40 protein-coding genes, 1 rRNA gene and 1 pseudogene (1 of these 42 running past the window's edge) are annotated in these 57,671 nt (G+C 72.4%); 22 read left to right on the top strand and 20 right to left on the bottom strand.

Going from position 1 to position 57,671, the window contains the following annotated elements; translation table 11 throughout:
- The 3 genes from prfB to AB0N17_RS06335 all read right to left on the bottom strand — a co-directional run.
- Nucleotides 1-341, bottom strand: the 5' end (the start) of a protein-coding gene (gene prfB / locus AB0N17_RS06345; RefSeq protein ID WP_366009976.1) for a peptide chain release factor 2. The gene continues 766 nt to the left of window position 1, outside the view; the window shows 341 of its 1,107 coding nt (coding positions 1-341); the start codon lies at nucleotides 339-341; its stop codon lies off the left edge, out of view.
- A gap of 77 nt (nucleotides 342-418) precedes the next feature.
- A complete protein-coding gene (locus AB0N17_RS06340) occupies nucleotides 419-1,648 on the bottom strand; it encodes a serine/threonine-protein kinase (RefSeq protein WP_366009975.1) in 1,230 nt (409 codons plus the stop codon).
- 134 nt (nucleotides 1,649-1,782) lie between these two features.
- Nucleotides 1,783-3,429, bottom strand: a complete 1,647-nt coding sequence (locus AB0N17_RS06335; protein WP_366009974.1) for a serine/threonine-protein kinase — start codon at nucleotides 3,427-3,429, stop codon at nucleotides 1,783-1,785.
- Nucleotides 3,430-3,754: 325 nt separating this feature from the next.
- Between AB0N17_RS06335 and AB0N17_RS06330 the strand changes: the two genes are divergently transcribed.
- The 5 genes from AB0N17_RS06330 (at nucleotide 3,755) to AB0N17_RS06310 (ending at nucleotide 13,721) form a co-directional block, all read left to right on the top strand.
- A complete protein-coding gene (locus tag AB0N17_RS06330; RefSeq protein ID WP_366009973.1) occupies nucleotides 3,755-7,387 on the top strand; it encodes an FHA domain-containing protein in 3,633 nt (1,210 codons plus the stop codon).
- A 216-nt stretch (nucleotides 7,388-7,603) separates the two neighbouring features.
- On the top strand, nucleotides 7,604-8,986 hold the full coding sequence (locus AB0N17_RS06325; RefSeq protein ID WP_366009972.1) for an ABC transporter substrate-binding protein: 1,383 nt from the start codon (nucleotides 7,604-7,606) through the stop codon (nucleotides 8,984-8,986).
- 70 nt (nucleotides 8,987-9,056) lie between these two features.
- Nucleotides 9,057-10,337: a sugar ABC transporter permease gene (locus AB0N17_RS06320; RefSeq protein WP_366009971.1), complete on the top strand. Its 1,281-nt coding sequence runs from the start codon at nucleotides 9,057-9,059 to the stop codon at nucleotides 10,335-10,337.
- 91 nt (nucleotides 10,338-10,428) lie between these two features.
- The gene (locus AB0N17_RS06315) at nucleotides 10,429-11,337 is read left to right on the top strand and encodes a carbohydrate ABC transporter permease (protein ID WP_366009970.1); all 909 of its coding nucleotides are present in this window, start codon (nucleotides 10,429-10,431) and stop codon (nucleotides 11,335-11,337) included.
- Between the two features lie 155 nt (nucleotides 11,338-11,492).
- Nucleotides 11,493-13,721, top strand: a complete 2,229-nt coding sequence (locus AB0N17_RS06310; protein ID WP_366009969.1) for a CDP-glycerol glycerophosphotransferase family protein — start codon at nucleotides 11,493-11,495, stop codon at nucleotides 13,719-13,721.
- Between the two features lie 371 nt (nucleotides 13,722-14,092).
- On the opposite strand, the gene AB0N17_RS06305 is transcribed toward AB0N17_RS06310, so the two are convergent.
- Entirely contained in the window at nucleotides 14,093-14,506 is a 414-nt protein-coding gene (locus tag AB0N17_RS06305) for an organic hydroperoxide resistance protein (protein ID WP_366009968.1), read from the bottom strand.
- A gap of 121 nt (nucleotides 14,507-14,627) precedes the next feature.
- Between AB0N17_RS06305 and AB0N17_RS06300 the strand changes: the two genes are divergently transcribed.
- On the top strand, nucleotides 14,628-15,101 hold the full coding sequence (locus tag AB0N17_RS06300; RefSeq protein WP_366009967.1) for a MarR family transcriptional regulator: 474 nt from the start codon (nucleotides 14,628-14,630) through the stop codon (nucleotides 15,099-15,101).
- Here AB0N17_RS06300 and AB0N17_RS06295 read toward each other — a convergent pair.
- A complete protein-coding gene (locus AB0N17_RS06295) occupies nucleotides 15,040-16,668 on the bottom strand; it encodes a glycosyltransferase family 39 protein (RefSeq protein ID WP_366009966.1) in 1,629 nt (542 codons plus the stop codon). The genes AB0N17_RS06300 and AB0N17_RS06295 overlap by 62 nt on opposite strands.
- A 112-nt stretch (nucleotides 16,669-16,780) precedes the next feature.
- Here AB0N17_RS06295 and AB0N17_RS06290 point away from each other — a divergent pair, with 112 nt between their 5' ends.
- The 4 genes and pseudogenes from AB0N17_RS06290 to AB0N17_RS06275 form a co-directional block, all read left to right on the top strand.
- The gene (locus AB0N17_RS06290) at nucleotides 16,781-18,052 is read left to right on the top strand and encodes a glycosyltransferase 87 family protein (protein ID WP_366009965.1); all 1,272 of its coding nucleotides are present in this window, start codon (nucleotides 16,781-16,783) and stop codon (nucleotides 18,050-18,052) included.
- Nucleotides 18,053-18,096: 44 nt separating this feature from the next.
- Nucleotides 18,097-19,722 carry a glycosyltransferase family 2 protein gene (locus AB0N17_RS06285; protein ID WP_366010222.1) on the top strand — a complete coding sequence of 542 codons (1,626 nt, stop codon included), beginning with the start codon at nucleotides 18,097-18,099 and terminating at the stop codon, nucleotides 19,720-19,722.
- A gap of 42 nt (nucleotides 19,723-19,764) precedes the next feature.
- Complete coding sequence (gene galE, locus AB0N17_RS06280; protein WP_366009964.1) at nucleotides 19,765-20,745, top strand: UDP-glucose 4-epimerase GalE; 981 nt, start codon at nucleotides 19,765-19,767, stop codon at nucleotides 20,743-20,745.
- A gap of 9 nt (nucleotides 20,746-20,754) precedes the next feature.
- A pseudogene (locus AB0N17_RS06275) lies at nucleotides 20,755-20,949 on the top strand (ADP-ribosylglycohydrolase family protein); the annotation flags it as partial.
- Between the two features lie 33 nt (nucleotides 20,950-20,982).
- Here the strand turns inward: AB0N17_RS06275 and AB0N17_RS06270 are convergent.
- Complete coding sequence (locus AB0N17_RS06270) at nucleotides 20,983-21,609, bottom strand: TetR/AcrR family transcriptional regulator (RefSeq protein WP_366009963.1); 627 nt, start codon at nucleotides 21,607-21,609, stop codon at nucleotides 20,983-20,985.
- A gap of 192 nt (nucleotides 21,610-21,801) precedes the next feature.
- On the opposite strand from AB0N17_RS06270, the gene AB0N17_RS06265 reads away from it, so the two are divergent.
- The 4 genes from AB0N17_RS06265 (at nucleotide 21,802) to AB0N17_RS06250 (ending at nucleotide 27,617) form a co-directional block, all read left to right on the top strand.
- Nucleotides 21,802-22,716, top strand: a complete 915-nt coding sequence (locus tag AB0N17_RS06265) for an ABC transporter permease (protein WP_366009962.1) — start codon at nucleotides 21,802-21,804, stop codon at nucleotides 22,714-22,716.
- Complete coding sequence (locus AB0N17_RS06260) at nucleotides 22,709-23,539, top strand: ABC transporter ATP-binding protein (protein WP_366009961.1); 831 nt, start codon at nucleotides 22,709-22,711, stop codon at nucleotides 23,537-23,539. Before AB0N17_RS06265 ends, AB0N17_RS06260 begins: the two co-directional genes overlap by 8 nt.
- Nucleotides 23,540-23,751: 212 nt before the next feature.
- Complete coding sequence (locus AB0N17_RS06255) at nucleotides 23,752-25,956, top strand: CDP-glycerol glycerophosphotransferase family protein (RefSeq protein ID WP_366009960.1); 2,205 nt, start codon at nucleotides 23,752-23,754, stop codon at nucleotides 25,954-25,956.
- Entirely contained in the window at nucleotides 25,953-27,617 is a 1,665-nt protein-coding gene (locus tag AB0N17_RS06250) for a glycosyltransferase family 2 protein (RefSeq protein ID WP_366009959.1), read from the top strand. The genes AB0N17_RS06255 and AB0N17_RS06250 overlap by 4 nt, the downstream gene beginning before the upstream one ends.
- Nucleotides 27,618-27,694: 77 nt before the next feature.
- Here AB0N17_RS06250 and AB0N17_RS06245 read toward each other — a convergent pair whose 3' ends face one another.
- The 5 genes from AB0N17_RS06245 to AB0N17_RS06225 all read right to left on the bottom strand — a co-directional run bounded on the left by AB0N17_RS06245 (nucleotide 27,695) and on the right by AB0N17_RS06225 (nucleotide 36,535).
- Nucleotides 27,695-29,128, bottom strand: a complete 1,434-nt coding sequence (locus tag AB0N17_RS06245; protein ID WP_366010221.1) for a hypothetical protein — start codon at nucleotides 29,126-29,128, stop codon at nucleotides 27,695-27,697.
- Nucleotides 29,129-29,186: 58 nt separating this feature from the next.
- Nucleotides 29,187-29,654, bottom strand: coding sequence for a GtrA family protein (locus AB0N17_RS06240; RefSeq protein WP_366009958.1), 468 nt, complete (start codon nucleotides 29,652-29,654; stop codon nucleotides 29,187-29,189).
- Nucleotides 29,655-29,797: 143 nt separating this feature from the next.
- Complete coding sequence (locus AB0N17_RS06235; RefSeq protein WP_366009957.1) at nucleotides 29,798-34,732, bottom strand: NAD-glutamate dehydrogenase; 4,935 nt, start codon at nucleotides 34,730-34,732, stop codon at nucleotides 29,798-29,800.
- Between the two features lie 553 nt (nucleotides 34,733-35,285).
- Nucleotides 35,286-35,954: an HAD family hydrolase gene (locus tag AB0N17_RS06230; protein WP_366009956.1), complete on the bottom strand. Its 669-nt coding sequence runs from the start codon at nucleotides 35,952-35,954 to the stop codon at nucleotides 35,286-35,288.
- A 68-nt stretch (nucleotides 35,955-36,022) separates the two neighbouring features.
- Nucleotides 36,023-36,535 carry a hypothetical protein gene (locus AB0N17_RS06225; protein WP_366009955.1) on the bottom strand — a complete coding sequence of 171 codons (513 nt, stop codon included), beginning with the start codon at nucleotides 36,533-36,535 and terminating at the stop codon, nucleotides 36,023-36,025.
- 325 nt (nucleotides 36,536-36,860) lie between these two features.
- On the opposite strand from AB0N17_RS06225, the gene AB0N17_RS06220 reads away from it, so the two are divergent.
- Nucleotides 36,861-37,424: an Rv3235 family protein gene (locus tag AB0N17_RS06220; RefSeq protein ID WP_366009954.1), complete on the top strand. Its 564-nt coding sequence runs from the start codon at nucleotides 36,861-36,863 to the stop codon at nucleotides 37,422-37,424.
- A gap of 125 nt (nucleotides 37,425-37,549) precedes the next feature.
- Here the strand turns inward: AB0N17_RS06220 and secA are convergent, their stop codons facing one another.
- Nucleotides 37,550-40,360 carry a preprotein translocase subunit SecA gene (secA, locus tag AB0N17_RS06215; RefSeq protein ID WP_366009953.1) on the bottom strand — a complete coding sequence of 937 codons (2,811 nt, stop codon included), beginning with the start codon at nucleotides 40,358-40,360 and terminating at the stop codon, nucleotides 37,550-37,552.
- Nucleotides 40,361-40,613: 253 nt separating this feature from the next.
- On the opposite strand from secA, the gene AB0N17_RS06210 reads away from it, so the two are divergent.
- On the top strand, nucleotides 40,614-41,186 hold the full coding sequence (locus tag AB0N17_RS06210; protein ID WP_366009952.1) for a GNAT family N-acetyltransferase: 573 nt from the start codon (nucleotides 40,614-40,616) through the stop codon (nucleotides 41,184-41,186).
- Between the two features lie 49 nt (nucleotides 41,187-41,235).
- The gene (locus AB0N17_RS06205) at nucleotides 41,236-42,417 is read left to right on the top strand and encodes a crosslink repair DNA glycosylase YcaQ family protein (RefSeq protein ID WP_366009951.1); all 1,182 of its coding nucleotides are present in this window, start codon (nucleotides 41,236-41,238) and stop codon (nucleotides 42,415-42,417) included.
- Here the strand turns inward: AB0N17_RS06205 and AB0N17_RS06200 are convergent.
- The 7 genes from AB0N17_RS06200 to mtnA all read right to left on the bottom strand — a co-directional run bounded on the left by AB0N17_RS06200 (nucleotide 42,414) and on the right by mtnA (nucleotide 51,490).
- On the bottom strand, nucleotides 42,414-43,160 hold the full coding sequence (locus tag AB0N17_RS06200; protein ID WP_366009950.1) for a response regulator transcription factor: 747 nt from the start codon (nucleotides 43,158-43,160) through the stop codon (nucleotides 42,414-42,416). The two genes, AB0N17_RS06205 and AB0N17_RS06200, sit on opposite strands and share 4 nt — an antisense overlap.
- 203 nt (nucleotides 43,161-43,363) lie before the next feature.
- Nucleotides 43,364-44,056, bottom strand: coding sequence for a ribosome-associated translation inhibitor RaiA (raiA, locus tag AB0N17_RS06195; RefSeq protein ID WP_366009949.1), 693 nt, complete (start codon nucleotides 44,054-44,056; stop codon nucleotides 43,364-43,366).
- Nucleotides 44,057-44,367: 311 nt separating this feature from the next.
- A complete protein-coding gene (locus tag AB0N17_RS06190; protein WP_366009948.1) occupies nucleotides 44,368-45,318 on the bottom strand; it encodes a ComF family protein in 951 nt (316 codons plus the stop codon).
- A 182-nt stretch (nucleotides 45,319-45,500) separates the two neighbouring features.
- On the bottom strand, nucleotides 45,501-47,336 hold the full coding sequence (locus tag AB0N17_RS06185; RefSeq protein WP_366009947.1) for an LpqB family beta-propeller domain-containing protein: 1,836 nt from the start codon (nucleotides 47,334-47,336) through the stop codon (nucleotides 45,501-45,503).
- The gene (mtrB, locus tag AB0N17_RS06180) at nucleotides 47,326-49,431 is read right to left on the bottom strand and encodes an MtrAB system histidine kinase MtrB (protein WP_366009946.1); all 2,106 of its coding nucleotides are present in this window, start codon (nucleotides 49,429-49,431) and stop codon (nucleotides 47,326-47,328) included. The genes AB0N17_RS06185 and mtrB overlap by 11 nt, the downstream gene beginning before the upstream one ends.
- A 1-nt stretch (nucleotide 49,432) precedes the next feature.
- Entirely contained in the window at nucleotides 49,433-50,122 is a 690-nt protein-coding gene (gene mtrA / locus AB0N17_RS06175) for a two-component system response regulator MtrA (protein ID WP_191870552.1), read from the bottom strand.
- Between the two features lie 237 nt (nucleotides 50,123-50,359).
- A complete protein-coding gene (gene mtnA, locus AB0N17_RS06170; RefSeq protein ID WP_366009945.1) occupies nucleotides 50,360-51,490 on the bottom strand; it encodes an S-methyl-5-thioribose-1-phosphate isomerase in 1,131 nt (376 codons plus the stop codon).
- A gap of 140 nt (nucleotides 51,491-51,630) precedes the next feature.
- On the opposite strand from mtnA, the gene AB0N17_RS06165 reads away from it, so the two are divergent.
- Genes AB0N17_RS06165 through AB0N17_RS06145 form a run of 5 tightly spaced genes read left to right on the top strand, consistent with a single transcriptional unit; the run spans nucleotide 51,631 to nucleotide 57,289 of the window.
- Nucleotides 51,631-53,016, top strand: coding sequence for a hypothetical protein (locus tag AB0N17_RS06165; RefSeq protein ID WP_366009944.1), 1,386 nt, complete (start codon nucleotides 51,631-51,633; stop codon nucleotides 53,014-53,016).
- Nucleotides 53,017-53,020: 4 nt separating this feature from the next.
- Nucleotides 53,021-53,797 carry a DUF4129 domain-containing protein gene (locus AB0N17_RS06160; protein ID WP_366009943.1) on the top strand — a complete coding sequence of 259 codons (777 nt, stop codon included), beginning with the start codon at nucleotides 53,021-53,023 and terminating at the stop codon, nucleotides 53,795-53,797.
- A complete protein-coding gene (locus AB0N17_RS06155) occupies nucleotides 53,794-54,990 on the top strand; it encodes a DUF4350 domain-containing protein (protein WP_366009942.1) in 1,197 nt (398 codons plus the stop codon). The genes AB0N17_RS06160 and AB0N17_RS06155 overlap by 4 nt, the downstream gene beginning before the upstream one ends.
- Complete coding sequence (locus AB0N17_RS06150; protein ID WP_366010219.1) at nucleotides 54,990-55,979, top strand: MoxR family ATPase; 990 nt, start codon at nucleotides 54,990-54,992, stop codon at nucleotides 55,977-55,979. Before AB0N17_RS06155 ends, AB0N17_RS06150 begins: the two co-directional genes overlap by 1 nt.
- Complete coding sequence (locus AB0N17_RS06145; protein ID WP_366009941.1) at nucleotides 55,979-57,289, top strand: DUF58 domain-containing protein; 1,311 nt, start codon at nucleotides 55,979-55,981, stop codon at nucleotides 57,287-57,289. Before AB0N17_RS06150 ends, AB0N17_RS06145 begins: the two co-directional genes overlap by 1 nt.
- A 99-nt stretch (nucleotides 57,290-57,388) precedes the next feature.
- Here AB0N17_RS06145 and rrf read toward each other — a convergent pair.
- Nucleotides 57,389-57,505: ribosomal RNA gene (gene rrf / locus AB0N17_RS06140) — 5S ribosomal RNA — on the bottom strand.
- Nucleotides 57,506-57,671 lie beyond the last annotated feature (166 nt).

The following is a 57,671-nucleotide window of genomic DNA, read 5'->3' as shown; positions in this document are numbered from 1 at the left end:
ACCTCCATCTCGTCCAGCGACTTCTTCACCGCGGCCAGCTCGGACTCGGCCTCGGCGCGGGTGTCCGGGTCGTCCTCCTCCTCGGCCATCTCGAAGAGGACGGCGAGATCGTCGATCCGGCCGCGCAGCGCCTCCGCCTTCCTGACCTCGGCCTGGAGGTGGGAGAGCTTGCTGGTGATCTTCTGCGCCTCGTCCGGGTTGTCCCAGAGGGACGGCGCGGCCGCCTGCTCCTCGAGCACGGCGATGTCTGCCCTCAGCTTGTCGAGGTCCAGGACGGCCTCGATCGACTCCATGGTCGAGGAGAGGGACTTCAGCTCTTCGGATACATCGACGACTGCCACGCATCCAGCGTAACGGCTGTGGCAACCGACCTGGGCCGTGCTGCACCCGGCACCGTGTTCGGGTGGGCCGGCCGCGGTCAGGGCGCCGACGTGCTGTGGGTGTCCTGGGCCGGCTGGTCGTCGCCGCCGGAGGACGCCCACCACGCGCCGACGCCCACGATCGCGGCCACGGCCACCCCCGCCACGCCCAGCGTGATCCGGCGGCGCCGTACCGTGGCCCGGTGCCGGGCGGAGCCGGGGCGGGGTGCGCCCGGCGTCCGGGGGGCGCGAGCGGTCCCGTGGGCGCCGCCCGCCAGCTCGTCCGGCCCCGGCACCCGCATCGAGGTGTGCGTGTCCCGGTTGGAGTCAGGCCTGGCTCCCGGGACCAGTGAGACCGCCCCCCGTCGCCGTACCGGCTCGCCGCCCGGCGAGGACGCCGGTGCCGGCTCCTCCTCCGCGGCCTCCTCGGAGAGCTCGGGCTCGTCGACGTCCAGCGGCGGCATGCCGGCCAGCAGCGGCAGCTGCTCCCGCAGCCGGGCCGCCAGCTCGGAGGCGCGCAGCCGCGAGGCGGGCGCCTTGGCCAGGCACTGCACGAGCAGCTGCCACAGCTCCTCGGGGATGCCGGGCAGGGGGACGACCGTCTCGGTGACGTGGCGGCGCAGCACCGCGCCGGGGTGGCCGCCGCCGAAGGGCGTGAAGCCGGCCAGCAGCTCGTACAGCACCGTCGCCAGGGCGTAGATGTCGACGGACGCGCGCGGGGGCAGACCCTCGACGATCTCCGGGGCGAGGTAGTCGGGCGTGCCGATGATCTTCGTGGCCCGGGTCCGCTTCGGTGAGTCGATCAGCTTGGCCACGCCGAAGTCGGTGAGCAGCGCCGGGTGGGCGCCGCCGGGGCCGAGCGGGCCCTGCATGTCCAGCAGGACGTTCTCGGGCTTGACGTCCCGGTGGACGACTCCGGCCGCGTGCGCCGCGGCCAGCGCGTCGGCGACGTCGGCGACGATCGCCACGGCCGCCTCGGGGGCGAGTCGCCGCTCCCGCTCCAGCCGGGTGCGCAGGTCGGTGCCGCGGACCAGGTCCATGACGAGCGCCAGGTCGTTTCCGTCGACCACCAGGTCGCGCACCGTGACGATGCGCGGGTGCTCCAGGCCGAGCAGTGCCGTGCGCTCCTGCACGAAGCGGCCGACGAGCTCCTGGTCGGAGGCGAGGTCCTCGCGCAGCAGCTTGATGGCGACGGGCCCCTCAGGCCCCTCGCCCAGCCACACCGTGCCGGCGCTGCCCCGTCCCAGGATCTGGTTCGCGGTGTACCGGCTGCCGATCTTCCGTGCCAAGACTGCTCCTACAGACGCGTGTTGTCGCTAAAACTACGCGTCCGGCGAGCCAACCTTCACCGCGGAGACGGAAATCACCCGCCAGATGTCGACAAATCCGCAAACCCGTGGTCGGTTTCGGGTGCTTGCGGCGGTCAGTTGCCGCCGCCCGACGAGCTGCCCAGGTCCTTGACCCAGCGACTCACCTGGCCGGCCCAGTGGCTCACCTCGTGCCAGTAGCTCCTGCCCTGGCCGATCCAGGTGTGCAGCGGGGTCAGCTCGTAGATCAGCCAGCTCGCGACGACCAGGATGACGATCGTGAACAGGCATCCCTTCAGGCAGCCGAGCCCGGGGATCTTCATCGGGTTGGCGCTGCGCTGGCGCGGTGCCCTGGGCTCGCGTGCGGGCCGCTGCGGCTCCGGGGCGGGCGGCGCGTACCGCTGGGGCTGCTGCTGCGGGGCGTACTGCTGGGGCTGCTGCTGCGGCGCGTAGCCGTACCCCTGCTGGTAGCCCTGCTGCCGGCCGCGCTGCTGCGGCTGCTGCGGGCGGCCCTGCGGGGCCTGGCGCGGCTGCTGCTGGGGCCGGGCCACCTGGCGCTGGGGGCGGTGGCGCAGCGGGTCGTCCTCGGGGGACAGGTACTGGATCTGCGTCTGCTCGTTGCGGTCGCGGGCGGCGCGCAGCTGGGTCTGCCAGGGGTGCGGCTGGTCGGGCTGCTGGCCCTGCGGGCCGGTGTTCGGCAGGACCGCGGTCGGGTCGGCCGCGCCGGCGGGGCCGCCGGTGTGCGGCAGCACGCTGGTCGCCGCGTTCGGGTCGTACGCGCCCTGCGGGCCGGTGTTCGGCAGCACCTGGGTGGGATCGGCGGCGCCGGGCACGCCCGGGACGGCGGCCGGGGCCGGATCGGGCGCGAGCAGCGCGCCCACGCCCTCGGCGGCGGCGATCTGCGCGGCGTTGGCGTGCACGCCGACGCCCTCGGCGACGACGCGCAGCCCGCGCGCGAGGTTCTCGGCGCTGGGCCGCTCGTCGGGGTTCTTGCGCAGGCAGCGCTCTATGACCGTCCACAGCGGGTCCGGGACGGTGGAGGGGCGGCGCGGCTCGGCGCTCAGGTGCTGGTGCAGCACCTCCAGGGCGCTGCTGCCGGAGAACGGCGGGTGGCCGGTGACCAGCTCGTACAGCAGGATGCCGGCGCCGTAGACGTCGACGGCGGAGGTCTGCGGGCGGCCCTCGGCGGACTCCGGCGCCACGTACGCCGGCGTGCCGACGAACTCGTGGGTGCGGGTCAGGCCCGGGGAGTCGGCGAGGCGGGCGATGCCGAAGTCGGTCAGCATCGGGTGCATCCGGCCGTCGAGCTGCATGAGCAGCACGTTGGCGGGCTTCAGGTCGCGGTGGACGACGCCGTCGGCGTGGCTCGCGGCGAGCGCGTCGGCGATCTGCGCGGTCATCAGCGCGGCGGCGACCGGGGTGAGGGGGCCGTTCTCGCGCAGGTAGCGGTGCAGGTCGGGGCCGTCGACGAGGTCCATGACCAGCGCCAGCAGATCACCCTCGACGACCAGGTCGCGGACCCGGACGATGTTCGGGTGGGTGAGCCGGAGCAGGACGGAGCGCTCGCGCAGGAAGCGCATCACGATGTCCGGGTCGCTCGCCAGCTCCTCCTTGAGGACCTTGATCGCGACCGTCTCGCCCGGCTGTCCGGCCACGGCCGCCTCGGCGCCCGCGGTCTCGCGCTGGCGGGCACGCCAGACGGTGCCTGTGGCGCCGCGTCCCAGCGGCTCCTCAAGCAGGTACTTGCTGCCGACTGGCCGCACGTCACGCGCTCCCTGCTGCTTGCTGATGCTTGCTTGCCTGCATTCCGGTTGTTCCGAACCACTGTAGTGCCGCTCTCCAGGGCACTACGTAACTCTTCCCGAGCATGTTCGAAGTGTTCGACGGGAAGACGCGCGGGCCGGTCGGCCGGTTGCCGGGACCGGACGTGACCGATCTCAACTGATCGCGCGTGGCGCACTGGTCAGGCACTTTTGGGGGCAGAGCCGACCAATCAAGATCACTTGTTCCCGGGTCCCGGGCGCACTGTCGGTGGCAGGTGCGAGGATGCCTACCAGTACTGGCCGACGTGCTCGTGTTGGGGTGGGGATGCAGATCCGGCTGACCGTCGTAGACCCGCTGGGCCCGTCCCCGCAGCGGGGCCGAGCCGCGAGCCGCGACGTGCTCGTCACGGCCCCCGCGGGCACGGACCTGGCCGCGGTCGCGTCGGCGCTGGCCGGGGCGGTCACCGGGGAGGGCCGCGACGCCTCCGGTTCCCCGGTCGTGCTCTATGCGGGGGCCGAGCGCCTCGATCCGCGCCGCTGCGCCCTCGGCGAGCCTCCGCTGGTCGACGGGGCGGTGCTGTCCCTGGGCGCCCCGGCCGCCCCGGAGCCGCACCCCGAGCTGGACGACGCGCCGACCCAGCTGCACGTCGTGGCGGGGCCGGACGCGGGCGGGGTCCATCTGCTGCACGGCGGCCGGATCACCGTGGGCCGCTCCGCCGAGGCGGACGTCCCGCTGGACGACCCGGACGTCTCCCGGCTGCACTGCGCGGTCACGGTCGGCGCGGACGGGCGGGTCGCGGTGGCCGACCTGGGCTCGACGAACGGCACGGCGCTCGACGGGACGCGGCTGGGCGAGCATCCGGTGCGGTTCCCCGCCGGAGGGCTGCTGAGGATCGGCGAGTCGGCCCTGCGGGTTACTCCGTCCGGGGGACCTGGCGCGCGGGTGGGGACCGTGCCGGACGGCGAGGGGTGTCTTCGGGTCACGTGGGGAGGCACGGAGGCATCCGGACCTCCGGCCGGGCCGGGGGCCGCGTCCGGGGCCGCGTCCGAGTCCGGGTCCTCGACCGCGGTGCCACGGGGGGCGACGCCTTCCGCGGGGGCGGGGGGATCCGGTGGGGGCGCGTCGCCTTCGGCGGGTGCGGGTGTTCTCGGTGGCGCCGCGTCGGCGTCTACGGGCGCGGATGCCCCGGGCGCGATCGCGTCGCCGTCGGCGGGTGCGGGCGGAGCCGGCGGGACCCCGGCGTCTTCGGCGGGTGCCGGTGGATCCGGTGGGCCCGCGTCGGCGTCGGCGGGTGCGGGCCGTGTTCAGCACGGGTACGACCCCGTCGGCCGGAGTGCCTCGCACGCGGGTGCGGGGGCCCAGGAGCACCGGGGCGAGCCGCCCGTGCCGGGGCAGGGCGGGGCGCCGGGGCGCGCGAGCCGGAGCGGCGAGCGGGCTCTGCCCGGCACCGGTGCCGGCGGGGACACGCACGCGGGGTACTTCGGCGTCGCCGGCGCGGCGGCCCACCTCCCGGCGGAGGCGGACCCGCGCGGCCGTAGAGGCACCCCCCTCAGGGGCACCGACGTCCCGCAGGGCACCCGGCGGCGCGGGCTCGGCGCCTGGGCGCGCCGGCTGGCCGGCGGGCGCGCGGACCAGCCGGCCGAGCAGGACCCGTATCCGCGGGACGCCACCGGTGCCGGTGCCGCCCCGGCGGCCGGTGTCCCGCAGCAGCCGGAGACCTGGCCGGACCCGGCCGCGCTGCTGCTGACGGCGCTGGGCCCCGGGCCCCGGCTGTGGGAGCGCGGGCCGGGCCACCCCGAGGCGCTGACCGTCCGGCTCGGCACGGCCGACCGGAGCGCCCCGGACGGCTCGGGTCTGCTGCCGGCCGTGCCGGTGACCGCGGCGTTGCGGGAGGCGGGTGCGCTGGGCCTGGCCGGTCCGCGCCCGCGGCTGTCCGGGCTGGCCCGCGCGGCGCTGGCCCAGCTCGCCGCGCTGCACTCCCCCGACCTGCTGGAGATCGTGCTGATCAGCGCGGACCGCTCCCGCCCGGTGGAGGAGCGCACGGCCGAGTGGTCGTGGCTCGGCTGGCTCCCGCACGTCCGCCCGAACCACGGCCAGGACTGCCGTCTGCTGCTGGCCTACGACCGCGAGCAGGCGGCGGCCCGGACGGAGGAGCTGCTGCGCCGGGTCGAGGACCACGCGGCCACGGGCCGAAGCGCGGCCCACCCGTCCGCCGCCCCGGCCGCGGACGCCCCCGGCCCGCCCGGCCAGGTCCCGCCCCCGGCGCCCCCGGCCGCCACGGCGACACCGGACGCCCTCACCGGCACCCCCCGGACCCCCGGCATACCCGCACAGCCGTCGCCCGCCCACGACACCGCCGCCGCCCCCGTCCGTCGCCCCTCCTGGGCGAAGGACGACCCCGCTCTCGGCGCCCCCGTGGGCTTCCCCGGGCCGTACACCGTCGTCGTGGTCGACGGTGACCCCGGCGGTGCCGCCCTGCAGGAGGCCGTCGCGCGGCTGGCCGTGGCCGGGCCGCGGGCCGGGATACACGTCCTGTGTCTCGCGGAGACGGACTCCGCCTCGCCCGCCTCCCCGGTGGCGCGGACGTACGAGGCCGCGTGCGCGGCGACACCGACCTTCCGGCACTGCGGTGCCGTGGCGCTGCTCAGCGGGGATGTCGCGAGCGCGCTGCATCTGATGCGGGTGGCGCCGGGCGGTCCCGCCGGCCCGGGCACGCTCGCCGCCGTGGACGCCGTGTCCCTCGCCTGGGCGGAGAGGTTCGCGCGGGCGCTGGCGCCGCTGCGGCCGGACGGCCCGGCCGGTGAGCGGCACGCGCGCGTGGCCACGCCGTTGCCGCCGTCGGCGCGGCTGCTGGACGAGCTGGGGCTGGCCCGGGCCACCCCGGCCTCGCTGATGGCACGCTGGGCGGACGCGGCCGACGACACGGAGTCGCTGGGCGGCCGCGCCCGGGCGGTGCTCGGCGCCGGTCCGCGCGGGCCGCTCACCGCCGACCTGGTGGCCGACGGCCCGCATCTGCTGATCGAGGGGCCGCCCGGCAGCGGCCGTACCGAGCTGCTGCGGGCCGTGGTCGCGTCACTGGCCGCGGCCGAGCGACCGGACCGGCTGGGCGTGGTGCTCGTCGACGGCCGGGACGGGGTCGGCACGAGCGCCGGGCGCGGGGAGGGGCTGCGCGTGTGCACGGACATACCGCACGTCACCACGCACCTCACCGCCAACGACCCGGTGCGCATGCGGGAGTTCGCCCAGTCGCTGACCGCGGAGCTGAAGCGGCGCGCGGAGCTGCTGGGCCGGGCGGACTTCACCGAGTGGCACGCGGGGCGTGAGCTGTCGGGCCGTATCGTCGCCCAGCGCACGCCCGCCACGGGTGACATAGAAGTGCCGCCCAGCTCCACGCTGCGGCTGCGGCCGGGCGGTGCCGCCCGCCAGCGTGCCGAGGTGGCGCCGCCGCTGCCCCGGCTCGTGGTCGTCGTCGACGATCTGGACGCGCTGGTCTCCCCCGCGCTCGGTTCGCCGGGGCGGCCCGCCGCCGGGTCGGTGATGCGGGCGCTGGAGGCGGTGGCCCGGGAGGGCGAGCGGCTCGGGGTGCACGTGGTGGCGGCAGCGGGGGTCGGCGGCCGTACGGCGGAGACGGAGCCCGCGCGGAGGGCCGGGCTGCGGGTGGCGCTGGAGGCGCCGGAGGCCGGCCCGGACGATCCGGCGCCGGGGCGCGGGCGGTTGACGTATCCGGACGGCCGGTCCGCCGGCTTCCAGGGCGGCCGGGTGACGGGCCGTATCCCGCGCACCGCGACCCAGCGGCCCACGGTCGTCCCGCTGGACTGGCAGCGCATGGGCGACCCGCCGACCCGCAGGCCGGTCCGGGAGCTGGGCAACGGCCCCACGGACCTGGCCCTGCTGGCGAGCGCGGTGGAGCGGGCCGCGCGGGAGGTCTCGGCGGCGGAGGTGCCGTCCCTGCTCTAGCGCAGGCTCGGCGGCGGAGGTGCCGTCCCTGCTCTGGCGCAGGAGATCCGCGATCGCCGAAGACCGACGCATACACCCTCGGTCACGAGCCGGTCACGATCACCCGTTTGACACCGCAGGCGCTCTTGCCCGCCCTGAGCGGCCCGGCGTACACCGGACCGCACGGGACAGAGTTCTGAGGTTCACGACGTTCAACGGAGAACGACGAACGGGGAAGTGATGCACAGCAGCAGCACCATCCGGACAAGCAGGGCCGTCACCACATGTGCCGCGCTGCTCGCGGGAGCCCTCGCGCTCACCGCCTGCTCCAGCGGCGACAACGACAAGAAGGGCGACGGCGGGAGCGACGGGGCCACTCCGTCCGGGTCCGCCGTCACCCTGCCGAAGCTCGACGGCGCGAACCTGGAGATCGCCGCCGTGTGGACGGGCCAGGAGCAGAAGAACTTCAAGCAGGTCCTGGCCGAGTTCGAGAAGCGGACGGGCGCGAAGGTCACCTTCGTCCCCGCCCAGGACCCGATCATCAACTTCCTCGGTTCGAAGATCGCGGGTGGTCAGCCGCCGGACGTGGCGCTGCTGCCGCAGCCGGGCGCCATCAAGCAGGCGGTGCAGAAGGGCTGGGCCAAGCCGCTCGGGCCGGATGCCGTGAAGGAGCTGCAGAAGAACTACTCGCAGGGCTGGCAGGACATCGGCAAGGTCGACGGCAAGCAGTACGGCGCCTACTACAAGGCCGCGAACAAGTCGCTGATCTGGTACAACGCCAAGGTCTTCGAGAACGCGGGCGCAAAGGAACCGAAGACCTGGAAGGACCTGCTGACGACCACGCGGGCGGTGTACGACTCCGGTGTCACCCCGTTCTCGGTGGCCGGTGCCGACGGCTGGCCGCTGACCGACTGGTTCGAGAACGTGTACCTGTCCCAGGCGGGTCCGCAGAAGTACGACCAGCTGGCCCAGCACAAGATCAAGTGGACCGATCCGTCGGTGAAGCAGGCGCTGACCACCCTCGCCCAGATCTGGGCCAAGAAGGACTATCTGGCGGGCGGGCAGAACGGCGCGCTGCAGACGGAGTTCCCCCAGTCGGTCACCCAGACCTTCACCGGTGGCGACCAGCCGAAGTCCGCGATGGTCTACGAGGGCGACTTCGTGCAGGTCAACATCGGTGAGACCAAGGCGAAGGTGGGCACGGACGCGAAGGTGTTCCCCTTCCCGGCCGTCGGCTCCTCGGCGCCCGTGGTCTCCGGCGGTGACGCGGCGGTGATCCTGAAGGACTCCAAGGCGGCCCAGGCCCTGGTGACCTTCCTCGCCTCCCCGGACGCGGCGACGATCCAGGCCAAGCTCGGCGGCTATCTGTCGCCGAACAAGAACGTGCCGGTCTCGGCGTACCCGAACCCGGTGCAGCAGAAGATCGCCAAGGCGCTGATCGCGTCCGGCGACGACTTCCGCTTCGACATGTCCGACCAGGCCCCGCAGGCCTTCGGCGGCACCCCGGGCAAGGGCGAGTGGAAGGACCTGCAGGACTTCCTGAAGAACCCCACGGACGTCGCCGGCGCCCAGGCGAAGCTGGAGAAGGACGCGTCGGCCGCGTACGGAAGCGGGAGCTGATCCGGCGATGGCGTCGGCAGCGGCGGCCGGGGCCCCACCGGGCCCCGCCGCGCCTCGCGGTCGCAAGAGCGTGACCGGCACCCGCAGGACGGTGGCAGCGCTGTTCCTGCTGCCCGCCCTGGTCCTGCTCGGCGCGCTCGTGGTCTACCCGATCGGGTACTCGCTGGTCCGCAGCTTCTACAACGCCTCCGGTGACGGCTTCGCCGGGGCCGACAACTACAAGACGCTCTTCACGGACGACAGCATCCGTACGGCGCTCAAGAACAACGTCATCTGGGTGGTGTTCGCGCCGACGGTGTCCACCGCGCTCGGCCTGATCTTCGCGGTGCTGACCGAACGGGTGCGCTGGGGAACGTCGTTCAAGCTGGTCGTCTTCATGCCGATGGCGATCTCGATGCTGGCGGCCGGGATCATCTTCCGGCTGGTGTACGACCAGGACCCGGACAAGGGCGTCGCGAACGCGGTGTGGGTGGGCGTGCACGACACGTTCGCGCAGTCGTCGGCGTTCCCGAAGGCCCACCCGGGCCGCGAGTCGCCGCTCGTGGCCGAGGGCGGCGGCTTCGTCACCAAGGGCGCCGTGCACGCGGGGCAGCCGGTCACGCTGCCCCTGGTCGGGGTCGCCCCCGACCAGATGCCGGACGGTGCGAAGAAGGCCGCCGCCGCGAAGCCGGAGCCGGGCAGGATCACCGGCACCACCTGGCAGGACTTCACGCGCGGCGAGGGCGTGGGCAGGCTGGGCGCGCCCGACCCGTCCGAGCTGGGCTATGCCGGGATGCGGATCGAGGCGGTGAAGGACGGCAAGGTGGTCGCCTCCACCGAGGCGGCCGGCGACGGCACCTTCACCCTGCCCGCGTCCGCCGACGGGGCACGGCTGCGGCTTCCGGCGGGCAACTTCAAGGAGCCGTACAACGGGCTGGAGTGGCTCGGTCCGTCGCTGGTCACCCCGGCGGTCATCGGGGCGTACGTGTGGATGTGGGCGGGGTTCGCGATGGTGCTGATCGCGGCCGGGCTCGCGGGTGTGCCGCGGGAGCTGCTGGAGGCGGCTCGGGTGGACGGTGCCAACGAGTGGCAGGTGTTCCGCAAGGTCACCGTGCCGCTGCTCGCACCGGTCCTCGCCGTCGTCGTGGTCACCTTGATGATCAACGTGCTCAAGGTGTTCGACCTCGTCTACATCATCGCCCCGGGCTCCTCCCAGGACGACGCGAACGTGCTCGCCCTGGAGCTGTACCGCAAGGGCTTCGCGGAGAGCCAGCCGGGCGTCGCGAGCGCGATCGCGGTGCTGCTGCTGGTGCTGGTGATCCCGGTGATGCTCTTCAACGTGCGTCGACTGAGGCGGGAGGTACGGCGATGACGACACGACGCCCGCAGCCCGGCCGGGGGTCCGGGGGTCGCCCCCCGGGTGAACACAGCAACGTCCGTCGGCTGAGGCGGGAGGTGCGGCGATGACGGCGACCGCCGGAAGCGTCACGAAGGCCGGCCCGGTCGGGCCGGTCAAGGCCCGGCAGTCGCTCGGCGCGAAGGTGGCCGAGCGGCTGAACGGCGGACTGGTCCGCTTCTTCCTCGTCGTCGTGGGCCTGTTCTGGCTGGTGCCGACCGTCGGCCTGCTCATCTCCTCGCTGCGCCCGCCCGAGGACATGAGCGCGAGCGGCTGGTGGACGGTGTTCAGCAAGCCGTCCCAGCTCACCTTCGACAGCTACGAGAAGCTGCTGGAGAACGGCGACATCACCCACTCCCTGCTGAACACCGTGCTGATCACGGTCCCGGCGACGGTCCTGGTCGTCGTGGTCGGCGCGCTCGCGGGCTACGCGTTCGCGTGGATGGAGTTCCCGGGCCGGGACTGGTGGTTCCTGGGTGTGGTGAGCCTGCTGGTGGTGCCGGTGCAGGTGGCGTTGATCCCGATCGCCGAACTGTTCGGCAGGATCGGCCTGTTCGGCACGATCCTCGGCGTGATCCTGTTCCACACGGGCTTCGGTCTGCCGTTCGCGGTGTTCCTGCTGCGCAACTTCTTCGCGGAGATCCCGCGGGAGCTGCTGGAGGCGGCCCGGCTGGACGGCGCGGGTGAACTGCGGCTGTTCGCGCGGGTGGTGCTGCCGCTCGGCGGGCCGGCGATCGCGAGCCTCGGCATCTTCCAGTTCCTGTGGGTGTGGAACGACATGCTGGTCGCGCTGGTGTTCACCAAGTCGGGCACCCAGCCGATCACGGTCGCGCTGCAGACGCAGGTCCGGCAGTTCGGCAACAACATCGACGTGCTGGCGCCGGGTGCGTTCATCTCGATGGTGATCCCACTGGCCGTGTTCTTCGCGTTCCAGCGGCAGTTCGTGTCCGGGGTGATGGCGGGCGCGGTCAAATAGCCCCGGGCGGGGCACTCTTGGAGGGGCGGGTCTTCAACGGCCCGCCTCTTCGCGTTCATCCATTGTCCCCCACATGAGGTACGGGGCCGTAACCAATTCACTCCATCGGCCGTTCCCGGGCAGAAGGCCCGCGCCGACCGACCCATGGATGTCCCTTGCCCAGGTTCAGTGTCATCGTCCCCGCGTACAAGGTCCAGGCGTACCTCTCCGAGTGCCTGGACTCGGTGCTCTCGCAGTCGTATCCCGATCTCGAACTGATCGCCGTGGACGACTGCTCCCCGGACGGCTGCGGCGCGATCATCGACGAGTACGCGGCCCGGGACACCCGGGTGCGGGCCGTGCACCTGGCGCGGAACCAGGGGCTCGGCCGGGCCCGGAACGCGGGGATGGCCGAGGCGACCGGCGACTACCTGGTGTTCCTGGACAGCGACGACACCCTCACCCCGGACGCGCTGCTGGCGGTCGCCGACCGGATCAAGGAGACCGGGGAGCCGGACGTCCTGGTCTTCGACTACGCGCGCACGTACTGGGACGGCCGGACGGTCCGCAACCAGCTGTCCGGCCTGCTCACCCACCAGGGCCCCGCACCCTTCCGGCTGGCGGACCGGCCGGGGCTGCTCCGGGTGCTGATGGTGGCCTGGAACAAGGTGTGCCGGCGGGAGTTCGTCGAGGCGCACGGCTTCACCTTCCCGCCGGGCTACTACGAGGACACCCCCTGGACCTTCCCGGTGCTGATGGCGGCGGAGTCGATCGCCACCCTGGACCGGGTGTGCGTGCACTACCGGCAGCGCCGGCAGGGCAGCATCCTCGGCACCACGAGCCGCAAGCACTTCGACCTGTTCGAGCAGTACGACCGCGTGTTCGCGTACGTCGCGGAGCGCCCCGAACTCGCCGTGTGGCGGCCCGAGCTGTTCCGCCGGATGATCGACCACTACGCGACGGTGTTCACCCGGCGGGGCCGCCTGCCGCGCGGCAGCCACGGCGAGTTCCTGCGCCGGGCCCGTGCCCACTACCGCCGTCACCGGGTGCCCGGCGCACGCGTCGGGCTGCGGCACGCGCTGGTCCGCTACGGTCTGCACCGCACGTTCCGGGCGCTCCAGCTGGCCTCGGCCGTCCGCCGGCGCGTGGGCAAGTCCGCGGTGAAGCTGGCCCGCGGCGCGCGCTCCGGGGCGCTCCAGCTGCACTACCGGATCCAGCTGCGGCTGCCGCTGCGCTCGGACCGGGCCGTGTTCGCCGCCTCCTCGGGGCGCTCGGACCCGGGCGCGCTGGAGGAGGCGTTCCGTACGCACGCCCCGCACATCCGCACCGCGTGGCTCACCCGCCCCGGGCAGGAGGCCGCCCTGCCGCCGGGCCCGCGCCGGCTCCGCCCCGGCACGGCCGCCTACTGGACGGCGCTGGCCCGCTCCCGGTACCTGGTCACGAACACGCGGTTCGAGGGACGGCTGCGCAAGCGGCGCGGGCAGGTGTTCGTGCAGACCCAGCAGGGCACGCCCCTGAAGCACATGGGACTCGATCTCCAGGAGCGCCCGGCGGCGGCCGGGGGCACCGACTTCGAGGAGCTGCTGCGAGATGTCGACCGGTGGGACCACGTCCTGTCCGGCAACCGGCACTCGACCACCACCTGGGAGCGGGTCTTCCCGGGCGGTTACACCACCCTGGAGTGCGGCTCCCCGCGCAACGACGTCCTGCTGCGGGCGACCTCGGCGGACGTGTCCCGGCTGCGCGAGACGCTGGGCGTCCCCGAGGGCGCGGTCGCGGTCCTGTACGCGCCCACCTACCGCGACCACCGGCGCACCCAGCTCCCGCTGCTGGACCTGGAGCGGATCGCGCGCCGCCTCGGACCGCGCTTCGTGATCCTGGCCCGCCCGCACCCCGTGCACGGCGGCCCGCTCGGCGCGGGCACCCGGATCATCGACGTCAGCGGGCATCCGAGCGTGGAGTCCCTCTGCCTGGCCTCGGACGTACTGGTCACCGACTATGCGTCGCTCATGTTCGACTACGCCGTCCTGGACCGGCCGATCGTGGTGCACACCGAGGACTGGGAGGCGTACGACGCGGCCCGCGGCACCTACTTCGATCTGCGCGCCTTCCCGCCGGGCGCGGTGGCGCGCAGCGAGGACGAACTGATCGACATCTTCGCCACGGGCCACTGGCGCGGCTCGCGCTCGGCCCAGCTGCGGGCGGCGTTCCGGGAGCGGTTCTGCCCGTGGGACGACGGGCGCGCCGCCGAACGGGTCGTACGGCATGTGGTGCTGGGCGAGACGGAGCTGCCGCCGGTGGTTCCGCTCGCGGACCGCAGGCCGGTGCCGTCGGCCTGCGCGCGTTCGCCGCTGGCCACCGTGCCGCAGCCTTCCGGCCGTCTCCCCGTCGCCGAGAGCCGCTGAACACCGTTGGTCCTACCGGGAGTTCCCATGCCCCTCGGCTCGACGCGGCCCACCCCGAGCCGGCCGCCCACCTGCCGTCCGGCGGGACGGCCCGGCCGCGCCCGCAAGACACCGCAAAGAGCCCCGGCCCGCGTACACCGCGAGCCGGGGCACCTGCTTCGACGTCACCGCCGGGCCGCCCGGCCGGGCCGCCCGCTCCTATCGGGAGCCGGCCCGGTTGTTCGCCTCGGCTGCCGGGCGGACCGACGACCGGGCCGGGCGCGGTGCGGATCCCGGGGCAGGCCGTCGGGCAGGCCGCGCTGACGTCGGCGTCACAGGTGTGACCGGGGTGCCGGCCGCCGCTCAGGGCCGGCACCCCGGTGTTCGTGCGCCTACTCGATGACGAGGTCGACCTCGATGTTGCCGCGGGTGGCGTTGGAGTAGGGGCAGACCTGGTGGGCGGTCTCGACCAGCTTGCGGCCGGTCTCCTGGTCCACGGTGTCGGGCAGCTCCACGCGCAGGGTCACCTGCAGCCCGAAGCCCTCGCCCTGCTTGCCGATGCCGACCTCGGCGGTCACCGCCGCCTCGCTGACGTCCACCTTCGCCTGGCGGCCGACGAGGCCGAGGGCGCTGCCGAAGCAGGCGGCGTAACCGGCGGCGAAGAGCTGCTCCGGGTTGGTGCCCTCGCCGTTGCCGCCCAGCTCCACCGGCGGGGCCAGCTTGAGGTCGATCCTGCCGTCGGAGGAGACGGCACGGCCCTCACGGCCGTGGGTGGCGGTGGCGACAGCGGTGTACAGCGCGTCCATGAGAACCATCCCTTGTGAATTCGGGTCCGGCGGCCCCTGTCCTGACCGCCTCACGACCATAAGTAGAGCACACAATTAAGTTGCGCACAACTAAATGGCTTGCAAGAGCTACTCTGGAGGCATGACCGACACGGAGTGGCTGCGCCTGGACCGCCAGATCTGTTTCTCGCTGCACGCGGCGTCCCGCGCCTTCAACGGGGTGTACCGGGTGGTCCTCAAGGACCTCGGGCTCACCTACCCCCAGTACCTGGTGCTGCTGGTGCTGTGGGAGCAGGGCGATCTGCCCGTCAAGCGGCTCGGCGAGGAGCTGCGGCTCGACTCCGGCACGCTGTCGCCGCTGGTCAAGCGGTTGGAGACGGCCGGTCTGGTGCGGCGCGAGCGCAGCGTCGAGGACGAGCGGTCGGTATGGGTGCGGCTCACCGAGGAGGGCGCGGCCCTGCGCGAGCGGGCCCTGGAGGTACCGCGCCGGATCGCCCGGGCGACCGGGTTCGACCTGGAGGAGATCGCCGAGCTGCGCGAACGGCTCGACCGGCTCACGACGGCGCTGGACGCCGCGGCGCTGTCGGAGGCGCGGAACGCGGAACGGCACGACTAGCCGGGCGCACGTAGAGCCGTACGGCCATGCCGCCCCGGACGGACCGCGCGCGCGGCACGAAGTCCCGGGCGAGCACGGCGAGTTTGGTCCGCTCGGTGGGGCTGCGCGGAGTCCAGCGGCCGGCGAGCAGGCGCCGGTCCCCCACGACCCACACCCGTGTCAACCGCCCCACTCTCCGCCGCACTTCGCCCGGCCCGACCTCCACCCCGTACAAGGTCCCCGACTCGGCCGCCCCCTCCCCGAGGACGACGTCCCGCGTCCGCCGGAAGGCACCGGGGTAGCCGAGCGCCACGTTGCGCGCACCGGCGGGCAGGTACAGCACCGCGTCCCCGGCCCCCGACTCCCGCGCGACCAGCCGGGACACGGCCCCGAGATCATCGGCGCGGCTCGCGGGGGTCCGGTCGGCGCGGAGGAGGGGCAGTTGCTGGACGAAGGTCAGGGAGACGGCCAGGACACCGGCGAGGGCGACGAGAGCGGACCGCGGCACAGGGCGTGTTCCCGGCGGCCCACCGGGCCACAGCCGCCCCACCGCCCCCGCCACCCGCTCGGCCCCCGCCGCCACCACCAACGGCGCGCCGCCCAGCGCGTACAGCACGTACCGGTCGACATACAACGGCGTCAGCTGGGACACCAGCATCAGCACCCCCGGCGGCACCAGGGCCAACGGCACCCCCACCCCCGCGCAGGTGAGGTCTCCGCGCCGTCCCGTCATCCCCGCGGCCGCCACCCCCGCCAGCACCAGGCAGACCGGGAACACCGCCTCGCCCGGCCCCACGAACGCCCGCAGCAGCCCCTCGGCCACGTCCGCCGTGGGCCGCCGCAACCAGGCCACCTGGGCCGCCTGCGACCGCGAGATCCACACCATCGGCAGCAGCGACAGCACCACCGCACCGGCCGCGCACCCCCATCCCCGCCACACCCGCGCCCGCACGCGGGCCAGGGCCAGCGACACCGCGTGGGCGAGCAGCAGCAGGACCGCGAACTCGTGCAGCCAGCACGTCAGACCGAGAACGGCGCCGTACGCCGGCCAGGAACCCCCCTGCGCGGCCCGCACGAACAGCAGCGTCGCCCCGGTGGCCCCGGCGGCCACCAGGGCGTACGAGCGGCCCTCCTGCGCGTAGTGACCCGCCATCGGCGAGACGGCGTACAGCAGCCCGGCCCACAGCCCCACCCGCGGCCGGACCAGCCGGGTGCCGAGCGCGGCCACCAGCCCCGCGGTGACGGCCGCCGCACACACCGACGGCAGCCGCAGCGCGACCTCGCCGGGACGGACCGCGAGGACGGCGTGCATGAGGAGGTAGTACAGGCCGTGCACCGCGTCCACGCCGTGCAGCAGCCGCCAGATCTGCGGCACCGTACGGCGCGCGACCTGGAGGCTGACGGCCTCGTCGCGCCACATTCCGCCGCGGTCGAGCCCCCAGAGCCCGACGGCGAGCATGACCAGCGCCGGCCCGCCCACGGCGGCCCCGCGCGCGATCCGCGCCCCTGGCCCGCGCGGTGCGCGCCCCGCCGTGCCGGTCGCCGCGCCGGCCGCCGTCGCACCCGCCCCGCGCGGCCGCGGTCCCACAGGAAGCCCGATGTCCACCAGAGCCCGATCTTTTGCGATTAGCCAATCTTTTTCCGGTATTGACGGCGTATCAGCACAGATACACCATGCATGCCGCTTAGGCTCCCATGCGATGAACCGTCTCCGTGTCACCCCCGGCCCGGTCCTGGCGCTCACCGCCCTGTGGGTCACCACGCGCGGCCTGATGCTGTGGGTGCTGGTCCACGACAGTGCCCCGCTGCTGGGCCGGGGTTCGGTGGCCCGGGAGGTGCGGCGGCTGTACTTCCACTGGTACGGCGTCCTCGCGCACGGCACCTTCCCGGCGCACGACACGCTGTGGCAGTACCCGCCGGGCGCGGGCGCGGTGCTGCTCGCTCCGGGCCTGCTGCCGTGGCTGACGTACGTTCAGGCGTTCGTGGTGCTGACGCTGGCCGCCGACGCGCTGGTGGCGGCGGCGCTGGTCCGCGCGGGCAGGCGCCCCGGGCGCAGCCTGCTCGGCGCGGCGATGTGGACGGGCGGGCTGCCGCTGCTTCTGCATCTGCCGCTCGCCCGGTACGACGTCGAGGTCACCGCGCTGGCGGTGCTCTCACTGCTGGCGCTGTCGCGCTCCCCGCGCGCGTGCGGCGTGTTCGGGGCGCTGGGGGCCCTGGTGAAGGTGTGGCCGGCGCTGGTGCTGCTGGGCACGCCCCGGGGCCGGGGGACGCGTACGGCCTGGGGGTGGGCGGTGGCCGTCGGGGGCGCCTCGCTGGGCCTGCTGGCCCTGCTGTTCGACAACACGCTCTCCTTCCTGCGGCAGCAGGGCGGTCGCGGAGTGCAGATCGAGTCGCTCGGCGGCACGGCGCTCGATCTCGCGCGGCACGCCGGCTGGTCCGGGCGGACCCGCTACCAGTACGGCGCCGTCGAGCTGGTCGGCCCGTACGTGCGCGCCGTGGCCGCCACCTCCCTCGTGCTGACGGCCGTCGCCCTCGGGCTGCTGGTGCTGTGGCGGACGCGGGCCCGGCGGTGGACCGAGGCCACGCCGTTCGACGCGGCACTGAGCGCGGTGCTGCTGTTCACGGTCACCAGCCGGGTGATCAGCCCCCAGTACATGATCTGGCTGGTGGGCCTGGCGGCCGTGTGCCTGACCTCGCGGCACACCAGCCAGCGTCCGGTCGCCGTGCTGGTCCTGACGGCGGCCGCGCTGAGCACCGTGGTGTTCCCGATGCACTACCGCGAGGTCGTCGCCGGCTCCTGGACCGGCTGCCTGCTGATGCTGGCCCGCAACGGGGCGCTGACGGCCGCCGCCGTGCTGTCCTTCGTCCGGCTGTGGCGGGACGCGCTGCCCCCCTTCGAAAAGAGCGGGCAAACAACGGAACCCCGAAGCGATTCCGACCGTCTTCCGGATCGAGCGCTAACCATCTCTTAACCGGGTATTACCGAACATTTATACGCTCCCGGCCTGTGGACCCCATGTACCCAGATCTGCCAGACCCGCACCACACCGAGCCCGCGCGCACGGCCCAGGTCGGTGTCGTCGTCATCGGCTACGACGACCGCGCCCACGTGGGCGACGCGGTGCGCTCGGCGCTCGCCCAAGGAAACGCGGTCGCCGAGGTCGTCGCCGTGGACGACTGCTCCACGGACGGCAGCGCCGAGCTGCTGGAGCGGCTGGCCGCCGACGAGCCCCGGCTGCGGGTGGTGCGCCGGGACACCAACAGCGGCGGCTGCGGCAGCCCGCGCAACACCGGCATCGACGCGGTGACGGCGCCGTACGTGATGTTCCTGGACAGCGACGACGTGCTGCCGCCCGGCGCGGTGGACGCGCTGCTGACGGCGGCGACGGAGGCACGGGCGGAGGTGACGAGCGGGTTGTGCGTGCGCCGGGAGCTGCCCGCCGGGCGCGACCAGCCCTGGCAGGCGTCCCTCTACACGGCGCACACCGTCCTCACGCACCCCTCGCAGCGGCCCCGCCTGGTCCACGACACGCTGTGCGTCAACAAGCTGTACCGCACCGACTTCCTGCGCGAGCACGGCATCCGCTTCCCCGAGGGCCGCTTCCTCTACGAGGACATCGTCTTCACCGCGCGCGTGCTGGCCGCGAGCCCGCGCCTCGCGCTCGTCCCGGACCAGGTCTACGTCTGGCATGTGCGCCGGGCCGCCGAACAGCTGTCGCTCTCGCTGGACCGGGAGCGCATCGGCAACTGGAAAGCGCGCGTCGAAGCCTGCGCACTGGCGTACGACATCCTGCTCGGCGCCGGGCAGAAGGAGCTGGCGCGGGCCGCGCGGGCCAAGTTCCTCGACCACGAGGTGCGCATGTACACGCGCGAGCTTGGGTTGCGCGACGTGGACTACCGGCGCGCGTGGTGGGCGCACACCCAGGAGTACCTCGCGCGCTACGACGCCGCCGACTGGGAGCTGAACCCGGCCGCGCCCGGCAGGCTGCTCGGGCGGGTCGTGCTGGAGTCGCCCGAGCCCCGCGACCTGCCCCGGCTGCGTGAGCTCGCCGCCCGCCCGGCACGGCTGCTGCCGCCGTACGCCCGCACGCCCGACGGCGTCCCCGTCTGGTCCACGGACCTGCCCCAGGTCACCCTGGCCCCGCTGCTGACCCACCCCGTACCGCTGCTGCCGCTCGCGGTGGACGCGGAACTGTCCCCGCGCGCGCGTGCTTCGCGGCTGCGCCTGCGACTGCACGAGCTGTACGGCAGGCTTGCCGAGGCGGGCCCGTGCGAGGTGGACGTCGCGTGGCACGCGCGCGACGACGAGCGCAGGGCGTGGAGCGCGACGGCCGCTCTCACCCCGGCCGGCGCGGGCACCTGGTCGGCCGACCTGCCCGTCGACCTGGCGGCGCTCGGCGCGGGCACCTGGGACCTGCGTCTGACCGTGCGCTGCGCGGACGGCGCACAGCGCGACGTCACGGCGCACGCCCTGGCGGGCGCCGGCCGGCTGCGCCGACGCGCCGTGCCGAGCCTCCGCTACGGCGTGCTCCTGGTGCAGCCGTACGCCACGCATTCCGGCACGCTGGCGCTGCGCGTGGCGACGGGTGTGCGCGGGGTATGGCAGGTGGCCCGCGGCAGGCTCCGCCGCCTGTTTCACTGAGACCGACCGGCCGCGACAGGCCACAGGATGAGGGGACGGCCCATGACCTGGCTGATCACCGGCGGAGCCGGCTACATCGGGGCGCACGTCGTGCGTGCGATGACCGAGGCGGGCGAGCGCACGGTCGTGTACGACGATCTGTCCACGGGCGTCGCCGAGCGCCTGCCGGCGGAGGTACCGCTGGTGCGCGGCTCCGTCCTGGACGCGGACCGGGTGGCCCGCGCCCTGGCCGAGCACGCCGTCACCGGGGTCGTGCATCTGGCGGCGAAGAAGCAGGTGGGCGAGTCGGTGGACCGCCCGCTGCACTACTACCGGGAGAACGTGGAGGGCCTGCGCGTCCTCCTGGAGGCCGTGACGGCCGCGCGGATCCCGTCCTTCCTCCTTTCCTCCTCGGCGGCGGTCTACGGCATGCCGGACGTGGACCTGGTCACGGAGGAGACCCCCTGCCGTCCGCTGTCCCCCTACGGCGAGACGAAGCTGGCCGGCGAATGGCTGGTGCGGGCCACCGGCCGGGCGACCGGCCTCGCGACCGCCTCCCTGCGCTACTTCAACGTGGCGGGAGCGGCCACCCCCGAACTCGCCGACACCGGTGTGTACAACCTGATCCCGATGGTCTTCGAGAAGCTCACCGAGGGCGCGCCGCCGCGCATCTTCGGCGACGACTACCCCACCCCCGACGGCACCTGCGTCCGCGACTACATCCATGTGGTCGACCTGGCCGAGGCGCACGTCACGGTCGCCCGCGCCCTGCGCTCCTCCCCCGGCACCGACCTCACCCTGAACATCGGCCGCGGCGAGGGCGTGTCCGTGCGCGAGATGATCGACCGCATCAACGCGGTCACCGGCTACGACCGTGCCCCGACCGTCACCCCGCGCCGCCCCGGCGACCCCGCGCGCGTGGTCGCCTCCGCCGACCGCATCGGCACGGAACTGGGCTGGCAGGCCAAGTACGACGTCCAGGACATGATCACCTCGGCCTGGGAGGGCTGGGTCCGGCTCCACCCGGAGGCGGCGCGGTCGTAGGCCGCGCGGATGACCGACCCGGCCGATGCCCGGCTCGTCGAGCGCGCCGTGGGCGCCGTGGTCGGGTCGGCCGTCGGCGACGCCCTGGGCGCACCGTTCGAGTTCGGCCCCGAGAACGCCTTCTCCGCCCGCTTCCCCCACCCCGGACAGGGTGGCGGCGAGATGTGCGGCGGCGGAGGCTGGAACCCGGGCGAGGCGACCGACGCCGATGGGCGCTGACCGAGCGGCTGGTCGGCCTCACAGCGCCTTGAGCGCCCCCGCCGTGGCGCGGGCCAGCTTCTCCAGGTATCCCTTCGGCGGCTTCGGCGAGCGGATCACCACCGCCCGCCAGTACAGCGGTCCGGAGATCAGGTCCAGTGCCAGGTCGGCGTCCACGCCGGCCCGCACCTCCCCCCTCTCCTCCGCCGCCGCCACGATTCTGCTGGCCACACCCTCCTGACCGTCCCGCAGCGCCTTCTGGAAGGCCTCCGCGAGGTCGGGATTGCGGGCGGCCTCCGCCTGGAGGTCGGGGATGATCTGCGAGGCGACCGGGTGGCGCAGGGCACGGGACGTGACCTCGTACAGCAGGCGCAGGTCGCCCTCCAGAGAGCCCGTGTCCGGGACGGGAAAGCCCAGCACCGCCATCGCGGAGACCACGTCCAGCACCAGGTGCAGTTTCGAACGCCAGCGCCGGTACACCGCCGTCTTGCCGACCCCCGCCCGCCGCGCGATCCCCTCGATGGACATGCGCGCGTACCCGACCGCCGCCAGTTCCTCGAAGACGGCCGCCCGGATGGCCTCGGTCACGTCCTCCCGGAGCACCGCGGCCCCGGCGGGGGACCTGCGGCGCGGACGCTTCGGGGCCTCGTCGGCGTTCGTCGTCATGACGCACAGCATAGGGCGTTACGACGAAACGGTTGCGTTCCGACGTCGATTGGTTCTACGCTCACGTTGCGACGATACGGTCCCGTCCCGACGTAAGAGAACGTGAAGAGAAGCGTAAGGAAACGCCGGACGGCGGCCCAGGCCCGGCTCAGCCCGGAGCCACCCCCCTCCCCCCGAGCGAAAGCAGCGGATGTGAGCCAGGTCCTCCACACACCGCCCCCGACCCAGGCCCCGGCCGACGACGACCTCGCGGCACTCGCCGCCCGGCACGGCCTCACGGTCAGCGGAGCCCGCCCCTCCCTGCCGGAGTACGTCGGCCAGCTGTGGGCCCGCCGCCACTTCATCACCGCCTTCGCCACCGCCAAGCTCACCGCCCAGTACAGCCAGGCGAAGCTCGGCCAGGTCTGGCAGGTCATGAACCCGCTGCTGAACGCGGCGGTCTACTACTTCATCTTCGGCGTGCTCCTGGGCACCAGCAAGGGTGTGCCGGACTACATCCCGTTCCTGGTGACGGGCGTGTTCATCTGGACGTTCACGCAGAGCTCGATCATGGCGGGCACCCGCGCGATCTCGGGCAACCTCGGCCTGGTCCGCGCCCTGCACTTCCCGCGCGCCTCCCTGCCGATCTCCTTCTGCCTCCAGCAGCTGCAGCAGCTGCTGTTCTCGATGACCGCGCTGGTCGTGATCATCCTGTCCTTCGGCATCCCGGTCACCCCGCGCTGGCTGCTCGCGATCCCCGCGCTGGTCCTGCAGTCCGTCTTCAACGCGGGCGTGTCGATGATCATGGCCCGGTGGGGCGCCAAGACCCCGGACATCGCCCAGCTGATGCCGTTCGTGCTGCGCACCTGGATGTACGTGTCCGGCGTGATGTGGAGCATCAGCAAGCTCACCAAGAAGGACCACCTGCCGCACATCGTCACGGTGCTGCTGGAGACCAACCCGGCCGCGGTCTACATCGACCTCATGCGGTACGCGCTGATCCACAGCTTCCACGGCTCGCAGCTGCCCCCGCACGTGTGGGCGGCGGCCGTCGGCTGGGCCCTGGTCGCGGGCATCGGCGGCTTCATCTACTTCTGGAAGGCTGAGGAGACGTACGGCCGTGGCTGAGCACACCGAAGCGAAGATCCCCACCGTCATCGCCGACGGCGTCGACATCGTCTACCGCGTCAACGGCACCGGCGCGGGCCGTGGCACCGCCACCGCCGCCCTCAACCGCATCATGCGCCGCAAGCAGGCCGAGAAGGCGGCGGGCGTGCGTCGGGTGCACGCGGTGAAGAACGTGTCGTTCACCGCGTACAAGGGCGAGGCCGTCGGCCTGATCGGCACCAACGGGTCCGGTAAGTCCACCCTGCTCAAGGCGGTCGCCGGGCTGCTCCCGGTGGAGAACGGCCACATCTACACCGACGGCCAGCCCTCCCTGCTGGGCGTCAACGCGGCCCTGATGAGCGACCTCACCGGCGAGCGCAACGTCCACCTCGGCGGGCTCGCCATGGGCATGTCACGGGAGCAGGTCAAGGAGCGGTATCAGGACATCGTCGACTTCTCCGGGATCAACGAGAAGGGCGACTTCATCACCCTTCCGATGCGCACCTACTCCTCCGGCATGGCGGCCCGGCTGCGGTTCTCCATCGCCGCCGCCAAGGACCACGACGTCCTGCTGATCGACGAGGCCCTGGCCACCGGTGACCGCAAGTTCCAGGTGCGCTCCGAGGAACGGATCCGCGAGCTGCGCGCGCACGCGGGCACGGTGTTCCTGGTCAGCCACAACAACAAGTCGATCCGCGACACCTGCGAGCGGGTCCTGTGGCTGGAGCGCGGCGAGCTGCGCATGGACGGCCCGACGGAGGAGGTCATGAAGGAGTACGAGGCCTTCACCGGCGACAAGAGCGACAAGACGGCGAAGAAGCCGGCCGCCAAGAAGGCGGCGTGACCGGGACGGCGGCCTGAACGGAAAGACGGCGCAAAAGCCAGCGTGACCAAGAAGGTGGCGTGAAAGTTACCGGAAGAGAAACCCGGGGACGCGGAACGCCGTCTTCCTGCATGAGCCGGCTCTTACCCCCGCCACGGTTATCCCTTTCATCCGCTTAGTGACAGTATGTTATGAAGGGTCGACCGAAGCCGCTACCGAAGGAGTCCACTACGATGCCCCAACTCAGCGTCATCGTCTACGGACCGAACGCACAGGGGCATCTGACAGAGCTACTGGATGCCCTGGAGGCCCGCCCGCTGCCGGACGCCGAGGTGGTCGTCGCCGCGGTCGGCGACTGGGCCCGCGAGACGGCCGAGGGCCACGCGCCCGAGACGGTCGTCGTCCCGCTGCCCGAGGGCACCGGTGACGCGGCGGCCCGGGCCGCGGGCGCCGCCCGGGCGTCCGGGCGCTGGCTGCACTTCGTGCACGCCAAGGACGGCCTGCCGGCCGGCGCACCCCGTCTGATCTCCGAGCGGACCGCCGAACTGGACGCCACCGGCACCCCGGTCGACGTCCTTCTGTTCGACCACACCACCACCACCTGGCAGACCGCCGCCTCCCCCTCCCGCGACGGCCGCTTCCTCGCCGCCGTCGGCCGCGAGAGCCTCCCCCTGGACGAGGCCGCCGATCTGCTGCGCCTCACCCCGCTGCTCGGCAACCGCGCCCTGCGCGCCGCGTACTGGCGGGCGCACGAGCCGCGGTTCACCACCGAGGACGAGCCGCACGCCGCGCAGACGGCCCTGCTGCACGCCGACCGGGTCGCCTGCCTGAACCAGGTGGCCTACGACAACCGTGAACTGCGCCCCGAGAGCCTGCCGCCGCTCGTCCCCGAGGACCGGTTCGCGCTCATCGAGCGCTACGAGTCCCTGCTGCCGCTCACCCGCGACCGCCGCGCCCCCCGCGCGGTGCTGTACGACCTGATGATGCGCGACCTGGTGCGCACCTTCGCCGGTGAGAACCTGCCCGACGCGGTGGCCCGCGAGTTCTTCCGCCGGGCCTCCCTCGCGGCCGTCCGCTGGCGCCCCGAGCGCCACGAGCGCCCGGCCGGCGTGGAGGGCGTACGCCACGCGCTGCTGGAGGAGGGCGCGTACACCAAGTACCGCGCGTTCCAGGCCGCCAACCGCGCCCGCCGCGCCGCCAAGAAGACCGTGCGGACCCGCAAGCGCCAGGTCGGCGCCAAGCTCCGCGACCAGCAGTACCACCGCGCCCTGAACCGCCCGGTCGACCCCGGCCTGGCCGTGTTCGCGGCCTACTGGGAGCGCGGCGTGGCCTGCAACCCGGCCGCGATCGCCGCGAAGCTCGCCGAACTCGCCCCGCACATCCACCGGGTGTGGGTGGTGTCGAAGGAGAACGCGGCCCTGCTCCCGCCCGGCACGGACCACGTGGTCCCCGGCACCCGCCGCTACTGGGAGACGCTGGCCACGGCCAAGTACCTGGTCAACAACGTCAACTTCCCCAACGCGGTGGTCAAGCGGCCCGACGCGGTCCACCTGCAGACCCACCACGGCACCCCGCTCAAGCGCATGGGCCTGGACCAGATGGAGCACCCCGCCGCCGCCAAGGGCCTGGACTTCGCCGCCCTGTTGGGCCGCATCGACAAGTGGGACTACAGCGTCAGCGCCAACAGTCACTCCACCCGCATGTGGGAGCGCGCCTACCCGGCCCGCTACACCTCCCTGGACCACGGCTATCCGCGCAACGACGTCTTCTACACCGCCACGGCGGCCGACGTCCGCGCCGCCCGCGCCCGCCTCGGCATCGCCCCGGGCAAGACGGCCGTCCTGTACGCACCCACCCACCGCGACTACGAGGCCGGCTTCACTCCGCGCCTCGACCTCGCCGCCTTCGCCGACCGCCTCGGCGAGGACACGGTCCTCCTCGTCCGCGCCCACTACTTCTACGGCGGCGCGGCCTCGCCGCTGACCGGTCTGCGCCGCTCCGGCCGGATCATCGACGTCTCCTCCTACGACCCCGTCGAGGAGCTGTGCCTGGCCGCCGACGCGCTGGTCACGGACTACTCGTCGATCATGTTCGACTACGCGAACCTGAACCGCCCGATCGTCGTCTACGCCGACGACTGGGAGACGTACCGGACCACCCGTGGCGTCTACTTCGACCTCATGGCGGAACACCCCGGCCAGGTCGCGCGCACCCAGGAGGAGCTGGCAGAGATCTTCGCCTCCGGCGCCTGGCGCGACGAGAGCGCGGCGAAGGCCCGGGCCGCGTTTCGCCGCCGGTTCTGCGAGTACGACGACGGACGCGCCGCCGAGCGGGTCGTACGACGGGTGTTCCTGGGCGAGCCGGAGGAGGCGCTGCCCCCGGTGATCCCGCTCGAGGAACGCACCCCCGCCCCGACCCCCGAGGAGGCCTCGGCATGACGACCCCCGACGTGACGGTGACGGTCATCGTCTTCAACGACGCCGCCCGCCTTCCCCGGGCGGTCGCGTCCCTGCGCGCGCAGACCCACGCGAACATCGAGATCATCATCAGCGACGACCACTCGACGGACGAGACGCCGACGGTGGCACGGCAGTTGGAGGCGCAGGACGACCGCATCCGCTACCTCCGCCTGCCGGAGAACAGCGGCGGCTGCAGCGCCCCGCGCAACCGGGCCATCGAGATCGCCCGGGCGCCGTACCTGATGTTCCTCGACAGCGACGACGAACTCCCGCCCCGCGCGGTCGAGTCACTGCTCGCCGCGCACCGGGAGCGCGCGGTGGACTTCACCATGGGCGCGGTCCGGCGGGTCCGGGTGGACAACGGCCGCCGCACGACGTGGATGCCGCACCTGGTCACGGAGCACCGCACGGTGGAGGGCATCGAGGCGGACCCGCGTCTGCTCTTCGAGCACCTGTCCACCAGCAAGATGTACGCCCGGTCCTTCCTGGACCGCCACGACCTCCGCTTCCCCGAGGGCATCCACTACGAGGACCAGCTGTTCTCGGCGCAGGCGTACTGCCTGGCGAAGGCGTTCACGATCGTCCCGGAGCCGGTGTACATCTGGTACATCGACCCGTTCGCCGCGGCCGCATCGGCGTCCATCTCCAACCAGCGGCACAAGGTCACGAACGTCCGCGACCGGGTCCACGTGCAGCGCCTGATCGACGACTTCCTGCTGGAGAGCGGGCACGCGGGGCTGCGGGAGGACAAGGACTTCAAGTTCCTCAAGCACGACTTCCGCATGTACGCGGGCGACCTGCCGTACCGGGACGCCGAGTGGCTGGCGGCCTTCGCCGAGATCATGAACCCGTACCTGGAGACCCTGTCCCCCGGTGCGTACGCCCGGCTGCCGCGTGCGGAGCGGGTGGTGCTGGAGCTGCTGCGGGCGGGCCGCCCGGCCGACGCCCAGCTGGCGGCACGCGGACTGGGGCATGGGGTGGCACCGCGCGAGGTCACGGCCGACGAGGCGGGGGTGCCGTACTGGGGCGACGGCGTCCCCGACTCCGACCGTGGCCGCCGGGAACTGGACCTGTCCGACCTGGAGCTCGACACGCGCCCGTTCCCGACCGCCCAGTTCCGTCACGAGATCACCGAGCTGACCCGCGAAGACGGGGCCTGTCTGACCCTGGCGATCCGCACGTACGACCCCGGTCTCCGCCTGCCGGTCGGCCCTCAGCGCGCCGGCCTGCTGCTGGCCCCCGGCGGCCGCCGGATGACGGTCCCCTTCCGTCTGGATCCGGTCCGCCCCGGCGTCTTCGAGGGCAGCGTCCGCCTGGACCTCGCCGCCGCCCCGATCCCCCTGCAGGGTTTCCAGGGCATCCGTCACCCCCTGGTCCGCCTGAACCAGCAGGGCCTGTCGAACTCGGGGCTGCTCCTGGCGCCTCTCGACTTCCCCACGGCCACGGCCCGCATCGACTACCACTCCGGCGCGACCCCGCACGAGGTGACCATCGAGCCGGAGAACCGCAACCCCGGCCGCCTCCAGATCCGTTGGCGCCCGGTGGGCGTGACGGCGCGAGTGATCCGCCCGGCGATCAAGAAGATCGCCCGGCCCCGGGTCCGCAGGGCGGCGAAGCTGGTGGCGAGCCTGCTGCGGTGAGGGGCCCGCTGGGCGCCTGAGCTCCACGTGATCGACGCGGCCGGGGGTGGCGGCACCCACCCCCGGCCCGCGGCGGCTCAGTCCTCCACTCGGTACAAAACCTGCCCGCCCGGGCCGGCGGTCACCTTCCGCAGGCCGGGGCCGGCCAGGCCCGCCGGCCCCACGACCCACCGCGCCCGGTACTCCCGCAGAATCCCCCGCCGCTCCGCCGCGGACGTCCCCGACGCGAAGTACCGCGTGACCGCGGCCTCTCTCCGGGCCGCGTCCGGCAGGAACACATCCGGATACCCGGGCGCCACCGTGTACGGCCCGTACGCCGGAATCTGCCGCTCCGGGAACGTGCGCGCCATCACCACGTCCCCGTACCTCACCCAGGGCGTGATCCACCGGTAACCGACCCACGGCGTCCGGTACTTCGCCGCCACCACCCCGGGCAGCGCATCCCGTCCGACCGCGTACCCGAGCGTCCCGGCCTGCGTCCACGCGCCCACGGCCAGCGCGGCGCCCAGCAGGCACGCCCAGGCGCCGCGCACCGCCCGCCGCCCGGCCGACACGACCTCCAGCGCGGCGGCGAGCTGGGCCGGGATCAGCGCGGCGGGCAGGGCCCGGCCCCAGGAGTAGTGCCCGGTCAGCCCGCCCGCGGCGAACACCACCGCGCCCAGCGCGAAGAACAGCACCAGCGGATCCCAGCGGTCCCGCCGCCACCGCAGCACCAGCGCCGCCACCCCCAGCAGCACCAGCCCGAACCGCCCGGCGAGGTCGTCGTACAGCGGCCGGTGGATCGCCTCCAGGCCCGCACCGGCGGAGAACAGCGAGAAGAAGTCGTAGTACGGCCACAGCCCCAGCAGCACCACGCCGAGCACGAGCCCGGCGCCGAGCCGCACCAGCACCGTCCGGCCCGGCCGTACGGCGATCACCGTGGCCAGCCCGCCCAGAGACGCCACGACCCCGGTGAACTGGTGACACAGCAGGATCAGCGCCCACAGCACCCCGAGTCCCAGCCACACCCCCCACGCGGCCTCCCCGCGCAGCGCCCGCGTCAGCCACGCCCAGAAGTGGAAGGCGAGGCCGAGCGCGAGGACGCTCGGGTACGAGACCGTCAGCGCCAGGGAGTTCAGGCCCAGGAAGCCGCTCCAGTTGAACAGCGTCGGCCCCCACAGCAGGAGCAGGCTCAGCAGCGCCAGCGCCGGTGCCGCACGGTGGGCGCTCAGAGTGCGCACATACCGCCACACCCCGGTGACCAGCAGCCCCAGCCCGGCCAGCGCGCCGATCCGCAGCACCACGAACACCGACAGACCGGTCAGCTTGGCGACGCAGCCCAGCACCAGCATCCACGGCGAGTAGTACGGGCTCGGCGTGTCCGCGTCGACCAGCGGGTTGCCGGGATGCAGCAGGTCGTGCCGCAGTCGCTGGATCGTGGCCGCGTGCATACCGAGGTCGCCCGCCCAGGGCAGGCGGACGACGACCAGGAGCAGCAGGACGAGGACGAGCGCGGCGGCGGCCTGCGGCAGCGTCCGGCCGGCCCGTGCGGTGGCGGTCGGCGGTGCGGGTCGGCTCACCCGTTCGATGTCAGAGGTGGCGTGCATCCTGCTGAAACACCCAGGTGCGGTAGACGACGAAACGGAATGCGGAGGCGAGCACGATCGACAGCGCTTTCGCCATGTTCGATTCGAGGACGCTGTGCAGACCAAGGCCGTGGTAACCGACCCAGAACAGGCTGATTTCCATGACGACGCCGAGGCCGCTGAAGACGAAGAACAGGATGATCTGGCTGCGGGTGCGTGAGGCACGGTCGCGATAGGCGAAAAAGCGGAAGCCGAGGTAATTGGTCGCCATCGCGATACAGCTGGCCAGGACGGTCGCGGTCATCGCCTGCCAACGCAGGCCGTGCAGCAGCAGGTTGAAGACCAGGAAATTGACCAGGACTCCGCTGCCGCCGACGATCCCGAATTTCACGACCTCCAGCACGACGTGCCTGACCGGCCGGGCCGGAGCCGGCGCGGGGGGTGCCGCCGGGCGGGTCTCGGTGAGGTTCACTGTCACATCGCAGACCCTATCCGAAACACACCGATTAGCAGGAAACGGTAAATTCGCCGCACGTTTTTCGCTAAGGACCGGCAAGAAACGGAACGCCCCGGACCGAATCTGCATCGGCCCGGGGCGTTCTCACCGTCGTACGGCTACGAGTGCGTGCGCAGCAGCGTCCGCATCGTCCGCATCGCCACCGACAGGTTGGCGAGGTCGAAGGAGTCCGAGCTGCGGATCTCCTCCAGGGTGGTGCGCGCCCGGCTCAGGATGGGGGCGTTCTTCTCCTCCCACGCCTTGAACCGCTGTTCCGGCGTCGAGGAGCCGTTGCCCACCGCGAGGACGTCCGCGGTGAGCGCCGCGTGGGCCGCGTACAGGTCCTCGCGGATGGAGGCGCGGGCCATGGACTGCCAGCGGTCGTTGCGGGGCAGCTCGCTGATGCGGTCCATCAGCTGCGTGATGTCGAGCCGGTCGGCGAGGTCGTAGTACACCTCGGCGACGTCCAGCGGCTCCTTGCCGGTCCGGTCGGCCACCGACACGATGTCGAGCGCCGGGAAGGCGGAGGAAAAGCCGGCCACGCGGGTGGCGGCTTCGTCCGGGACGCCGGCCGCGGACAACTCGTCGTACACGTGCTGGTACCACTCCTGGTCCGTGCCCTTGAGCAGCTTCGGCAGCTCCTGCCAGACCCGCTCGACCCGCTCGGCGAAGAACTCGACCGTCTCCGCGAGCTGGAGCGGCTGCGGCCGGTTGTTCAGCAGCCAGCGGGTGCCGCGCTCGACGAGCCGGCGCGAGTGGAGCCGGATCCGGGTCTGGACGTCCGCGTCGACCCGGTTGTCCAGTGCCTCCACCGCGTCCCACACCGGCGCCGAGCGGAAGATCGCGCGGGCCGCGGTCTGCGCCCGGACGATCTCCTCCAGGGAGGCGCCGGTCTCCTCGCGCAGGCGGTGCAGATACGTCGTACCGCCCGTGTTGACCGTGTCGTTGACCAGTACGGTCGTGGTGATCTCGCGGCGCAGCGGGTGGCTGTCGATCGCGTCGGCGAACCGCTCGCGCAGCGCCGTCGGGAAGTAGGCGTGCAGCAGACCGCGCAGGTACGGGTCGTCCGGCAGGGAGGTGGCCAGCAGCTCCTCGGCGACCGTGATCTTCGTGTACGCCAGGACGACGGCGGTCTCCGGGCTGGTCAGACCCTGGCCCTGGGTGAGGCGCTCGCGGATCTGGCGGTCGGCGGGCAGGAACTCCAGCGCCCGGTCCAGGTGGCCCTCGCGCACCAGGTGGCGCAGGAAGCGCTGCTGGGCGTGGAGCATGTCCTTCGCCTGGAACAGGGCGTTGGCCAGGGCGGTGTTCTGCGCGTAGTTGTTGCGCAGGACCAGCGCGCCGACCTCGTCGGTCATCTCGGCGAGCAGCTTGTTGCGCTGCTTGACGGTCATGTCGCCGTCCGCGACCAGGCCGTTCAGCAGGATCTTGATGTTCACCTCGTGGTCGGAGGTGTCCACGCCGGCGCTGTTGTCGATCGCGTCGGTGTTGATCCGGCCGCCGTGCAGCGCGAACTCGATGCGGCCGAGCTGGGTCAGACCCAGGTTGCCGCCCTCGCCGACGACCTTGACGCGCAGGTCGGCGCCGTCGACGCGGATGGCGTCGTTGGCCTTGTCGCCGACGTCCGCGTTCGACTCGGCGGACGACTTCACGTAGGTGCCGATGCCGCCGTTCCACAGCAGGTCGACCGGCGCGTGCAGGATCGCCTTCATCAGGTCGGCCGGGGTCATCTTGGTGACCTTGTCGGCGATGCCGAGGGCCTCACGGATGTGGGCGTTGATCGGGATCGACTTCGCGCTGCGCGGGAAGATCCCGCCGCCCGCCGACAGCAGGTCGGCGTTGTAGTCGGCCCAGCTGGAGCGGGGCAGCTCGAACAGGCGGCGGCGCTCGGCGTACGACGTCTCCGCGACCGGGTCCGGGTCGATGAAGATGTGCCGGTGGTCGAAGGCGGCGACCAGACGGATGTGCTCGGAGAGCAGCATGCCGTTGCCGAACACGTCACCGGACATGTCACCGATGCCGACGACCGTGAAGTCCTCGGTCTGCGTGTCCACGCCCAGCTCGCGGAAGTGCCGCTTGACGGACTCCCAGGCGCCCCGCGCGGTGATGCCCATGCCCTTGTGGTCGTAGCCCGCGCTGCCGCCGGAGGCGAACGCGTCGCCGAGCCAGAAGTTGTACTGCTCGGCGACCCCGTTGGCGATGTCGGAGAAGGTCGCGGTGCCCTTGTCGGCGGCGACGACGAGGTAGGTGTCGTCCTCGTCGTGCCGGACAACGTCGGCCGGCGGCACGACCTCGCCGGCGACCATGTTGTCGGTGATGTCGAGCAGCGCCGAGATGAACGTCTTGTAGCTGGCGATGCCCTCGGCCAGCCAGGCGTCGCGGTCGACGCCCGGGTCCGGCAGCTGCTTGGCGACGAAGCCGCCCTTGGCGCCGACCGGCACGATGACGGTGTTCTTCACCATCTGCGCCTTGACCAGGCCGAGGATCTCGGTGCGGAAGTCCTCACGCCGGTCGGACCAGCGCAGGCCGCCTCGGGCGACCTTGCCGAAGCGCAGGTGCACGCCCTCGACGCGCGGGGAGTACACCCAGATCTCGTACGCCGGGCGCGGCGCGGGCAGGTCCGGGATGGCCTGCGGGTCGAACTTCATCGAGACGTAGCCGTGCGGGTTGCCGTCGGCCGCGTCCTGGAAGAAGTTCGTGCGCAGGGTCGCCTTGATGACGGTCAGGAAGGACCTGAGGATCCGGTCCTCGTCCAGGCTCGCCACCTGGTCCAGCGCCGCGTCGAGCTCCTCGAGGAGGGCGTCGATCAGCTCCAGGCCGGCCTTCTGCCGGTCCGGGGACATCCGCGCCTCGAACAGGGAGACGAGGAGGCGGGTGGTGTGGACGTTGTTGCGGAGGGTGTCCTCCATGTAGTCCTGCGAGAACGTCGAGCCGGCCTGCCGCAGGTACTTGGCGTAGGCGCGCAGCACCATCGCCTGCCGCCAGGTCAGCCCGGCGCTGAGCACCAGCGCGTTGAAGCCGTCGTTCTCCGCCTTGCCTGTCCAGGTCGCGGAGAAGGCCTCCTGGAAGCGCTCGCGGGCGTCGTCGCCGAGGTAGTCACCGCCGGCCGCCTTCGGCATGCGCAGACCGAAGTCGTAGATCCAGGCGGTCGTGCGGTCCACGCAGCGCAGCTCGTACGGCCGCTCGTCGGTGACCTCGACGCCGAGGCGGCTGAGCACCGGCAGCACCTTGGAGAGGGAGACCGTGCCGCCCTTCTGGTAGATCTTGAAGCGGCGCTCCTCGGGCCCGGCCCCCACCGGCTCGTACAGGCTCAGGCTGAACGTCTTGTCCTCGCCGAGCTGCTCCAGATGGACCAGGTCGGCGACCGCGGCGCGCGGGGTGTGGTCGGCCTTGTAGCCCTCGGGGAAGGCGTTGTTGTAGCGGCGCAGCACCTCGGCCGCGTGCTCCTCGCCGCACTCGGCGGTCAGCGCCTCGGCGAAGGCGTCGGCCCAGGAGCGGGCGGCCTCGACCAGGCGGGCCTCGATGCGCTCCTTGTCGGAGTCGGACAGCTCGGGCAGCTCGGTGCCCTGCGGGACCCGGACGACGAAGTGCAGCCGGGACAGGATCGACTCGGTGTTCCAGGCGGTGAAGTCGACGCTGTTGCCGCCGAGCTCCTCCTTCAGGATGTCGATGATCCGCAGCCGGACACCGGTGGTGTAGCGGTCGCGCGGGAGGTAGACCAGCGCGGAGTAGTAGCGCCCGTACTCGTCCTGACGCAGGTAGAGCCTGAGCCGCCGGCGCTCCTGCAGGTACAGCACGGACGTGACGATGGACTGCAGCTCGGCGGCGGGCGTCTGGAACAGCTCGTCGCGGGGGTAGGTCTCCATGATCTGCAGCAGGTCACGGCCGTCGTGGCTGTGGGGCGAGAAACCGGCGAGCGCCAGCACCTCGTCCACCTTGCGGCGGATGACGGGGACGCGGCGGACGGAGTCGGTGTACGCGGCCGACGAGAACAGACCGAGGAAGCGCCGCTCACCGACGACATTGCCGTCCGCGTCGAACTTCTTGACGCCGATGTAGTCCAGGTACGACGGCCGGTGCACGGTGGCGCGGCTGTTGGCCTTGGTCAGCACGAGCAGCTTGTGCTCGCGGGCCTTGGCGCGGGCGTCGGCCGGGAGCCGCTCGAAGGAGGGGCTGACCGGGTGCTGGTCGTCCTTGGCGTGGTGCGGGTCCGAGCGCAGTATGCCGAGACCGGTGCCGGGCACGGCGGCGAGCGTGTCGTCCTCGCGCAGCTGGTACTCGCGGAAGCCGAGGAAGGTGAAGTGGTCGTCGGCGAGCCAGCGCAGCAGCTCGCGGGCCTCGTCGACCTCGGGCTTGGCCAGGTCGCCGGGGACGGGCTCGTTCGGGAGGTCGTCGGCGATCCGGGCCGCCGTGTCCCGCATCTTCTCCCAGTCCTCGACGGCCTCGCGGACGTCGGACAGGACGCGCAGCAGGTCGACGGAGATCTGCTTGAGGTCGGCGCGGTCCGTCTCCCGGTCGATCTCGACGTGGATCCAGGACTCGAAGTGCGCGTCGTGCGGGAGGTCGCCGCTGGGCGGGGTGGGCAGGACCTCGATCAGCTTGCCGGTGAGATCGCGGCGGACGACGAACTGGGGGTGGACGACGACGTGGATGCCGCGTCCCTGCCGCGTCAGCTCGTTGGTGACCGAGTCGACCAGGAAGGGCATGTCGTCGGTGACGACTTCCACGACGCTGTGACTGGAGGTCCAGCCGTTCTCTTCCACGGTCGGGGTGTGCACCCTGACGTTCGCGGTGCCCTGCGGGCGGGTCTCGGCGAGACGGTAGTGCGAGACCGCGGCGCCGAAGACGTCGACCGGGTCGCGGTCCGCGAGGTCTTCCGGGGCGGTGTGCAGGTAGTAGCGCTGGAGGAACGCGAGCACGGATTCGCTGTCCGGAGTGCCGGGGGTGCCCTCGCTCGTCGTCCCGGTCGGTAGGTGCCCCCCGACCGGGCTGTTCTCAGCTACCCGTGCGGCCCTCGCGAGCAGCTCGGCCTTGGCTTCGTCCAGCTTGGTCTGCATTGTCCTCTGGCTCCTGTCGCGCGCCGTTGCGTGACGTAGAAGGAAGTACGGTCTCTTCCCCTCCGGCGTAACGCCACGGCCCGGGGTGTCCGGTTCGTTCCGACGCTATGCCGCGAGGTGAGATGAGCGGGGGGAATTCGGCCATTCTCGGCACGCCCGTCGCGTGTGACGCCGCTCTCGTCGGCGCCGCGATCCGGGGCGTCCTCGGCGTCCAGGGGGCATCGGCGCCCCCGTCCCGCCCGCGAGGACCAGCGACCGCCGCCCGGTCACGGAGGTGCTCCGTGCTACCCGGGCGCAGGGCAGGAGCAGGATCGCCCCCGCGAACTATCGCGCTGATCACGCCACCAGGCTATCGCTCCTCACCCCGCACACGTCATGAGCCGTATGTGTACAAAAGAGGGGTCAGAACTTTGACGTTCTGCACAGGGGCGGGGTCGGGGTGGGTGGCGTATCGGGCCATACCTGCCCATGCCGCTGCGGGCATGCGAGACCTGCCCCCGGGCCGGCCACAGCACAAGGAGTCGTTACGGCGCGGCCCGCACGGGCAGTTCCCTCAGGCGACCAGCCGCTCCGCCTCGACCACGGCCTCGGCCAGCGTGTCCACCACCGGGACTCCCGCGCCTTCGAGGCTGGCCCGGCTGTGCGATCCCCCCGTGTACAGCACGGCCCGCGCGCCCACGTTCCCCGCGGCGACCGCGTCGTCCGCGGCATCCCCGATCACCACGGTCCGCGAGGGCGACACCGCCGCCCCCAGCGCCTGGAGATGCCGCACCATGTGCTCGGCCTTGCTGCCCCCGGACGGCCCCGTCCGCCCGTCGACCCGTATGAAGTGCGTCTCTATGCCGAAGCCCCGCACGAGCGGCACCAGCTCCTCGTGCCCGTACATGCTCAGCAGCGACTGGCTGCGGCCCGCCGACCGCCAGCCCGCGAGCAGCTCCGCCGCCCCCTCGGTCAGCCCGCACCGCACCCGGTGGTCGGCGTAGTGCCGATGGAACACCCCGTCCATCAGCTCCCACTCGGCGTCGCTCGGCAGCCGGCCCAGCAGCCGCTCGTAGAACTTCGGCACCGGCACGCAGTACAGCGACCGGTACTGCCCCAGCGTGATCGGCGCGAGCCCCAGCTCGGCGAAGGCCGCGTTCGTCGCCCCGATGATCGCGTCATTGTCGTGGAACAGCGTGCCGTTCCAGTCCCAGACGATGTGCGCGTTTGCCTGCATCCCCATGTCCAAGACGGTACCCGCCCCCACCGACAGCCCCGTCGGGCGGTCGCGTAAGGCCAGGTCAGCCGGGGTCAGGCCGGCCCGACCAGGTTGGGGATCTCCTGCGTGGCGTACCAGAGCAGTTCGTGGTCGTCCGCGCCGTCCACCACGGACTGCGCATCGTCGTCCCCGCCGTCCGCCGCCTGGAGCGCCTCCGCCGCCGCGGCCACGTCCGGCTCCGCGTCGTCGGCGTCGACGTGCACCGCAGCCGCCTTGGCGAGCGGCACCGTGATCGTCACGCCGACCTCGCCGAGCGCGGCCGGCTCGGCCCCCCGGCCGGGGTCGGCGCTCGCCGCTCCGTCCGGCACGTCCACGGCGACCACGACCCGGCGCCGCGCCGCACCGGGATCCGTCGCGAGCAGCCGCAGGGAGGCCAGCGCCGCCCGGCCGAGCGCCGCGTACTCCAGCTCCTCGATGTCCTCGGAGACGTACCACTCACGCAACGCGGGCGTGACGGCGTACGCCACGAAGGGGCCGCTCCCCAGCTCACCCGTCCTGTGTGCCTCGGCGAGACCGGGAAGGGTCAGGGGGACGTAGACGCGCATACTGGCCGCTCTTTCCTGCTCAAAGGCTCCGCTCGGGCCCCGGGGAGAGCGGCTGGCGCGTCTCCCGGAGGGCCTTCAGGATACGTGCGCGTCCCCTTTCGAGTTCCTGCCCGGCCCCCGAACGGCGTCCACCGAAGGCCGGGAATTCACCCGGGGCCCCCGCTCAACGGCGGGCTTTCCACCCTCGACCGCCCCTCGGATAGGTGAACTTCCGCGCCCCTCCGCCGCACGCCCCGCCTTCCTTGCCACGCCTCCGTCCGCCCCGTACAAGATCCCCACCAGCTAGTTACCGCCCGGTATCCCGGGCCCGCCGAACGGGGATCCCATGAACAAGGTGATGAGCCGCACCGCGCCCCAGGTCATGAGCCGCACTGCCCAGCCCCGCCCGCGCCACCGGCCGCCGACCCGCCACGACACCCGCCGCCCCGGCGGCGCCCCGCCCCGCACCCCGGCCAGGCGCACCACGGCCGCCCCCCGGCCGGCCGGCACCGCCCCGGCCACCGCAACGCCCGGCACGCCCGTCACGCCCCCGCGGACGGACCCTGCCACGCCCCTGACGGCCCTACGGCAGCCCCGACCGCCCCGCCCCACCGATCTCTTCGCCGACCGCCTGCTGGCCGTTCTCAGCGGCCAGCGCCCCGTCCACTGGATGCTCCGCCACACCGCCGGCCGCGCCTACGACGATCTGACCCGCCTCGCCGCCCGGGTCCCCCTGCGCACCCGTGGCCCCCGTCCGGTCGTCCAGGACATCGGCTACTACGTCGCCGCCACCGGGGCCGTCGAGGCCTTCGCGCGCATCGCCGCAGGAGACCAGCTCAGGGCCCTGGCCTTCCGCCTGGAACGAGGCCCGGACCTCCGCTGGCGCTGCACGGCGGTGGAGACCGCGTAGCCGCGGGCGGTCGAGCCGCTGCCGACTCCCACGGCACATGGCAGCGGGGCCGGGCCCCCCGAAAGGAACCCGGCCCCGCTCAACGGCTGAAGCACCGCCAGACTCAACGGCTGTGACGCCGCAGGTCACTTCTTGCGGCGCCGCCCGCCCTTGGCCTGCTTGCGCCGCTCCGCCCGCGTCAGCCCGTCGGCCTCGGACCGCACCGGCTCGTCGTCCTCGAGGTCGCGCTCCAGGATGCCGCCCTCGCCGTCCACGGTCGGCGCGGAGAAGTGCAGATCCCGTCGCTGCGGAACGTCCAGGCCCTTCGCCCGGATCTCCGGACGCGCACCGGCCTGCGCCGGAACCGTGTCCTGGACGCCCTCGCCGACCGGCTCCGCGGCCTCGACCGGGACCTCCTCGACCTGCTGCTCGACCTGGACCTCCAGGTTGAACAGGTAGCCGACGGACTCCTCCTTGATGCCCTCCATCATCGCGGTGAACATGTCGAAGCCCTCGCGCTGGTACTCGACCAGCGGGTCCTTCTGCGCCATCGCGCGCAGGCCGATGCCCTCCTGGAGGTAGTCCATCTCGTAGAGGTGCTCACGCCACTTGCGGTCGAGGACCGACAGCACGACCCGGCGCTCCAGCTCACGCATGATCTCGGAGCCGAGCTGCGTCTCCCGGGACTCGTACTGCTCGTGGATGTCCTCCTTGATGGACTCGGAGATGAACTCGGCCGTCAGACCGGCACGGTCACCGGCGGCCTCCTCCAGCTCGTCGATGGTGACCTTCACCGGGTAGAGCTGCTTGAACGCGCCCCACAGCCGGTCCAGGTCCCAGTCCTCGGGGAAGCCCTCGGCGGTCTCCGCGGAGATGTAGGCGTCGATGGTGTCGTCCATGAAGTGCTGCACCTGCTCGTGCAGGTCCTCGCCCTCCAGGACGCGCCGGCGCTCGCCGTAGATGACCTCGCGCTGCCGGTTGAGCACCTCGTCGTACTTCAGAACGTTCTTACGGGTCTCGAAGTTCTGCTGCTCGACCTGCGACTGCGCGGACGCGATCGCGCGCGTGACCATCTTGTTCTCGATCGGCACGTCGTCCGGCACGTTGGCCATCGACATCACGCGCTCGACCATCTGGGCCTTGAACAGGCGCATCAGGTCGTCGCCCAGCGACAGGTAGAAGCGGGACTCGCCCGGGTCGCCCTGACGGCCGGAACGGCCGCGCAGCTGGTTGTCGATGCGCCGCGACTCGTGCCGCTCGGTGCCGAGGACGTAGAGGCCGCCAAGGTCCTTGACCTCTTCGAACTCGGCCTTGACCGCCTGCTCGGCCTTCTCCAGCGCGGCGGGCAGGGCCTGGGCCCACTCCTCGATGTGCTCCTCGGGGTCGAGGCCGCGCTGGCGCAGCTCCGCCTCGGCGAGGTCGTCGGGGTTGCCACCGAGCTTGATGTCGGTACCACGGCCGGCCATGTTGGTGGCCACCGTGACCGCGCCCCTGCGGCCGGCCTGCGCGACGATCGACGCCTCACGCTCGTGGTGCTTGGCGTTCAGCACCTCGTGCTGGATGCCGCGCTTGGAGAGCTGCTGCGAGAGGTACTCCGACTTCTCGACGGAGGTGGTGCCGACGAGGATCGGCTGGCCCTTCTCGTGCTTCTCCGCGATGTCGTCGACGACCGCCTCGAACTTGGCGACCTCGGTGCGGTAGATCAGGTCCGACTGGTCCTTGCGGATCATCGGCTTGTTGGTCGGGATCGGGACCACGCCGAGCTTGTAGATCTGGTGGAACTCGGCGGCCTCGGTCATCGCCGTACCGGTCATGCCGGAGAGCTTCGAGTAGAGGCGGAAGAAGTTCTGCAGGGTGATCGTGGCGAGCGTCTGGTTCTCGTCCTTGATGTCCACCCCTTCCTTCGCCTCGATCGCCTGGTGCATGCCCTCGTTGTAGCGGCGGCCGGCGAGGATACGGCCGGTGTGCTCGTCGACGATCATGACCTCGCCGTCGATGACGACGTAGTCCTTGTCGCGCTTGAAGAGCTCCTTGGCCTTGATGGCGTTGTTCAGGTAGCCCACGAGCGGGGTGTTCACCGACTCGTAGAGGTTGTCGATGCCCAGCCAGTCCTCGACCTTGCTGACACCGGACTCGTGGATGGCGACCGTGCGCTTCTTCTCGTCGACGTCGTAGTCGCCGGTCTCCTCCAGGCCCTTGAGCGGGTTGCCCGCCTCGCCCCTCTTCAGGCGCAGGACCAGCTTGGCGAAGTCGCCGTACCACTTCGTGGCCTGGTCGGCCGGGCCGGAGATGATCAGCGGCGTACGGGCCTCGTCGACGAGGATGGAGTCGACCTCGTCGACGATGGCGAAGTTGTGGCCGCGCTGCACCAGCTCGTCCTTCGCCCACGCCATGTTGTCGCGCAGGTAGTCGAAGCCGAACTCGTTGTTGGTGCCGTAGGTGATGTCGCACGCGTACTGCTCGCGGCGCTGGGCCGGCGTCATGTTGGCGAGGATGCAGCCGACGTCCAGACCGAGGAACTTGTGGACGCGGCCCATCATCTCGGAGTCGCGCTCGGCCAGGTAGTCGTTGACCGTGATGAGGTGGACGCCGTCTCCGGAGAGGGCGTTCAGGTACGCGGGCAGGGTGCCGACGAGGGTCTTGCCCTCACCGGTCTTCATCTCGGCCACGTAGCCGAGGTGGAGGGCGGCGCCGCCCATCAGCTGCACGTCGTAGTGACGCTGGCCGAGGACGCGCTTGGCGGCCTCGCGGACGGTGGCGAACGCCTCGGGGAGCAGGTCGTCCAGGCTCTCACCGTCGGCGTACCGCTGCTTGTACTCCTCGGTGAGGGCCCTCAGCTCGGCGTCGGAGAGGTTCACGAAGTCCTCTTCGATGGAGTTGACCTGGTCCGCGATGCGGTGCAGCTTGCGCAGGATCTTGCCTTCGCCTGCACGCATGATCTTCGAGAGGACGGACACGGGGGCTGGTCTCCTTGCCGGTCGGGCCTGGGACGGTCGGTTTTCCTTCTTACGTACTGAGCAACGGCCATCGTATGCGAGGACCCGGCTGCGCCGGGAGGCCTGGCGGCCCGACGGCCGCTTCACTCTGGACAACGGCCCGGGCACACGGATAGTGCCGCATCCGGTCGAGGAATTGCGCGAAATGTGCTCACCCGCTCACACACAGCGAAAAAGGATGGTCCGCGCGCGGGTGGCCCAGCACAATCGGGCGATGGAACCCGTCACGCTCACCACGGACCGCCTTCTGCTGCGCACCGTCGGCCCGGACGACACCGACGCGGTGTACGAGGCCGTCCAGGACCCCGACATCCAGCGCTGGACCACCATCCCCTCCCCCTACCTGCCCGAGCACGCCCTGGGCTTCACGGAACAGCTCGTCCCCGACGGCTGGGCGCAGGCATCGATGTTCACCTTCGGCGTCTTCCTCACCGGCGGGGAACTGGCCGGCATGCTCGGTCTCACCATGCGCTCCCTGGGCACGGCCGAGGTCGGCTACTGGGCGGCCAAGGCCCACCGGGGCCGCGGCTACGTCACCGAGGCCACGCTCACCGCCTGCCGGTGGATCTTCACCGCGGTCGGCGTCGACCGGGTCGAATGGCGCGCCGAGGTCGGCAACGCCGCCTCCCGCGCGGTGGCCGAACGAGCGGGCTTCACCATCGAGGGCACCCTGCGCTCGGCCATCAACAACAAGGGGGTACGACGGGACTGCTGGGTCGGCTCCCTGCTCCCCTCGGACCTGGGCCTGCCCTCCACGGCGCCGTACCTGCCCGCGCCCGCCCGGTGAAGCAGCAGCTCAGCCGGGACTGTCAGTGGCAGCCTCTATCGTCCGACGCATGACGACCCTTCCGCGCCCGACCACCACGCTCACCGCGGACGACGCCCGCCGTATCGCCCTGCGGGCCCAGGGCTTCCTCGGCGCGCCCGACCGGCGCGCCGGTGTCCGCGGGGTGCTGCGCCACCTCGGCGCGGTCCAGCTCGACACGATCTCGGTGCTCGCCCGCTCCCACGAGCTGGTGCCGTACGCCCGCCTCGGCGCCGTCGACCGCAGGACCGTGGAGGCCGCCTACTGGAAGGACACGCACGCCTTCGAGTACTGGTCCCACGCGGCGTGCATCCTGCCCGTGGAGGAGTGGCCGCACTTCGCCTTCCGCCGCCGCGCGTACCGCGACCGCCCGCACTGGAACCACGAGCTGCCCGAGGGGGTCTACGAGCAGGTCATCAAGCAGCTGCGGGCCGAGGGCCCGCTGACCTCCACGGAGCTGGGCGGCGCGAAGAGGACGAGCGAGTGGTGGGACTGGTCGGGCACCAAGGTCGCCGTGGAGCGCGCGCTGATGTACGGCGAGGTGGTGTGTGTGGAGCGGCGCGGCTGGAAGCGGGTGTACGACCTCGCCGAGCGCGCGATCCCGGACGCCCTGCTGCACGACGAATTGGACGACTCCGAGTGCCTGCGCCGCCTGGTCCGGCTGGCCGGTGAGTCCCTGGGCGTGGGCACGCGCGCGGACATCGCCGACTATCACCGCCTCAAGGGCGAGCAGGTCGACGCGGTGATCGCGGACTCGGGCCTGGTGCCGGTCGAGGTCGAGGGCTGGTCCAAACCGGCCTGGGCCGATCCGGCGGCGCTGGCGACGCAGCCGCGCGGCCGTCACCGCACCACCCTGCTGTCGCCGTTCGACTCGCTGATCTGGGAGCGGGCCCGCACCGAGCGGCTCTTCGGCTTCACCCACCGGCTGGAGGCCTACGTCCCCAGGCCGAAGCGGGTGTACGGCTACTTCGCGATGCCGGTGCTCGCCGGCGGCCGGCTGGTCGGGCGGGTCGACCCGGCCCGCGAGGGCCGCACTCTGGTCGCCAAGCAGGTCACCCTGGACGGCCCCAAGGCGGTCCCGGCCGTCGCCCAGGCCCTGGTCGAGGCGGCGGGCTGGGTGAACTGCACGGACGTCCGCGTGGAGCGCGTCGACGCCCCGGACCTGCGCGAGGCCCTGACGCGGGAGCTCGTCCACACCCTCGCCCAGAGCTAGCGGATCTCGAGGATCTTCTCCCGCATCGCGTAGACCACGGCCTCCATCCTGGAGTGCAGCTGCAGTTTCTCCAGGATGTTGCGGACGTGGTTCTTCACGGTGTTCTCCGAGATGAACAGCTCCTTGGCGATGTCCCGGTTGTTCATCCCGGTGGCGACGAGCTTGAGGACCTCCAGCTCCCGCTCCGTCAGCCGTGGCGCGGGCACCAGCCGGCGCTCGTCGGTGCGCTGGATCATGGACTTGAACTCGGTGAGGAGTTTCGACGCCATGGACGGGCTGATCTGCGACTGCCCGTCGGCCACGGCACGGATGGCGGTGGCCACCTCGTCCGTGGAGATCTCCTTCAGGAGGTATCCGGTCGCACCCGCCTTGATGGCCTCGTAGAGGTCGGCCTCCTCGTCGCTGATCGTCAGCATGATGATCTTCGCGCTGGGGGCGACCTCCTTGATGGAGGTGCAGGCCTCGATCCCGCCGCGCTTGGGCATGCGGACGTCCATCAGCACGATGTCGGGCAGCAGGTCGGCGGCCTTGTCGACGGCCTCGGCGCCGTCGCCCGCCTCACCGACGACCTGGATGTCCTCCTCGGCGGCGAGCACGATCTCCAGTCCGCGCCGGAACAGGGCGTGGTCGTCCACGACCAGGACTCTGATCGGCTCCTTGCGCGCCGAGCCTGCGTCCGGGCCCATGCCGATGACACCGTCGTCGGCATCCTCGTCCCGCATCGGTCCGAAGGTGTCCGCCATCGTTCCTCCCCCTGAAGGCTGTGGCCTGTGGTCCTGTGCCATCGCCAACCCAAGGCAGCGGCCCACCGGTTGGGCCGGTCCGGCCATGATTTCATGCCCGGGCGACACAGAGGTGACGTGCGAGGCGCGAAGTGGTCGCACACCGGTGCCCCTGGGGGCGCACACGCGCTCCAGGGGCACCGGCTCGGCTTCATCCCGGTGGATCAGCCGCCCAGCGTGCCACCCGCCGCGGGGGGCTGCGCCTCGGCGACCATCGGGTCCGTGCTGAGGTGGATCACGCCGTAGTCGTAGGCGTGTCGCCGGTAGACGACGCTCGGTTCCTTCGTCTCGACGTCGACGAACAGGTAGAAGTCGTGGCCGACCAGTTCCATCTCGTAGAGGGCCTGGTCGAGGCTCATCGGAGAGGCGACGTGTGTCTTCTCGCGGACGATGAGGGGGCCTTCTCCCTTGACCTCCAGGGAGCCGATCTTCTTCGTCGGCACACCGTCGGTCTCTTCTTCGTGGACGGGAAGGCCGCTCCCGTTGAGCGTCGCCGCGCCCGGCACGTGGTCGGGGACCTCGGCCGCCGAGATCCGGCGCGCACCACGGCGCGAAAAACGCTTGTCGTGCTGCTTGCGCAGCCGGGCACCCAGCTTCTCCGCCGCCATGTCGAGCGCCGCGTACGGATCGCTGGCCGCTGCCTCCGCCCGGATCACCGGACCGCGGGAGCGGAGCGTGATCTCCACTCGGTCACAGCGGTCGGCCTGCCGGGGGTTGGGCTCCTTGGACACCTCGACGTCGAGGCTGATCACCTTGGCATCGAGCTTCTGGATCTTTTCCAGATTCAGCTTCTCGGCCACGTGCTTGCGGAACCGGTCGGGCACCTCGGTCTTGCGGCCTTTGACGACGATGTCCACGCAGAACTCCGTTCCGGATCGCTCCGCCGCTTCGGCGGAACGTCTCCCTTTCGCACCCGGTCCGGTGAGCACCGGACCTCGGACTCGGTGACTTACACCTCCTCCTCCCCCGTGGGCGAGATCTCCACCCCACCGGCGCGGGTGATAGCGGAAAACCCGCGGCACGGCATTCGGATATGAGAGGTGCGGCCTGCGCCTTTCCTCACAACCGAACATATCTCGCCCGGACGGATGTCGTCACCCTCTACCGCGCCGTACCTCCGTTCAGGTGAATTACTGCCCTCGCCACCTGCAACGATGCAGGTCGGCGGTCAGTTCCTGTTTATTTCGAAAGAATCCCTGGGACCGGCGACCACGGCCGCGTGAAGCACCCTCCCGAGGGCGTTCACCACCGCCTTTTCCGATGCACCGTGCACCCACTTCCCCCTCTCCGGCCGGGCACCGATCCGTCGTTCCCCCCTACCTTCCCGAGTTACGGCCCCGTACACGACTGTTCTCACTCCACTTGCCGTGCCGTCACTTCCCTCGCGCAGGGCCCTGGCCGCCTCGGCGAGCGTGGCGCCCGTCGTGATCAGGTCGTCGACGAGCACGACGCGGCCCGTGTCGAGCAGTCGGGCGGCGCCGGACGTCACCTGCAGCGCACCCGCGAGGTTGGCGAGGCGCCGCCGTGCGTCCAGCCCGGCCTGGTCCGCCACGGGCCGCCGCTGACGCAGCACGGCCGCCACCCGGGCGGGCGTCCCGGTGCGCCGTAGCTCCCCGGCCGCCGCGAGCGCCATCCGCCGCACCGGATCGTGCCCCCGCGCCCGCACGGCCCACCGGGCGGAGGGCACGGGGACGAGCACCACGGGCCCGCCCGCACGGCCCGGAACCGGACCGCCGGCGCTCCCGGCACCACCCTGCCCGGCACCAGGACCGAGACCACCCCGTCCACCGCCGGTACCGCCCCCGGTGACAGCTCCCGCCGCACTCCCGCCCAGGCCCGCCCGCACGGCCCGCGCCAGAGCCGTACCGAGCACTCCCGCGAGCATCAGCGCGCCGCGCTCCTTGTGGGCGAGCAGGAGGGACCGCACCTGCTCCGCGTACGGCGCCGCCGCATGGACCACCGGCAGCCCGGCCGGCTCCGGCACCGGCCGCACCCGCCGCGGCGCGGTCCCGTCCAGCACTTCACGGCACCGCGTGCACAGCGCCGTACGAGGTGCCCCGCAGCCCGCGCACTCGGCCGGCAGCACCAGGTCGGTGAGGTCCTGCCACCACCCCCGCATGACGTCCACTGTGCCAACGCCGAGAACAACCGGCCACCCCTGTGGAAAACGCCCTGTGGACAACCGGGGACTTCCGGCGCCGCCTGTCACCCACACGGATGACAGGCGTGCCCACACCCGGCGGCGCAGGGTCATGAGGAGATCTCCGGCCCGGCCGGCACCTCCGCCCGGGCAGCCGCGCCTCAGCCCGGATAGACCGGCGCCGTGCCGTCCTTGTCGAGCTTCTGCCACTGCGCGCCGGACGGCAGCCGTACGATCCCGTCGTCCGAGTAGGCCACCAGCGGCACCCGCTCGTCCTCGGACGCGGCGATCGCCTTCACGCCGGGCAGCGCCCCGGGCGCCGGACCGTCCAGCGTGGAGCCGTCCACCTGGACGTACCGCATCTGCTGCACGCCGCCCTGCTCCTGGCCGACGGTGAGCAGCCTGCTGTCCCCGGCCCAGGAGATGGCGCTGACCTGCTCCAGGTCAGGTGCCGCCGACCGTAGTCCGTCCACCGAGATGCCCTGCCCGGTGCCGTCGTCGCGCTGGACCCGCCCGATCAGCAGGGACTGGTTGCCGTCCTTCTTCTCCACGACCAGCGCGATCCGCACGCCGTCGGCGGACACGCGTGCGTCCTTGATGTGACCGGACAGGTCCGGGACGGCGACCTCCTCCGGCTTGGCGACACCCTGCTCCAGGACGTACAGCTTCGGACGGTGCGGATCGCGGTCGGCGACCCACAGGTCGCCGCGGGCGTCCCAGCTCGGTGTCGTCAGCCGCCCGGCCGGGGTCGCGCCCTGACTGCTCACCAGCGGGTCCCCGAGCGAGCCACCCGACGCCAGCGAGGTCACGTACAGCGACCTGCCCTCGTCGCCGACCCCGGCGGCGGTGTGCTCGTCCCGCGACACCGCAACCGACTGCAGGCCCTTGCCGCCCTCACCGAGCGGCCCCGGCACCGGGAGCGCGCCCGTGCCCGTGGACCCGGTCGGGATCCGCACCAGGCGGTGCTTGCCGTCGAGGAAGTACAGGTACTCCGGGCGCTTGGACGCACCGTGCCAGGCAGCGCCCTCGGCGCCCTCCTCGGTCAGATCGCACAGCCGGTGCCCGCCGACCCCCTGCAGCTCGACGGACTCGAGCGTCGGCGCCAGGTTCCGCAGGGTGAACAGCATCTGCGTCGCCATCTCGCTGCACTTGCTCGCCGCGACCTGGGACGCCTTCAGATTCAGCGGCACCGTCAGCTTGTTCTGGTCGTCCGGCGCCAGGCCCGACACGCCCTTCTGCAGGGCCGTACCGGTCGGGAAGCCGGACCTGGCCACCACGCCGAGCCAGGTGGTGGGGCCGCTCAGCAGCGACCGGACCACCTGCGTCATCGGGTCGACCTTGCTGCGCACGAACACCGGATCGGCGACCGCCACCGGCTGTCCGGTCGCTCCGACCGCCATATTGGACGCGAAGTAGTACTTGTCGACCGACGTGTAGTTGCGCTGGAAGTCCGACTTGCCCATGACGACGCCGTCGGGCAGCCGGTCGATGCGCCACTGCCCGTTCTTGGCGTCCCGCGTGAGGTGCACCTTGCCGCGGTAGGAACCGCCGGCCGGCTCGTACGCCTGCTGCGCGTCCACGGACGCGACCCGGCTGCCCGCCAGGTCGCAGGTGACGCTGTCGGTCGCCTCCGGGCCACCCGCCCGGCAGTCCGGCCCGATGCTCACCCCGTTCGCGAGGACCGTCGTCGACCGCTCCGGCTGCCAGGCGCTCGCCGCGTCGGCCGTCAGATACTTGCGGGCCGTGTCGTACTGCGGGTCGTCGCTGGTCAGCGCCTCCAGGAAACCCTGCATGATCTCGCCCGGGCCGGCCCCTTCGGCCGGCGGCATGGCGAACACCCGCACACCCGTGTCCTGCCGTGGAGTGGACTCCACGTTCCGCAGGTCCCCGCTGTCGGGCATCGAGGCACACCCGGCCAGCAGAACGACCCCCAGAGCTGTGCATCCCACCGCGCGCACCGGCCGCCGCCGGGCGCCCCCCTCGCGGTCAGCGCCCACGAAATTCCTCCCCTGGCTCGGTCGGGTCCTGCGGCCCGGCCCCATCCGGCCGGGCGGTACTCGCGTCGGGTGCCGGGCCCGCGGCCGATCCGTCGTCCGAACGCCGCGCACCACCGGCGGGCCGGGGCACCACGCGCGCGCCGTTGCCATGCCCGGGCAGGGCGGTCGGATCGACGGCGGGCGTCAGTGCGGCCAGCCGCGGGGCGATCGACGCGCGCGGCGGCAGCCCGGGCCCCTGGGCACCGCCCTGCTGCACCGGCACGGTCGCCCGCTTCTCCTCGCCGCCACGCGGCAGACCGGCGTCGTCGAGGCCGCGGTTGCGGCGCGAGTCCTTGGGCTCCAGCGGTATCGGCGAGCCCCGCAGCGGCTCGTCCGCGGTCCTGGGCAGCGTCAGCCGGAACTGGGAGCCGCCACCCGGCTCGCCCCAGGCCTGCAGCCAGCCGCCGTGCAGCCGCGCGTCCTCCAGGGCGATCGACAGCCCGAGCCCCGTACCACCCGTGGTACGCGCGCGTGCCGGGTCCGCCCGCCAGAAACGGCTGAACACGCGGGTCGCCTCGCCCGGCTTGAGTCCCACCCCGTAGTCGCGCACCGCTACGGCGACCGCGCCGCCCGCGGCGGCCAGCTTGACCACGACGTCCTTGCCGTCGCCGTGCTCGACGGCGTTGACGACCAGGTTGCGCAGGACGCGCTCCACCCGGCGGGCGTCCGCCTCGGCCACGACGGGCTGCTGGTCGCCGACCACGCGTATGCGCGTGCCCTTGCGCTCGGCGAGCGGCTCGGCACCGCTCACCACGCGCCGGACGACCTCCCTGAGATCGATCGGCTCGGCCTCCAGCGCCGCCGCGCCGGCGTCGAAGCGGCTGATCTCCAGCAGGTCCGCCAGCAGCGACTCGAACCGGTCCAGCTGGTCGGCGAGCAGCTCGGCCGACCGCGCGGTGACCGGGTCGAAGTCCTCACGCGCCTCGTGGATGACGTCGGCGGCCATGCGGACCGTCGTCAGCGGGGTGCGCAGTTCGTGCGAGACGTCCGACACGAACCGGCGCTGCATCCGCGACAGGTCCTCCAGCTGGTTGATCTTCTGCTGGAGGTTCTGCGCCATCTTGTTGAAGGCCTCGCCGAGCCGCGCGATGTCGTCCTCGCCGGTGACCTTCATCCGCTCCTGCAGCCGCCCGGCGGACAGCCGCTCCGCGATCCCGGCCGCCATCCGCACCGGTGTGACGACCTGCCGCACCACCAGCCAGGCGATGGCACCGAGGAGGACGACGACGAACAGTCCGGCGGTCGCAAGGGTGCCCTTGACCAGGCTCAGCGACTTCTCCTCCTGCGTGAGCGGGAAGAGGTAGTACAGCTCGTACGGGCGCCCGTTGGGGTCGTTGACCTGCTTGCCGATGACCAGCGCCGGCTGGGACTCCTTGCCGTTGTAGTAGAGGATCCGCGTGTAGCTCTGCGCGGCCGTCGTACCGCCGTTGACCCGCTCGCGCAGGTCGGCGGGCACGCTGGACGTCGGGTTGACGTTCCCGGAACCACGCGGGCTGCGCCCGCCACCGCTGTCGTCACCGACCGGAAGGGTCACCACGTCGAAGGCGCCCGCACCGCCGCTGGACAGCGACTCCACGAGGTCGCTCATCCACTGGATGACGTTCTGCGACTGCCGCCCGTCCGCGGGGGACGCGCCGTCGGCGGCGCCCGTCCCCGTGCCGGTCCCGGCGACCGCCTCGTCGGCCCGCTGCTTGGCCACCGCGAACCCGCCCGTGGCCTGGCTCTGCGAGGCCTTCACCTTCGCGTCCAGCAGGCCGTTGCGCACCTGCCCGATCACGACGAAGCCCAGCAGCAGGACCACACCCAGCGACATCACCAGGGTCGTGGCGACGACCCGGAGCTGGATGTTGCGCCGCCACAGCCGCATCACCGGAAGCAGCGGCCGGCGCACCCAGCGCAGGAACAGCCGCAGGACCGGGCTGCCCTGGACACCGCCCTGCAGCAGTCCGCCCTCGAAGAGACGCCTGAAACGCGCACCCGCCGCCGTCCGGCCGACAGGCCGCCCCGGACGGGACCCGGACCCGCCGGGAGCCGAAGCGGCACTGTCCCCGGACACGTCAGCTCGGCCCGGCCTTGTAACCGACACCACGGACGGTCACCACGATCTCCGGCCGCTCCGGGTCCTTCTCGACCTTGGAACGCAGCCGCTGGACGTGAACGTTCACCAGCCGCGTGTCGGCGGCGTGCCGGTAGCCCCACACCTGCTCGAGCAGAACCTCACGCGTGAACACCTGCCACGGCTTGCGGGCGAGCGCGACCAGCAGGTCGAACTCCAGCGGGGTCAGCGCGATCGACTGCCCGTCCCGCTTCACCGAATGCCCGGCGACATCGATGACCAGGTCACCGATGGTCAGCTGCTCCGGCGCCGGCTCCTCCGACCGCCGCAGCCGCGCCCGGATCCGGGCCACCAGTTCCTTCGGCTTGAACGGCTTGACGATGTAGTCGTCGGCGCCCGACTCCAGGCCCACGACCACGTCTACGGTGTCGCTCTTGGCCGTGAGCATCACGATCGGCACCCCGGACTCCGCCCGGATCAGCCTGCACACCTCGATGCCGTCCCGCCCGGGCAGCATCAGGTCCAGCAGCACCAGATCGGGTTTGGTCTCCCGGAAAGCGGCCAGCGCCTTGTCGCCGTCGGCTACGAAAGACGGCTCAAAACCTTCACCACGCAGCACGATTCCGAGCATCTCGGCCAGTGCGGTGTCGTCGTCGACGACAAGGACTCGTCCCTTCATAAACGACATCATCCCATTCTCGTAACGACGACAGAGGTGCAGGTGAGCGAGGTCACTGGCCGGTGACGATAGTCGTACGAGGCCGTCACTGTCTGCCCCCGGACGCTTCCGGCGGATACGGCTGCGCGGCGGCCGGCCGACGACGCGCCTCGCGGCCGGTCAGGATCACCGCCGCGCCGGCCGTACCGCCACGGCCCCTCCGTCGGCGAAGGCCGCGGACGAAGGGGCCGTACCCGTCTCAGCCCGCCGTCACCGTGCCGCGCCGGCGCACAGCTCCGCGAGAGCCTCGGCGGTCACGGGAGAAACCGCTCCCTCCTCGGTGATGATCGCCGTCACCAGCTCGGGCGGGGTCACGTCGAACGCCGGGTTGTACGCCTGGGTCCCCAGGGGCGCCACCGGAACCCCGCCCCCCGGACCCGTCACCGGCACCTGAGGCGCTGTCACCTCGGTCACCTCGAAGCCGGGGCGCTGCTCGACCTCGATGGAGGCCCCGTCGGGGGTGTGAGGGTCGACCGTCGTCACCGGCGCCACCACGATGAACGGCACGTGGTGATACCGGGCGAGCACCGCAAGCGGGTAGCTCCCCACCTTGTTCGCCACCGAACCGTCGGCCGCGATCCGGTCCGCCCCGATCAGCACCGCGTCCACCTCACCCGCCGCGAACAGGGAACCCGCCGCGTTGTCGGTGAGCAGGGTGTACGCCATGCCGGTGCGAGCCGCCTCGTACGCCGTCAGACGGGCGCCCTGCAGCAGCGGACGCGTCTCGTCCACCCACAGCCTCCGCAGCCGTCCCTGCCGGTGGGCCGCCAGGGCCACCGCGAAGGCCGTGCCCTCCCCGCCCGACACCAACGACCCGCTGTTGCAATGGGTGAGGATCCGGTGCCCGCCGGCGGGCAGCAGCTCGTCCAGCAACGCCAGCCCGTGGGCGGCCATCCGCGCGCTGGCCTGCGCGTCCTCCCGGTGCAGCGCCCGCGCCGCCGCCAGCGCCGCCTCGGCCGCCGCCGTGGCATCGCCGCTCCCGGCCAGCGCGGCCTCGTGCGCCGCCTGGGCCCGGCGCACGCCGACGGACAGGTTCACCGCGGTGGGCCGGGCCTCCTCGAGCGCCCGCGCCGCCTCCGCCACGTCGAAGCCGCGCGCGGCGGCGAGCGCGACGCCGTACGCCCCGGCGATCCCGAGCAGCGGCGCCCCACGCACCGCCAGCGCACGGATCGCCTCCACCAACGCCGGTGCGTCCGTGCACACCAGCTCCACCTCTTCGATCGGAAGCCTCGTCTGATCGAGAAGGACCAGTACGGGACCTTCGGGTGGTTCCTCCCATCGGATCGCCGGTATCTCGGTCGGCCGCTTGCCCTCACCGGTTCGCGCCTGCTGATCAGCCATGCGGTCAGTCTGCCCCGGATACGGCACACCATTGAAGACGCCCGGCCCCTACCGCGGCAGCTCCCCGGACGACCACCCCATGGCACGATGGCTGCCAACCTGCCGCCGCGACCGCGGACGGGCACCGAGAAGGAGCTTCGATGACAGACACTCCGGGCTGGGCCTCGCCCGGATCCGCCCCGTCGTCCGAGGGGCGGGAACCCGGCGCGCCCGGCCCCGCCGAGCCCGCCGACCGCCCCGGCCCCGCCGAAGCCGCGCCGCAGCCGCAGCCGGGCGCGGACCCGCAAGGCCCGGGCGCGAAGTGGTCCAAGGAGCAGCCGCCGGCCGCGCAGTGGTCCGCGCCCACCGGCGCGCCCGCCCCGGGCCAGACCCCACCGCCCCCACCGCCGGGTCCCGGCTGGGGCGGCCCGCAGCCCGGCGGGTACGGTCCCGGCGGGTACGCAGGCGGCTACGGCGGCCCTCCCGGCGGTTACGGCGCCCCCGGTGGCTACGGAGCCTGGGGCGGCGGCTGGGGCGGCCCCCCGCCCGCGGCCAAGCCCGGCGTGATCCCGCTGCGCCCGCTCGGCGTCGGCGAGATCCTCGACGGCGCGGTCTCCACCATGCGCGCCCACTGGCGCACGGTCCTCGGCATATCGCTGACGGTCGCCCTGCTCGTCCAGGTCGCCTCGGTCCTCCTCAACGGCCTCGTCCTGAACAACACGGTCAGCCAGGAGTCCCTCACCGACCCCAGCACCACCCCCGACGACGTGTTCCGCGCCATGGGCGAGGCCTTCGCAGGCTTCGGCGTCGTCGTCCTGATCGCCGTCGTCGGCACGATCATCGCGACCGCCCTGCTGACGACCGTCACCAGCCGCGCCGTCCTCGGCAAGCCGGTCAGCGCCCGCGAGGCCTGGCGTGACGCCCGCCCGCAGATCCCCAAGCTGTTCGGCCTGCTCTTCCTGCTCGGTCTCATGGGTATCGGCGTGATGCTCGCCTGTACCCTGCCCGGCATCCTCCTGCTCTTCGCCGGCAGTGACAACCTGGGCATCGCGCTGCTCGCCCTGGGCATCCTCGGGGCGATGGTCGTCCTGACCTGGCTCACGGTCCGCTTCTGCCTGGCCTCGCCCGCGCTGATGCTGGAACGGCAGAGCATCGTGAAGTCGATGGGCCGCTCCGCGAAGCTCGTGCGCGGCTCCTGGTGGCGCGTCTTCGGCATCCAGCTGCTCGCCGGGCTCATCGCCGACATCGTCTCGTCGCTCGTCGTGATCCCCTTCGCCCTGGTCGGCGCAGCCATGAGCGACGGCGGTCTGACCAGTATGTTCGGCGCCGGCGGCGGACACATCGGCTGGACCTACCTGATCATCAGCGGGATCGGCTCGGTGATCGGCGCCACGGTCACCCTCCCGATCAGCGCGGGCGTCACCGTTCTCCTCTACGTCGACCTGCGCATCCGCCGCGAGGCCCTCGACCTCGAACTGGCCCGCGCCGCCGGAGTCCAGGGCTACGGCGCCGGCACCCCCGCGCCCGGCCCCGTCCCCGGGAGCTGATGCGGTGAGCATCACGGGGGGAGTTGGCACGGCGGCGGCCTCGCCCGCCGCCACCACGGCCGTACGAGGCCTGCTGCACGCGGCGGACACGCTCGTGCGGGCATCCGGCGGCTCGGGAGACCGGCCGCCGGTGACCCTCCCGCGTGATCCCGCGCGGGAGGCGGCCCGGCGCGAGCTGTCCAAGCGGATGTACCACGAGAACGACCCCGGCCTGATCCAGCGCGCCCTGAACGCGCTCTGGAACTGGCTGGACCGGCTGTTCGGCTCGGCCGCGTCGGCGACCCCCGGCGGTCCGGTCGGCCTGGTCGTCGTCGCCCTGGTCGTCATCGCCGTCCTGGCCGCCCTGTGGTGGCGCCTCGGCACCCCGCGCCGCCGGCCCGCCTCCACCGCCGTCCTGTTCGACGACCGCCCCCGCAGCGCGGCCGAGCACCGCGCCTCCGGCGAGGCACACGCGGCCCAGGGCCACTGGAACCAGGCCGTCCAGGAACGCATGCGCGCCATCGTCCGCTCCCTGGAGGAGCGGGCGCTGCTGGACGCCCGCCCCGGCCGCACCGCCGACGAAGCGGCCGCCGAGGCCGGCCGCAGCCTCCCCGCGCACACGGACCGACTGCGCGCAGCGGCCCGCGAGTTCGACGACGTGACGTACGGCGGACGCAGGGCCACCGAGCAGTCGTACCACCGCATCGCCGAACTCGACCGCGACCTCGAACGCACCAGGCCCACCCTCGCCGACAGCGCCACCAGCACCGCCCACAGCAGCCGCCAGGGGGCCGCCGAGTGACCACCGAGGCCACCCTGCCGACGACGACCTCCACCGCACCCGGTGCCCGCCGGCTCTGGACCCGCGCGCGCGGCATCACTCTCGCCGTCGTCCTGATCCTGACGGCGGCGGTCGCCATGGCCGCCGTACGCTCCACCGTCCGCCACGGCGAGCTGGACCCGCGCTCCCCCGACCCCTACGGCAGCCGTGCCGTCGCCCAACTCCTCGCCGACCGCGGCGTGTCCACGCGCGTGGTCACCACGCTCAGCGCGGCCGGCGCCGCCGCAGGCCCCGACACGACCCTCCTGGTCGCCGAGCCCGATCTGCTGACCGACCGCCAGCAGACCCGGCTGCAGAAGACCACCGCCGCCTCCGGCGGACGCACCGTGCTCGTCGCGGCCGGCAGCCCCTCCGTCGAGCGGCTCGCCCCCGGGGTCACCGCGGACCCCGCCAACAGCATCCACTCCACACTCGCCCCCGACTGCACCCTGCCCGAGGCCCGGCGCGCGGGCAGCGCCGACACCGGTGGCATCCGCTACACCACCACCCACCTCGACGCCGACTCCTGCTACCCCAGTGAACGCCTCGCCACCCTGCTGCGCGTCCCCGCGGCATCCGGGGGCGGCGACACCGTCGTGCTCGGCGCACCCGACATCCTCTACAACGACCGCCTCGACAAGCAGGGCAACGCCTCGCTCGCCCTCCAACTCCTCGGCTCCCGCCCCCATCTGGTCTGGTACCTCCCCTCGCTCTCCGACACCTCGGCCACCACGAGCGACCGCAAGAGCTTCTTCGACCTGCTCCCCTCGGGCTGGCTCTGGGGCACCCTGCAGCTCTTCATCGCCGCGGTCCTCGCCGCCTTCTGGCGGGCACGCCGCTTCGGCCCCCTCGTGCCCGAACGGCTCCCCGTCGCGATCCGCGCCTCCGAGACCGACGAAGGCCGCGCCCGCCTCTACCGCAAGGCCAACGCGCGCGACCGCGCCGCCACCGCTCTTCGCTCCGCCACCCGCACGCGCCTCGCCCCCCTCGTCGGCGTCCCCGTCGCCCAGGCGGACACGCCCGAGACGCTGCTCCCCGCCCTGTCCGCCCGTCTCACCGGCGACGGACAGTCCCTGCACTCCCTCCTCTTCGGACCGCCGCCCGGCGACGACGCGGCCCTGATCGCACTGACCGACCAACTCGACGCCCTCGAAAGAGAGGTACGCCGTCCATGATGGACCCGACCACTGACAACGCCGCGCGGACCGGGGACGCGGACACCGCCCGCGCCTCCCTCGAAGCCCTGCGCGCCGAGATCGCCAAAGCCGTGGTCGGCCAGGACCCCGCCGTGACCGGCCTCGTCGTCGCCCTCCTCTGCCGCGGACACGTCCTCCTCGAAGGAGTCCCCGGAGTAGCCAAGACGCTGCTCGTCCGGGCGCTCGCGTCCGCGCTCGAACTCGACACCAAGCGGGTCCAGTTCACCCCTGACCTGATGCCGAGCGACGTCACCGGCTCCCTCGTCTACGACACCCGCACCGCCGAGTTCTCCTTCCAGGCGGGCCCGGTGTTCACCAACCTGCTCCTCGCCGACGAGATCAACCGCACCCCGCCGAAGACCCAGTCCTCCCTCTTGGAGGCCATGGAGGAACGGCAGGTCACGGTCGACGGCAAGCCCCGCCCGCTCCCCGAGCCGTTCCTGGTCGCCGCGACCCAGAACCCGGTCGAGTACGAGGGGACCTACCCCCTCCCCGAGGCCCAACTGGACCGGTTCCTGCTCAAACTGACGATCCCTCTGCCCTCACGGCAGGACGAGATCGACGTCCTCACCCGCCACGCCTCGGGCTTCAACCCGCGCGACCTGCACGCCGCCGGCGTACGCCCCGTCGCCGGCCCCGCCGACCTGGAGGCCGCCCGTGCCTCCGTCGCCGCGACGGCCGTGTCCCCCGAGATCACCGCCTACGTCGTGGACATCTGCCGCGCCACCCGCGAGTCGCCCTCCCTCACCCTGGGGGTCTCCCCACGTGGCGCCACCGCCCTCCTCGCCACCGCCCGCGCCTGGGCATGGCTGACCGGCCGCGACTACGTGATACCCGACGACGTGAAGGCCCTGGCCCTGCCCACCCTGCGTCACCGTATCCAGTTGCGGCCCGAAGCGGAGATGGAGGGTGTGACGGCCGACTCCGTCATCAACGCCATCCTCAGCCACGTCCCGGTTCCCCGCTGATGGCACTCACCGGACGCGCCGCCCTGCTCGCGGCCCTCGGTTCGATCCCCGTCGGCCTCCTGGAACCGAGCTGGACGGGCATTCTCGCGGTCAACGGCCCCCTGGCCCTGGCCTGCGCCTGCGACTACGCGCTGGCGGCTCCCGTACGGCGCATCAAGCTGAGCCGATCCGGCGACACCTCCGCCCGACTGGGCGAGACCGCGGACGTCACGCTCACCCTCACCAACCCGTCCCGACGGCTCCTGAGGGCCCGGCTGAGGGACGCCTGGCCGCCGAGCAGCTGGGAGCCCGGCACCGAGGTCATGGCCTCACGCCACCGCCTGAACGTCCCCACGGGGGAACGCAGGCGCGTGACGACCAGGCTTCGCCCCACCCGCCGCGGCGACCGCCAGGCCGACCGCGTGACGATCCGCTCGTACGGCCCCCTGGGCCTGTTCGCCCGCCAAGGCGCCCACAGGGTTCCCTGGACGGTGCGCGTCCTGCCCCCGTTCACCAGCCGCAAGCACCTCCCGTCCAAGCTCGCCCGATTGCGCGAGCTCGACGGCCGCACCAGCGTGCTGACCCGGGGTGAGGGCACGGAGTTCGACAGCCTGCGCGAGTACGTCCCCGGAGACGACACCCGCTCGATCGACTGGCGCGCCACCGCCCGGCAAACCACGGTCGCGGTCCGCACCTGGCGTCCCGAACGCGACCGGCACATCCTCCTGGTCCTGGACACCGGCCGCACCTCGGCCGGCCGGGTGGGCGACATCCCTCGGCTGGACGCCTCCCTGGACGCGGCTCTGCTCCTCGCGGCGCTCGCCTCCCGGGCCGGCGACCGCGTGGATCTCATGGCCTACGACCGCCGGGTGCGGGCCCTGGTCCAGGGCCGCTCCGCGGGAGACGTGCTGCCCTCCTTGGTCAATGCGATGGCCACCCTCGAACCGGAACTCGTCGAGACCGACGCCCGTGGCCTCACCGCCACGGCACTGCGCGCGGCACCCCGGCGTTCTCTGATCGTGCTGCTCACGACGCTCGACGCGGCACCGGTGGAGGAGGGGCTGCTGCCCGTGCTGCCGCAGCTCACTCAACGCCACACCGTGCTCGTCGCCTCGGTCGCGGACCCGCACATCGCGCGCATGTCGCAGGCGCGGGGCGACGTCGACGCGGTGTACGAGGCCGCGGCGGCGGCGAAGGCACAGAGCGAACGCGAGCGAACGGCCGAGCAGCTCCGTCGTCATGGAGTGACGGTGGTGGACGCGACCCCGGAGGATCTGGCGCCGGCACTGGCGGACGCGTATCTGGCTCTCAAGGCGGCCGGGCGGCTCTGAGCCGCCCGGGTCGTCCTTTCCCTTCGGGGAACACCCACATCCGACCCCTGAACGCAGAAAACCCCCGCATCTTTCGATGCGGGGGTTTTCCCAAAATTTGTTCGGCGGCGTCCTACTCTCCCACAGGGTCCCCCCTGCAGTACCATCGGCGCTGTGAGGCTTAGCTTCCGGGTTCGGAATGTAACCGGGCGTTTCCCTCACGCTATGACCACCGAAACACTATGAAACTGTCGAACAGTGCCGCACCACGCTCTGTGAAACGTGGGGCCGTTCGTGGTTTCAGAACCAACACAGTGGACGCGAGCAACTGAGGACAAGCCCTCGGCCTATTAGTACCGGTCACCTCCACACGTTACCGTGCTTCCAGATCCGGCCTATCAAC

The organism is Streptomyces sp. NPDC051133, assembly GCF_040682635.1.
Lineage (GTDB): Bacteria > Actinomycetota > Actinomycetes > Streptomycetales > Streptomycetaceae > Streptomyces.
This window is presented reverse-complemented; position numbering and strand designations above follow the sequence as displayed.

Coding starts and splice junctions, on each gene's coding strand:
- AB0N17_RS06300 (WP_366009967.1), top strand. CDS start 14,628: ATGACCGACACGGAGTGGCTGCGCCTGGACCGCCAGATCTGTTTCTCG.
- AB0N17_RS06210 (WP_366009952.1), top strand. CDS start 40,614: ATGGAACCCGTCACGCTCACCACGGACCGCCTTCTGCTGCGCACCGTC.
- AB0N17_RS06200 (WP_366009950.1), bottom strand. CDS start 43,160: ATGGCGGACACCTTCGGACCGATGCGGGACGAGGATGCCGACGACGGT.
- AB0N17_RS06230 (WP_366009956.1), bottom strand. CDS start 35,954: ATGGGGATGCAGGCAAACGCGCACATCGTCTGGGACTGGAACGGCACG.
- mtnA (WP_366009945.1), bottom strand. CDS start 51,490: ATGGCTGATCAGCAGGCGCGAACCGGTGAGGGCAAGCGGCCGACCGAG.
- AB0N17_RS06165 (WP_366009944.1), top strand. CDS start 51,631: ATGACAGACACTCCGGGCTGGGCCTCGCCCGGATCCGCCCCGTCGTCC.
- AB0N17_RS06270 (WP_366009963.1), bottom strand. CDS start 21,609: ATGACGACGAACGCCGACGAGGCCCCGAAGCGTCCGCGCCGCAGGTCC.
- AB0N17_RS06255 (WP_366009960.1), top strand. CDS start 23,752: ATGCCCCAACTCAGCGTCATCGTCTACGGACCGAACGCACAGGGGCAT.
- AB0N17_RS06190 (WP_366009948.1), bottom strand. CDS start 45,318: ATGCGGGGGTGGTGGCAGGACCTCACCGACCTGGTGCTGCCGGCCGAG.
- AB0N17_RS06250 (WP_366009959.1), top strand. CDS start 25,953: ATGACGACCCCCGACGTGACGGTGACGGTCATCGTCTTCAACGACGCC.
- AB0N17_RS06145 (WP_366009941.1), top strand. CDS start 55,979: ATGGCACTCACCGGACGCGCCGCCCTGCTCGCGGCCCTCGGTTCGATC.
- AB0N17_RS06235 (WP_366009957.1), bottom strand. CDS start 34,732: ATGCAGACCAAGCTGGACGAAGCCAAGGCCGAGCTGCTCGCGAGGGCC.
- AB0N17_RS06305 (WP_366009968.1), bottom strand. CDS start 14,506: ATGGACGCGCTGTACACCGCTGTCGCCACCGCCACCCACGGCCGTGAG.
- AB0N17_RS06290 (WP_366009965.1), top strand. CDS start 16,781: ATGAACCGTCTCCGTGTCACCCCCGGCCCGGTCCTGGCGCTCACCGCC.
- galE (WP_366009964.1), top strand. CDS start 19,765: ATGACCTGGCTGATCACCGGCGGAGCCGGCTACATCGGGGCGCACGTC.
- AB0N17_RS06330 (WP_366009973.1), top strand. CDS start 3,755: ATGCAGATCCGGCTGACCGTCGTAGACCCGCTGGGCCCGTCCCCGCAG.
- mtrA (WP_191870552.1), bottom strand. CDS start 50,122: ATGATGTCGTTTATGAAGGGACGAGTCCTTGTCGTCGACGACGACACC.
- AB0N17_RS06205 (WP_366009951.1), top strand. CDS start 41,236: ATGACGACCCTTCCGCGCCCGACCACCACGCTCACCGCGGACGACGCC.
- AB0N17_RS06220 (WP_366009954.1), top strand. CDS start 36,861: ATGAACAAGGTGATGAGCCGCACCGCGCCCCAGGTCATGAGCCGCACT.
- AB0N17_RS06285 (WP_366010222.1), top strand. CDS start 18,097: ATGTACCCAGATCTGCCAGACCCGCACCACACCGAGCCCGCGCGCACG.
- AB0N17_RS06225 (WP_366009955.1), bottom strand. CDS start 36,535: ATGCGCGTCTACGTCCCCCTGACCCTTCCCGGTCTCGCCGAGGCACAC.
- AB0N17_RS06315 (WP_366009970.1), top strand. CDS start 10,429: ATGACGGCGACCGCCGGAAGCGTCACGAAGGCCGGCCCGGTCGGGCCG.
- AB0N17_RS06150 (WP_366010219.1), top strand. CDS start 54,990: ATGGACCCGACCACTGACAACGCCGCGCGGACCGGGGACGCGGACACC.